The organism is Bradyrhizobium macuxiense, assembly GCF_007993935.1.
GTDB lineage: Bacteria > Pseudomonadota > Alphaproteobacteria > Rhizobiales > Xanthobacteraceae > Bradyrhizobium > Bradyrhizobium macuxiense_A.
Window position 1 is genome coordinate 628,823 of the sequence record NZ_VITY01000004.1, and the last position, 48,869, is coordinate 677,691.

A 48,869-nucleotide genomic window follows, 5' to 3' on the forward strand; every position below is an offset into this window, starting at 1 on the left:
TCTCGCGGTCGACGAGATCCAGATCGCCGCAGATCTCGAGCGCGGGCATGTCTTCACCGACCGCATCCTCAATCGCCGCGGCCGCGACGAGACGCTGCTGCTCGGCGCTGCGACGATGCGCCCCATGATCGAGCGGCTGCTGCCGGGCGCCTCGATCATCACGCGGCCAAGGCTGTCGCAGCTCGAATTCGCCGGCGACCGCAAGATCACGCGGCAGCCGCGACGCACCGCAATCGTCGCGTTCTCCGCCGACGAAGTCTACGCGATCGCCGAATTGATCCGCCGCCAGCATGGCGGCGCGGCCGTGGTGCTGGGCTCGCTCTCGCCCCGCACGCGCAATGCGCAGGTCGCGATGTTCCAGAACGGCGATGTCGATTATCTCGTCGCCACCGACGCGGTCGGCATGGGGCTCAATCTCGACGTCGATCACGTCGCCTTCGCCTCCGACCGCAAATATGACGGCTACCAGTTCCGCCGGCTGACGCCGGCCGAATTCGCCCAGATCGCCGGCCGTGCCGGGCGCGCAACGCGCAACGGCACCTTCGGCACGACCGGACGCTGCGCGCCGTTCGAGCCGGAGCTCGTCAATGCGCTGCAGAACCACACCTTCGACAGCGTGAAGATGCTGCAATGGCGCAACGCCAAGCTCGATTTCTCCTCGCTCGGCGCGTTGCAGGTGTCGCTGGCGCTGTCGCCCAATCATGAGGCACTGACGCGGGCCCCGGTCGCCGAGGACCTGCGCGTGCTCGAGCATGTCGCGCGCGACGCCGAGGTGCGCCAATGGGCGCATGGGGCCAAAGCCGTGGAGCGGCTGTGGGAGGCCTGCCAGGTTCCGGACTACCGAAAACTGTCGCCGGCCGCCCATGCCGAACTCGTGACCACGCTGTATGGCTTCCTGATGCAAAAGGGTCGTATCCCTGACGCATGGTTTGCCGCCCAGGTCGACCAGGCCAACCGGACCGATGGCGATATCGACACGCTATCGGGCCGGATCGCGCAGATCCGGACCTGGACCTTTGTTGCCAACCGGCCGGACTGGCTCTACGACCCGGACCATTGGCAGGGGATCACGCGCGAGCTCGAAAATAAATTATCCGATGCGCTGCATGAACGGCTCACGGAGCGTTTCGTTGACAGGCGGACCAGTGTATTGATGCGCCGCCTGCGGGAGAACTCAGTTTTGAATACGGAAATTGGCAAGACCGGTGAAGTGATCGTGGAAGGCCATGTGATCGGCCGGCTCGATGGTTTCACCTTCGCACCTGATGCGGCCGAGGCCGGCAGCGACGCCAAGGCGCTGCAAGCCGCCGCCCAGCAGGTGCTGGCGCGCGAGATCGATACGCGTGCCGAGAAGCTGGGTGCGGCCCCCGACGAGCAGTTCGTGCTGACCTCCGACGGCACCATCCGCTGGACCGGCGATGCGGTCGCCAAGCTGGTCGCGGCCGACGACGCGCTGCATCCGCGCCTGCGTATCATTTCCGACGAGCGGCTGACCGGCGCGTCGCGCGAGGCCGTGCAGACGAGGCTCGACCTCTGGCTCAAGACGCATATCGAGAAGCTGCTGGGGCCGCTGTTCGAACTGTCCAAGGCCGAGGATTTGCAGGGCATCGCCCGCGGCATCGCCTTCCAGCTCGTCGAGGCGCTCGGCGTGCTCGAGCGCAGCAAGATCGCGGCCGAGATGAAGGATCTCGACCAGCCCTCGCGCGCGGCGCTGCGCAAATACGGCGTGCGGTTCGGCGCCTACCACATCTATTTCCCGCAGCTTTTGAAGCCCGCGGCGCGCTCGCTGGCCTCGCTGCTGTGGGCCGAGAAGCAGAGCAATGTCGACATGGCTGCGCTGTCGAATGTGCAGCATCTGGCGAGTAGCGGCCGCACCTCGTTCCCGGTCGACAAGACGTTGCCGCGCGATGGCTATCGCGTGCTCGGCTATCGCCAGTGCGGCGAGCGCGCGGTGCGCGTCGACATCCTGGAGCGGCTGGCCGACCTGATCCGCCCGGCGCTGGCCTGGCGCGAGACCTCGCCGGGCGAGAAGCCCGCGGGTGCGTTCGACGGCCGCGGCTTTGTCGTGACCCAGGCGATGACCTCGCTGACCGGATCCGCCGGCGAGGACTTCGCCTCGATCCTGCGCGCGCTCGGTTACCGCATGGACCGCCGTCCGCCGCTGCCGCCGAAGCCTGTCGAGGCCGCGCCGGTTGAGGCCGTGCCCGCCGAGACAACCGAGACGGTCGCCGCCGACACGCCGCCCGTCGAGGCGGCATCCGATGCCGCCGTGGATGCGCCGGTCGATACGGCCGCCGAGGTCGTTGCGGATGCGCCGGAAGCTGCCACCGATCAGCTGGTCTCCGGCGATCCCGCACCATCGGCCGCGCTGCTGCCCGATGTCGGCTTTGCCGAGGTGGCGTCCAGCGAAGCGACGCCCGTGGTCGTCGAGATGACGCCTGTGGTCGTCGAGATGACGCCCGTGGTCGTCGAGACCAGGCCCGAGCCGGTGGCGGAGGTTGCCGCTGCCGCCGCAGAACCCGCTCCTGAGGCGCCCGCTGCTGAAGCCGTAGCCGACGAGCCCGCGCCTGCCGCGGAAGCCGCTGCGGAGACGACGTCCGAGGCCACCGCCGAAGCGCCCGCGGAGGCCGCGAGCGCTGATGCTGCACCAGCTGACGCCGCCACTGCCGAGGCCGCTCCCGCGCCTGCGGAGACGCCGGCCGAGCCGCAACTGGTCGAAGTCTGGCGTCCCGGCGGCCGCTCCGACGAGCGCCGTCCGCATCATCGCGGCCACGATCGCAACCGCGGCCGCCATCAGGGCAAGCCGGCCGAGGGCGCACAGGCCACGGAAGGCGGCGGCGAGGGCGAGAAGCGCGAGCATCATCGCCGTCCACGCCGTCACCAGGATTTCCGCGTGCCGCGTCCCGGCGCGCCGGCCGATGCGACCCCAACCGCGGCCGCGCCTGCCGATGGCGCACCGGCGCGCGAGGATCGCGGCCAGCGCCGCGAACGCTTCGAGGGCAAGGGCCGCGATCGCGACAACGAGCGGCGCCGCGACAACAAGTTCGGCGGCGGCGATCGCAAGGGCGAGCGCGGTGACCGTGACCGCGGCGGCCGCGATTTCGGCAAGGGCGGCCGCGACAAGCGCGAGAGCGGCCCGTCGCACCGGCCCTACGCCTCGAGCGCGCCGCGCGAGCGTGACCGGCCGATCGATCCGAATTCGCCATTCGCCAAGCTCGCTGCCCTGAAGGAGCAGCTCGCGGGCCGGAAGGAATAGCTCAAACCTTTGGATCGACAGCGGCTCGACAAATGGCTGTGGCACGCGCGGGTGGTGAAGGCTCGCACCAGCGCGGCTGAACTCGTCGCGTCAGGTCACGTCCGCCTCAACGGCACGCGCGAGAAATCGCCGGGCCATGCGGTGAAGGTGGGAGATGTCATCACCGTCGCGCTCGACAACAGCGTCCGGGTGCTCAAGGTGATCGGCTTTGCCGAGCGGCGCGGCGATGCCGGTTCGGCGCGCGAGCTGTACGAGAATTTGCAGGCCGGCGATTTGCAAGCCGGTAAGGAGTAGTTATCTCACGTTTGATATTTCGACCGGAGCATGATCCGGATCTGTGGGGCCGGACCGGCGATAGGATCATGCTCCCAACAAAACCGGCTGGCAGGGTCGCCAGAACGCAGGTGTTTTTCGGGGCCGGCTTCCCTTGCGGCTCCGGTATTCCTGCGCTACGCAACCCCAGAAAAAGTGGATCGTTTCGGAGTTTTGGATGACCTACGTCGTCACTGAAGCCTGCATCAAGTGCAAATATACCGACTGCGTCGAGGTCTGCCCCGTCGATTGCTTCTACGAGGGCGAGAACATGCTGGTCATCCATCCGGACGAATGCATCGATTGCGGCGTGTGCGAGCCGGAATGCCCGGCGGACGCCATCAAGCCGGACACCGAGCCGGGCCTGGAGAAGTGGCTCGAGGTCAACCGCGATTACGCCAAGAGCTGGCCGAACATCACCCAGAAGAAGGACTCGCCCGAAGACGCCAAGGAGTGGGAGGGCAAGGAAGGCAAGTTCGAGAAATATTTTTCCCCGAATCCGGGTAGCGGCGACTGATTCATCAGCAGTTACCGCAGACTACCCGATAAGGGTGGCTCCGGCCCGTCGCGGCCTTCCGTTCGGCCGCTGATTTAACCCTAATGACGGACATATGACCTGAGCGGCCCCCGTTATGCCCGGAATCGGGCGTAAACCATTGATTTTTGCGGAAAATGTGCTATATTGAGCACATTACAGGCCAAGAACCCCCTGCCATGCGTACCTTGTGGCTTCGAGGTTCCCGCAAACATCGAACAGGGGCGTGGCAGTTTCCGCGCGCAGGCTGTGTCACAGAAAACGCGTAAAAAGAGTGCTTCAAAGACGACGAAAAAAGCCGCTGTCGTTGCTCGCAGCGCAACCAAGGGCCGTGCCAAGGCGTCCGTGAAGGGGGCCAAGAAGGCGGCGGCTGCAAAGTCCTCAAAGAACAAAAGAAGCGTGATGCCAGAAAAGACTGCCAAGACTGCCGCGAAAGCGGCAGCTGCGAAGCCCGCTGCTGCGAAGGTCGCCCCCAAGACTGCTGCTGCGCCGAAGCCGGCCGCCCCGAAGGCTGCCGTCCCCGCCGCTGCTCCGAAGGTTGCCGCCAAGCCGGCCGTCCCGTCACGTCCGGAAGAGAAGAAGGTCGTGACCCAACGCCAGGGCTTCAAGGCCAACGAATTCGTCGTCTATCCCGCTCACGGCGTCGGCCAGATCCTGGCGATCGAGGAGCAGGAGATCGCGGGCGCCAAGCTCGAGCTGTTCGTGATCAATTTCATGAAGGACAAGATGACGCTGCGCGTCCCGACGGCGAAGGTCGCCAATGTCGGCATGCGCAAGCTGTCGGAGCCGGCGCTGGTCAAGAAGGCGCTGGAGACGCTGAAGGGCCGCGCCCGCGTCAAGCGCACCATGTGGTCGCGCCGCGCCCAGGAATACGAAGCGAAGATCAACTCGGGCGACATCGTCGCGATCGCCGAGGTGGTCCGCGACCTCTATCGTTCGGAATCGCAGCCCGAGCAGTCCTACTCGGAGCGCCAGCTGTATGAAGCGGCGCTCGACCGTCTGTCGCGCGAGATCGCTGTGGTTCAGCACTCGACCGAGACCGAGGCGATCAAGGAGATCGAAGGCCAGCTCGCCAAGAGCCCGCGCCGCGGCGCCAAGGCCGAATCCGCTGAAGGCGACGCCGAGGGCGATGCCGACGGCGAGGATCTCGACAACGACGGCGACGACACCGCCGTCGAGGATGAAGCCGCCTGAAAGGGTTCGACGGATTGAAAACAAAAGCCCGGTCGGAAGACCGGGCTTTTTGTTTTGGAGTTGGGGGCATAGGCCGCCTTTAGCGGCCGTCTCTAGGAACGCCGAAGCGAGGCTGCGTCGCATCGCCAGGTGCATCCGAGTGCGGGTGCGCTCTCACCGTTCCAAACGGTCTCCGCTGCCGGTCTCTCAGCCAAGCAGCCCTCGTTGCCGCACTATCCAGAAACGGAACGCCCGTACCTTTCGCGCGTTCGCTCGCCAATGGAGGAGTGCGGACGATGGTATCAAGGACAGGCATTTTTTTCGCAGGCGTCGGAACAACTTTCATCGTCCTCGGTGCCGGGTTCGGCGGTGGACTATTGATGGCTAATTCGGCGCTCAATGCGCCTGCCGGCGCCCAGACGCGCGTCTCTTCGCCAGCGCCTGCGGAACCGGCACGCGTTGTCCTGCCATCCACGGCAGAAGCCGCGCCGGCGCCGCAACCCATCACCCAACGGGAGCCGACCACGCCAGAGACAGTCCCGGCTCAACAGCCGCAGGTGCAACCGGAGCCGGTCAAGGGTGTCCAAACGCCTGTCGAGAAGCAGCCGGACGTGGTGGAGACGAGAAAATCCGACGGTGCGGAAAAGGAGCGGCGACAGCGCTACGCTGAACGCAAGGCCAAGCGCATGGCGGCTGAGCACGCGAAGCGTCAACAGCGGCGCATCGAGCAGGGAGACCAGCGCCGCGAAGGTCCGGTGCTGCTGGAGCAAGCAGAACGCCGCGAAGTGCCGATCATGGCATCCCAAGATGATGACTCCCCGCCTCGTCCGTTCGCGAACTTCTTCGGACAGGACTGAGCGCATCACTCAGTGATGGAATCGAGGAACGGTTCGGGATCAAGGGACGTTGATGTTGATGTAGAAGGCCCTTTCATGTGATGGCTAACGAAACCATTGCTTCCACGACCAGCCCTGAGCAACGCATCGAGCAGGCGTCAGAGGCGATCCGTCAGATGGCTGAGCACAGCGTATTCGAACCGTTGCCGCAACAAGATCGGTGGCTGCGTCATCTGAGTGAAGCGACCCAGGCGGCCCCACTTCAATCACTTGCCATTGCATTCCTGCTAGGGGTCTTTCTGGCCCGCCGGTAGCGTCTCGTTGACACTGCTGTCCTGCTGCGGCGACGTCTGCTCAAGACGGGCGCTGTACCGCCATCCACCGGCAGCGAAGGCGGCGGCAACGGCGCGTCCGATGCGCTCTACGTAGCCCGGATGGAGCGAAGCGAAATCCGGGGCCGCTGTAACCGCGGGAGAAGCTGTCCCGGATTGCGCTGCGCTTCATCCGGGCTACGCAGCTTCTTTCCCGTCATCCCCGCGCAAAGGCTTCCCTTTGTCGCTGGAGGTGCGAGCGGAGCGAGCCTCGAAGGATGCACGGCCCGGATGTATCCAAGGAGGTGCGGATCTAGCGGGGCCGTCGACCCTTCGAGACGCGCTGCGCGCTCCTCAGGGTGACGGTGAGAGATCCTACGCTTCGCGGTGCCTCACTTCACCCGCTGCTTCTCGAGCTTGCGCGCCAGCGTGCGGCGATGCATGCCGAGGCGGCGGGCGGCTTCGGAGATGTTGAAGTCGGTCTCGATCAGGGTCTGGTGGATGCGCTCCCATTCCAGCGTCTTGATCGAGGTAGGCCGCGCGCCGACCTCGATGGCGGCGTTGCCCTGCGCTTTAAGGAATGCGGCCTCGATGTCGTCGGTGTTCGACGGCTTTGCGAGATAATGGCAGGCGCCGAGCTTGATCGCCTCCACCGCGGTCGCGATGCTGGCAAAGCCGGTCAGCACCACGATCAGCATCTCGGGGTCATGCGCGTGCAGCGCTTCGACGCAGGCAAGGCCCGACGCGCCGCCGGCGAGCTTCAGGTCGACGACGGCATAGCCCGGCGATTGCTGCTCGAGCAGCGCGCGGACCTCGTCGAGCGAGGCCGACACCGCAACGCCGTAGCCGCGGCGTTCGAACGAGCGCTTCAGGGTGCGGGCAAAGCCTGAATCGTCCTCGACGATCAGAAGCTGGCGTTCATCCGTCAAGATGGTCTCCGATCGCAAGCGTCGAGAGCGGCAGCTCGAGCCTCACCACGGCGCCGATGTCCGGCCGGTTGCGCGCCGTCACCACGCCGCCGAGCTTGCGCACCACATTGACGACCAGGAACAGGCCGAGGCCGCTGCCGGGGCTGCCCTTGGTGGACTGATACGGCTTGCCGATATGCGCCAGCATCTCGCGCGAGAAGCCGGGACCGCGATCGGTCACCGACAGCAGCAGCCTATCGGCATTGCGCTCGGCCATCAGCTCGATCCAGTCGCGCGAGACCTCGGCGGCATTATCGAGCACGTTGAAGATCGCCTGCTTGAGCGCGATGTCGGAGACGATCGCAAGGTCGGTGCCGAAGGCGTTGCGGAAATACAGCGTGGCCGATGGCCGCGTGGCCCGCCATTCCTCGACCAGCGCGGCCAGGAACGCCGCCACCGTGGTCGGCGAGGAGCCTTCGCCGCGCGCCTCGCCGGCCGACAGCAGAATGCCCGTGACGATCGACTTGCAGCGCTGCACCGAGATCTCCATCTCGCCGAGGTCCTGCGACAGCTCGGGGTCGGAGGCGAGCGTGGGCATCCGGCGCCAGTCGCCCAGGATGACCGAGAGCGAGGCGAGCGGCGTGCCGAGCTCATGCGCGGCACCGGAGGCCAACAGGCCGATCCGGACGATGTGGTCCTGCTCGGCGGCGTGTTGGCGCAGCGCCGCGAGGCGCAGGTCGCGGTCGCGCAGATTGCGGTTGATCCGGGTCATGAACACCACGAGCAGTACGGCGTCGAGCACGAGGCCGATGAAGGTGCCGGCAATGTAGAGATTGAAGGCGTCGGCAAAGCCCTGCTGCGGCAGCTCCAGCGGGCGGTAATAACTGGTCAGCCAGGCGAAGTTCATGCAGACCAGCGCCACCAGCGACCAGGTCGATGGAGCATCGAGCAGCACCGCGCCAAGCGTCACCTGCAGCAGATAGAGCGAGGTGAAGGGATTGGTGGCGCCGCCGCTGAGATAGAGCAGGGCGGTCAGCGCCGCGACGTCGAGCGCCAGCGCAACCAGCAGCTCGCGGTTGTTGATGTCGGCGCGGTAGCGCAGCCACAAGAGGCTGACGACATTGAGTGCTACCAGCCCCGAGATCACCGCCGCCAAAGGCAGCAGCGGCAGAGCTACGCCCATCCAGAATTGCACGAAGCCGATGGTGACGATCTGGCCGATCACCGCGATCCAGCGCAGCTGGACCAGCAGGGCCATGTTCTTGCGATTGGTCGCGATATCGGCGGGCGCTGCGAGATCGTACGGCATGCCGGCGGCCGCGCTCACGGCTGACGGCATCACGGCCGTGCCGGTCGCGGCGTTCTCCTCATGCAGATCCGATGTGCGCTCGAGCATCTGGGCCTGTGTCGCGAGACAGATTGCGGGCTGCGCCGATCAGGCGGCGCACGGCGGCGCGCCTTGAACTCCACCTTGGATCGGAGGCGCCGGCGCGGCTCCCGGCGCTGACGATGCGCAGGAGCGCGCCCGCCAGCATAAGGGCCAGCGCGAACCATGTCAGCGCGTAAATCAGATGGTTGTTCGGAAACCGCACGATCGTGAGCCCGCCGACCGGCATGCCACCCGGATTCGACGTTGCGTCGGCGTCAATGAAGAACGGAGCCGCCTGCGACAATCCGTGCGTGGCGGCGATCGCGGCGACGTCGCGGGAATACCAGCGGCCGGCCGAAGCGTCGTTGCGGCGGAGGAAGCCGCCTTTCGGTTCAGACATCCGCAGCAGCCCGGTGACGCTGACCGGGCCTTGCGGCTGGGTATCGCGCCGGGTCGCGGGATCGCGCCGGTCAGGCGGAACAAAGCCTCGATTGACCAGCACGATGGTTCCGTCAGCTATCCGCAGCGGCGTCAGCACCCAGAAGCCGGGGCCTTCGTTCGTCACCGCCTGCACCAGCGTCTCGTCGGCGTTCAGGAAGGTGCCATCGACCGTGACGCAGCGGTATTCATCGCTCGCGGCCGTGACTTCAGGCCATGACGAGTGCGGCGGCGGCGCGACCGCTGCCGCATGCATGCGCTGCTCGACCCGTTCGATCAGCGCCAGCTTCCAGGCCCTGCGTTCGATCTGCCAGACGCCGAGCGCGCTCAGCAGCACCACGCCCAGCATGCCGAGCGTGAGCAGCACAAGCGAGGGTCTGGCAGACCGCTTGGTCACGGCATCTGGTTCATGTCGTGCATCGGCATCATGTTGATGTTGAGGTGATGCATGACCCACAGCGAGCCGGTCAGCGCGATCACCACCATGACCACGGTGAAGATCATCGCCATCATGGTCCAGCCGTTCTCGGACCGCGTGTTCATGTGCAGGAAGTACACCATGTGCACGACGATCTGCACCGCGGCCAGCACCAGCACGATCAGTGCGGTGACCGCCTTGTCGGCGATGGTTCCCGTCATCACCAGCCAGAACGGCACCGCGGTGAGGATCACCGAGAGGCCGAAGCCGATCAGATAGCTCTTCAGCGAGCCGTGGGCGGCGCCGCCATGGTCATCATGGCCGGCATCGGAGTGCAGGGCGTGAGAGTCGGTTGTCATCGCAGCATTCCCAGGAGGTAGACGAAGGTGAAGACGCCGATCCAGACCACGTCGAGGAAGTGCCAGAACATCGACAGGCACATCAGGCGGCGCCGGTTGGCCGTGGTCAGGCCGAAGCGCGCGGTCTGCACCATCAGCGTCACCAGCCAGACCAGGCCGAAGGTGACGTGCAGGCCGTGGGTGCCGACCAGCGTGAAGAACGACGACAGGAAGGCGCTGCGCTGCGGCGTCGCGCCCTCATGGATCATGTGGGCGAACTCGGTGAGCTCGATGCCGAGGAAGGCGAGGCCGAACAGTCCGGTGATCGCAAGCCAGAGCTGGGTCTGGCCGATCTTCGACTTCTCCATCGTCAGCATGGCAAAGCCATAGGTGATCGAGGAGAGCAGCAGCATCGTGGTGTTGAGCGCAACCAGCTTGAGGTCGAACAGGTCCTTCGGCGCCGGACCGGCGGCATAGTTGCCGCCGAGCACGCCATAGGTCGCGAACAGCATCGCGAAGATCAGGCAGTCGCTCATCAGGTAGATCCAGAAGCCCAGCATGGTGCTGGCGCCTTCCGGATGATCGTGCTCGTCGATGACGTGGAAGATCGGCTCGGAGCCTTGGACGGAGATTTGGGTGGTTGCTACGCTCATGTCTGGGCTCCCGCGGCGAGAACGCGCGTCCGCGCATCTTCGGTCCGCACCACCTCATCCGCCGGGATGTGGAAGTCGCGGTGATAGTTGAAGGTGTGGCCGATCGCGACCGCGAGCAGCGCAACGAAGCTGACGGCGGCGAGCCACCAGATGTACCAGATCAGGCCGAATCCCATCGCCGTCGCCAGGCCGGCGAGGATGATGCCGGTGCCCGTGTTGGACGGCATGTGGATCGGCTTGAAGCCGGTCAGCGGACGCCTGTAGCCGCGACGCTTCATGTCCCACCAGGCGTCGTTGTCGTAGACCACCGGAGTAAAGGCGAAGTTGTAGTCCGGCGGCGGCGACGAGGTCGCCCATTCCAGCGTGCGGGCGTTCCAGGGATCGCCGGTGGTGTCCTTGAGTTGCTCGCGTCTGAGGATGCTGACCGCGAACTGCACCAGCATCGCGCCGATGCCGAGCAGGATCAGGAAAGCGCCGAAGCCCGCGATGATGAACCAGATCTGCAGAGATGGATCGTCGAACACGCGGAGCCGTCGCGTCACGCCCATCAGGCCGAGCACGTAGAGCGGCATGAAGGCGAAGTAGAAGCCGACGACCCAGAACCAGAACGACAGCTTGCCCCAGAACGGATCGAGCCTGAATCCGAACGCCTTCGGAAACCAGTAATTGATGCCGGCGAACAGGCCGAACAGCACGCCGCCGATGATCACGTTGTGGAAGTGTGCGATCAGGAACAGGCTGTTATGCAGCACGAAATCGGCCGGCGGCACCGCGAGCAGCACGCCGGTCATGCCGCCGATCACGAAGGTCAGCATGAACGCCACCGTCCACATCATCGGCAGCTCGAAGCGGATGCGGCCGCGATACATCGTGAACAGCCAGTTGAACATCTTCGCGCCCGTCGGGATCGAGATGATCATGGTGGTGATGCCGAAGAACGAGTTCACGCTGGCGCCGGAGCCCATCGTGAAGAAGTGGTGCAGCCAGACCAGGTAGGACAGGATGGTGATGACGACCGTGGCGTAGACCATCGAGGTGTAGCCGAACAGCCGCTTGCCGGAGAACGTCGCGGTCACCTCGGAGAAGATGCCGAAGGCCGGCAGCACCAGGATGTAGACCTCGGGGTGGCCCCAGATCCAGATCAGGTTCACGTACATCATCGGGTTGCCGCCGAAGTCGTTCGTGAAGAAGTTGGTGCCGACGTAACGGTCCAGCGACAGCAGCGCCAGCACCGCGGTCAGGACCGGGAAGGAGGCGACGATCAGGACGTTGGTGCAGAGCGAGGTCCAGGTGAACACCGGCATCTTCATCATCGTCATGCCCGGCGCGCGCAGCTTGACGATGGTGCAGATCAGGTTGATGCCCGATAGCGTGGTGCCGACGCCGGCGACCTGTAGCCCCCATATGTAATAGTCGACGCCGACATCAGGACTGTAGCCGATGTTCGACAGCGGCGGGTAAGCGAGCCAGCCGGTGCGGGCGAATTCGCCGACGAACAGCGACATCATCACCAGCACAGCGCCGCCGACCGTCATCCAGAAAGAGAAATTGTTGAGGAACGGGAAGGAGACGTCGCGGGCGCCGATCTGCAGCGGCACCACGTAGTTCATCAGGCCGGTCACCAGCGGCATCGCCACGAAAAAGATCATGATCACGCCATGCGCGGTGAAGATCTGGTCGTAGTGATGGGCCGGCAGATAGCCGTCGGAGCCGTTGAACGCGATCGCCTGCTGCAGGCGCATCATCAGCGCGTCCGCGAAGCCGCGCAGCAGCATCACGATGCCGAGGATCATGTACATGATGCCGATGCGCTTGTGGTCCACGGTGGTGAACCACTCGCGCCACAGATAGCTCCAGAGCCGGAAGTAGGTGACAATGGCGAACAGCGCGAGGCCGCCGGTCGCCACCACCGCGAAGGTGCCGACCAGGATCGGCTCGTGCAGCGGCAGCGCTTCCAGATTGAGGCGGCCGAAGATCATCTTGACGAGATCGGGATTCATGCGGTCCTCCTCAGGACTCTGATTTCGGACGCTGGCCGAGCAGCAAGGATGTCGATGACGCGGGCGAGAACGGCGGACGCTTCAGCCCGAAGCCGCGCAGCGGCGTCAGGTCGAGCGGCGCGGTGATCTCGCGCGACGGCGCATCCTTGATCTCGTCCATCGAGCAGATGCCGGCGACGAAGGTCGGCTCGGTGCCGAGCGGCGCGCCGCGGCGGGCGTATTTGTCGTAAGTGAGCGGCAGCGTGTTATTGAGGCCTTCGCGCCCCAAGCCGCCCTTGGCGTCGATCGCCATCATCTCGCTCATGCACATCTTGCCGGGCTCGACGCACATGTTGAGGATCGCCTTGTAGAGATCGCGATCGACCGAGCGGTAGAGCCGGACCGGATCGTTCTGGCTCGGACGCTCGAGCTGCAGATAGTCGGTGCGGCCGAGCATGTTGGCGCTGGCCTTGGCGGTGCCGATCCACTTGTCGAAGTCGGCGTTCGACAGGCTCTTGAACTCGAAGTGCATGCCGGAGAAGCCGGCGCCGCTGTAATTGGCGGAGAAGCCGCGATAGGTGCCTTCCTTGTTGGAGACCGCGTGCAGCTTGGTCTCCATGCCGGGCATGGCGTAGATCTGGCCGGCAAGGGCCGGGATATAGAACGAGTTCATCACGGAGGAGGCCGTGATGCGGAAGCGGATCGGGCGGTCGACGGGCGCTGCGAGCTCGTTGACGGCGGCGACGCCGTAATCCGGGTAGATGAACAGCCACTTCCAGTCGAGCGCGACCACCTCGACATTAAGCGGGGCATCCTTGCTTTCGATCGGCTTGTCGGCGGCGATGCGGCCGAGCGAGCGGTAGGGATCGAGCAGATGGGTGCCCATCCAGGTCAGCGCACCGAGGCAGATGATGATCAGCAGCGGCGCCGACCAGATCACGAGCTCGAGCTGCGTGGAGTGATCCCACTCCGGCTCATAGGGGGCCTGGGTGTTGGACTGGCGGTAGCGCCAGGCGAAGAAGACGGTCAGCGCCATCACCGGAAGCACGATGATCAGCATCAGCACGGTGGAGATCACGACGAGGTCGCGCTGCTGGGCGGCGATGTCGCCGGCAGGCGCCAGGACGACGAAATCGCACCCGCCAAGAAGCGCCGCGAACGGCAATAAGGCCAATAATTTCAAGGCGCGCACGGCTCACCCCACTTGAATTTTATGAGTTCCGCCAAGGGGTAGCTGCGATGCAGCAAAGTTGACATTGGACAATTTGTCCAATGTTGCACTGCGGGATAAGAGGCCAGAAGGTGAGGTGGACTGCGTGGCGAACAGCCCGTGGCCTCATCTCTTGCTTGAGCGTGCGGTTCGGAAAACCGGTCTCCACTTTTCCGGGTCATGCTCCAAAGGACGGTTCTCCGGCGATGGCACAGGCCCCAGCAATGGCTCACGGCACCCCGACCGCATCAGGTCACGGGCAGGCGAAACCCGGCGAAATCGCCATCGGCGTCATCATCGGACGGACGTCGGAGTTCTTCGACTTCTTCGTCTATGCGATCGCCTCGGTGATCGTGTTCCCGAAGCTGGTGTTTCCGTTCGTCAATGAACTGACCGGCACGCTCTACTCGTTCGGCATCTTCGCGCTGGCGTTTGCCGCGCGGCCGCTCGGCACCGTCATCTTCATGGCGGTCGACCGCCGCCACGGCAAGGGCGCCAAGCTCGTCATCGCGTTGTTCCTGCTCGGCACCGCCACGGTCGCGCTCGCCTTCCTTCCCGGCTACGACACGATCGGGGTCGCGGCGATCTGGCTGCTTGCCGCCGCGCGCGTCCTGCAGGGCATCGCCTGGGGCGGTGCGTGGGACGGCCTGGCCTCGCTGCTCGCGATGAATTCGCCGGCCAACAAGCGCGGCTGGTACGCGATGGTGCCGCAGCTCGGCGCGCCGCTCGGGCTGATCGTGGCGAGCGCGCTGTTCGCGTTCTTCGCCGGCAACCTTTCGGCGGATGATTTCTTCGACTGGGGCTGGCGCTATCCGTTCTTCGTCGCCTTCGCCATCAACGTGGTGGCGCTGTTCGCGCGGCTGCGCATGGTGGCGACCGATGAATATTCCGAGCTGTTCGAAAGCCGCGATCTGGAGCCGGCGCGCGTCGGCGAGACCGTCGCGCAGGAGGGACGCAACATCCTGCTCGGCGCGTTTGCGCCGCTGGCGAGCTTTGCCCTGTTCCACATGGTCACGGTGTTTCCGCTGTCCTGGGTGTTCCTGTTCACCAAGGAAAGCCCGGTGCGCTTTTTGATCATCGAGATGATCGGCGCCATGGTCGGCGTCGCCGCAATCGTCGCTTCCGGCATGATCGCCGACCGCGTCGGGCGCAAGCCGCTGCTGCTGGGATCGGCGGTTGCGATTGCGGTCTATAGCGGCTTTGCCCCGCAGCTGCTCGATGCCGGCGCGTTCGGCGAAACCGTGTACATGGTGCTCGGCTTCGTGCTGCTTGGCCTCTCGTTCGGCCAGTCGTCGGGCGCGATCGCCTCGAACTTCGCGCGGACCTATCGCTACACCGCCTCGGCGCTGACCTCGGATTTCGCCTGGTTGTTCGGCGCCGGCTTCGCGCCGCTCGCCGCGCTTTTGCTGGCGACGCATTTCGGCCTGATCTCGGCCGGCGCGTATCTGTTGTCGGGCGCGGTGTGGACGCTGCTGGCGTTGTGGCTGAGCGGCCTGCGCGAAGCGGAAGTCAATTAATCACGCAGCCTCGTTCGTCTTGTAGCCCGGATGCAGCGAAGCGAAATCCGGGACCACTGTCACCGCGGATGGTCTTGCCCCGGATTGCGCTGCGCTTCATCCGGGCTACGGATCATTGTTTACCGGAACAGCCCGTCGATCCGGAACGAATAGCCCAGGCCGACGATGTAGTTCGGCGAGTTGCGGTTGAGCCCGAACGCGACGTGGAGGTCGAGCTGCTGGGTCGGCGTGATCCGGTATGCTCCGCCGGAGTTGATCAGCTGGGTCGGCCGCGCGCCGTCGGGATAGTCGCCGACATATTCGGTGAACATGCTGATCCGCTCGGTCAGCTTCTTCTCGATCACGAAGGTCGCTTCCGACATACGCTGGCCGGTCAGTTCGGCGGGGCGGAAGAACTCCGTGAACATGCCGCTGACGCCCCAGCCGTCATGCAGCTCCCATGACCACGGCAGCTGGATGTAGGGCTGCGCGCCGCGCCCGGCGATCGCAGCCGCGCCGGTCGGCAGCGCGACGCCGGCGGTGATCGACAGGTCGATCTTCCCCGGCAGCGGGCTGATCTGCCATTTGATCGCGGGCGCGACGTCGGAAAAGCCCGAGACGCCGGCCGATTTCACGCTGCCGAACCAGGTCGGCAGGTCGACCAGCACCTCGAGGCAGGGCGCAATCCCGAGCCGCCAGCGGCTGTTGCTGCCGTCGATGCTGCGGCCGGCGTCGCGGCCGGTCAGGTTGACGCCGTTCTCGTTCTGCAGGCTCCCGACCGGCACGACGATACTTGAATTGGTGACGTCGGGCCGGTCGGTCGCAATTTCGTCGCTCGGCTTGGGGCAGCCGTCCGCGCGAGCGGCGGTGGTGGCTGCGGCTGTGAGCGCAGCGAGCAGCATGCACGCGAGTCCGGCAAGTCGAGCGACGGCGCCGAGCCGATTGCGAAACACTGGGGATGCTCCAATAGCCCGGCGCCGCTGCGGAGGTGGCAGCTGCGAATTGAGATCGGCGGGGCCGCGCGGATATTCCACGCCGGCGGGAATAAACTTCAGCAACAACGGCCATTCTCGGCGATCGACGCGGCTCGCGTTCAGCCCAATTGCGAACCAGCGGAATTTCCGGGAATAGATCGCCAGTGAGGCTGCTCCTGTTGCGGTGACCAACAGGAGACCTCGGGAATGACCATCCGTTCGATCGCAGGCGTCCTGGCGCCGCGGCACGCCAAAACAGTCGCAATGGCGGCGATCGCGATCCTGCTCGCCCTGAACAGCGCCCGTGCGGCGGGCGATGCCGCGCGGGGCGCCACCCTCTATCAGGGCTGCGGCGATTGCCATTCGATCGAGAAGAACGACGTCGGGCCGATGCACAAGGGTGTCGTCGGCCGCCTCGCCGGCTCGGTCGCGGGCTACAATTACTCGCCGGCGCTGAAGGACTCGAAGATCGTGTGGACCGAGGCCAATCTCGACAAATGGCTCACCGGTCCCGACGCGATGGTTCCGGGCACCAAGATGTTCTACGAAGTTCAGGATCCGAAGGATCGGGCCGACATTATCGCCTTCCTCAAGGAGAAGGCGAAGTAGGGCACCAACCTTCTCCACCCGTCGTCCCGGCGAAGGCCGGGACCCATAACCACAGGGTTCCGTCGTTCGAACGCGCTGTGGCCCCAGCTTCTTCCAACAATGAACGACGGTGGTAATGGGTCCCGGCTTTCGCCGGGACGACGGCGGTGGTTGCTGAGGTGTGAGCGCGCTTCTCGGTGGCCCTCAATCCACCACGATCTTGACGCGGTCGCGCGGCTTCACCTGGGCGTGGGCGTCGAGGCCGTTGAGCACGCGGAAGCGCTCCGCCGGATGATCGACGCCGGCCATGCGGTGCGACAGCGATTCCACGGTGTCGCCGGGCTGCACGTTGATGACCTTGATGCGCAGCGGGCGCGCGGCCTGGATCTCGTCGAGCGTCAGGCGGCGGAACGAGTTGACGGTCTCGCGCGCGTTGCGCTCGCTCTCGGTGGATTTCTGCTTGGCGGCGAAGATGAAGCGGTAGACGTCGCTGCCGAAGCGCAGCGCGTAGACCTTGAACTGCCACTGGTCGCCATGCGCGGTGGCCGAGGCCGCCGGAAAGCCGTTGATGTTGAGGTCCTCGGTCGAGGATCTCTCGACGCCTTCCATCCAGCCGGAATTCAGGTAGTCGCCGAGCGACTGTTCGGCCGGCACCCGCACCACGTCGAAGCGCATCGCCTGGCTGCCGCCCTCGCGCACGCCGATCACCGCCTGCGCGGTGTTGTCGAGTGTGAAATTGTCCGGTGCGGTAAAGGTGAAGCCGAGCTTGGGATGCAGGAACCTGCGGCCGCGCACGAAGCCTTCGCTGGGATCCTCGCCATAGACGATGTTGTCGATCGCAGCGAGATAGGTCTCGCGGTCGCGCTCGTTGTTCTCGGGCGACGAATATTGCCGCGCGGTGGTCTGCGCATTGTTGATGCGCTCGGGCGTTGCCGGATGCGACGAGGTGAAGTCCTGCGCGCGCGGATCGAGCGCGGTCTTGCCGATCTTGAGCGCGGCGTTGCGCTCCATCGCGGTCAGGAAGCGCGACGCGCCATAGGGATCGAAATGCGCGCGCGCGGCGATCCCGACGCCGATGCCGTCGGCCTCGAACTCCTGCTGCCGCGAGAAGCTCGCCATCGTCAGCTTGGTCTTGGCGAGCGCCAGCGCCGTGAGATCGGGATCAGTGCTCATGTCGGTGACGACGCGCGTCACCACCGCCGCCTGGCGCGCCTGGTCCTCGCGCATCGCGGCGTGCTTGGCCAGCACATGCGCCATCTCGTGGCTCAGCACCGAGGAGAGCTCGGAGGTGTCGCTGGCGAGCGCGATCAGGCCGCGCGTGACGTAGAGCTGGCCGGTCGGCAGCGCGAAGGCGTTGACCGCACCGGAATTGAGGATCGTGACCTTGTAGGCCTGGTCGGGCCGTTCGGAGGCGGCGACCAGCCGCTCAACGGTCTTGCTGATCAGGGCTTCGAGCTTGGGGTCGTCATAGGCGCCGCCATAGGACGACAGGATCCGCTCATGCTCGCGCTCGCTGTTGGGGGTCTGTTGCACCACCCGATTCGGCTTCACCGGCGCCGCTGTTGCGGTCGGCGTGACCTGCTCGAACCGGCCGACATTGCCACAGGCCGACAGCGTCAGGGCCGCGCAGACGAGCACAGGCGCCGCCGAAAGGCGGCGGCCAGTCCCATCTTCACGCCGTCCTGCGCGCTCAATCACGTCAAAAACTCACAAATTATCCCGTGAATCGGCCGGGGTGTGGCCAAAGGCCCCCTAGTTCCCGCCGAGCAGTTCAATCTGCCCCACCCGGAGCAGTTCGATTCGCGGCCCACGTCGTGCTTCCACCCAGCCTCGCACACGAATCCTGCGATTTTCCAGAGACTTGGGCGAAAGCCCGGCCGCCTCGAACGCAGGGACTATGCGCCTTGAAATAGTCAGAGCAAAGTCCCTAGTCCAGTTCCGGCCGAAATTCAGGTAGGTCGTCGCGCCCGCTTGGCGCACGGTCAAAACCCTGCCCTCGACCACTGTAAAACGCCCGATCCCGGCCAAAATATCGTCCGGACTTTCAGCGTTTTTTATGACCGTGGCCTCAGCCCAGGTTCCCGACCGGGCCGTCCGTGCCTCGCTTTCCGCCGCCATCAGCGCCGCGGCGCAGTCCTTGTCCGCGATCTCGGACGACACCAGCGCGAGGCCCTGACGCAGCAGCTCGCTCTGTACGGGCGTCTCGCTGCCTTTGAGGAATGCGTAGGCTGGCTGCCGGCCATAGCGGTCCGGCGTGTCGTCCTGTCCGCGCAGCGTCACGTCGCGGCCGACCAATTGCGCCGTCAGCGCTGCCATGGCCTTCGCCCGGTCCGCAACCTCGATGCCGGCAAGCCTGACCTCGCGGCCGTCGTCGAGCCGCAGGCTGCGCGCATCGACCACCGCGGCGACGCGACCTTCGCCTTGAATCTCGAAATTGCATCCGGCCGCATGACTGGCGCTGCAAGCAAGCAGCGTCGTGCATCCGAGGAGGATGCTGCGAGCGAGCGTCGGCAGAATCTGCATCGATAACGTCTGCATGGATCGATCCTCGCACATTTTGACCATTCCGCTCAGCGGAAAACACGTGTCGGCTCCGCAGCTTGCCGCTGTGCATGGCATGCGGCATGATCCCGCGCGCGTGAAACGGACCTGATGGAATAGGGTCCGCATCTCAAGGGGAGGATTTGAATGAGACGGGTTTTGGCCGGCGTGTTGGCCTGTGTGTTTGCGATCTCGGCGAATGCGTCGCTGGCGCAGGACAAGCCTCCGCTGAAGCTCGGCGGCATCCTCGATATGTCGAGCCTCTATGCCGACATCACCGGCTCCGGCAGCGAAACCGCGGCAAAGATGGCGGCGGAGGATTTCGGCGGCACGGTGCTCGGCCGCAAGATCGAGATCGTGGTCGGCGACCATCTCAACAAGGCCGATCTTTCCGCCAACATCGCGCGCGACATGATTGACAACCAGGGTGTCGAGATGATCTTCGACGTCGCGGCGTCCGCCACCGCGCTCGCCGCGGCCGAGATCGCCAAGGCGCGCGGCAAGATCATCATGTTCAACGGCCCGGGCTCGATCCGCCTCTCCAATGAAGCCTGCGGCCCCTATACCGTGCACTATGTGTTCGACACCTTCGCGCAGGCCAATGTGACCGGCCTTGCCGCGGTGAAATCCGGCCTCGACACCTGGTTCTTTCTGACCGCGGATTATGCGTTCGGCCAGGACCTCGAAAAGGACACCAGCAATGTCGTGGTGAAGTCGGGCGGCAAGGTGCTCGGCAGCGTGCGCCATCCGATCAATACCTCGGACTTCTCCTCCTTCCTGCTGCAGGCGCAGGCCTCCAAGGCCAAGGTGATCGGGCTCGCCAATGCCGGCGGCGACACCATCAACGCGATCAAGCAGGGCGCCGAGTTCGGCATCACCAAGGGCGGCCAGAAGATCTCGCCGCTGCTGGCTTTCGTCACCGACATCGACAGCGTCGGGCTCGAGACCGCGCAGGGGCTGCTGCTCGCGGAAGCATTCTATTGGGACCTCAATGACGACACCCGCGCGTTCTCAAAACGCTTCATGGAACGCACCAAGAGGGTGCCGACCTCGGCGCAGGCCGGCGTCTACTCCTCGGTGATGCATTATTTGCAGGCGGTGAAGGCCGCCGGCACCACGGATGCCGCCGCCGTCATGAAGGTGATGAAGGAGACCCCGATCAACGACATGTTCGCCAAGAACGGCCGGATTCGCGAGGACGGCCGCATGGTGCACGACATGTATCTGTTCGAGGTCAAGAAGCCCTCCGAATCGAAAGGCCGCTGGGACGACTACAAGCTGCTCGCGACCGTGCCGGGCGACCAGGCCTTCCAGCCGCTGTCGGAGTCGCGCTGCCCGCTGGTCAAAAAATAGAACGGACCGTTCATGCCGTCATTGCGAGGAGCGATAGCGACGAAGCAATCCATCGATCCGCATACGCGGAAGCATGGATTGCTTCGCGGAGCCTGTCATCCGGCGGCGCTCCGCGCCGACCGGGTGGCTCGCAATGACGGCTTGGACAAACTTCGCGTTTAACCAACAACAACGAGAGGCAAAACGCCATGAGCGACAATCAGATGGTTCTTCAATCCCTCGACAAGGGCCTGCTCACCATCACCATGAACCGGGCGGATCGGCGCAATGCGCTCAATCCCGACATGACGCGCGGCCTGGTCGAGGCGGCGCGGCGGGCGCAGGACGATACCGAGGTGCGCGCGGTGCTGATCCGGGGCGCCGGCGGCACGTTCTGCGTCGGCGGTGACGTCAAGTCGATGGCCGAAGGCCGCGCGCCGCTGCCGTTCGAGGCCAAGATGGCGAACCTGCGCCGCGGCATGGAGGTCTCGCGCATCCTGCACACGATGCCGAAGCCCGTGGTGGCGCAGCTCGATGGTGCTGCGGCCGGCGCCGGGCTCTCGATCGCGCTGTCCTGCGATCTCCGCGTCGCCAGCGCCTCCTGCAAGATCACGACAGCTTTTGCCAAGGTCGGCTTCTCCGGCGACTACGGCGGCACTTACTTTCTCACCAAGATGCTCGGCAGCGCGAAAGCGCGCGAGCTCTATATGATGTCGCCGGTGCTGTCGGCGCAGGAGGCCTACCACCTCGGCATGGTCTCCAAGGTGGTGCCCGATGCCGACGTCGAGGCCGAGACGCTGGAGCTCGCGCGCTCGCTAGCGCAAGGGCCGTCGGTCGCGCTCGGCTACATCAAGCGCAATATCAACAATGCCGAGACGATGACGCTGGAAGCCTGCTTCGACGGCGAGGCGATCCACCACACCCGCGCCGGCGAGACCACCGACCACAAGGAAGCGGCCAAGGCGTTCGTCGAGAAGCGTAAGCCCACCTTCCAGGGTCAGTAAGCCGTGACCAATCACATGGCCGATTACATGCGGCTGCGCCAGATCTGTCTGGTGGCGCCGCAGCTCAAGCCCGTGATCGCTGATATCTCCGCGATCATGGGCCTCGATGTCTGCTATCGCGACTGCAATGTCGCCAAATACGGGCTGGAGAACGCGCTGCTGCCGGTCGATACCATCCTGCTGGAGGTGGTCGCGCCGTTCCAGCCTGGGCCGGGCACGGCGGCCGGCCGCTTCATCGAGAAGACCGGCGGCCGTGGCGGCTACATGGCGATCTTCTGCTGCGAGGATCCCGACGCGCGTGGCGCCAAGGCCAATGCGATGGGCGTGCGGACCGCGAACGTGATCACGCATGCGCCGTATCACGGCGTGCAACTGCATCCGCGCGACTGCCGCGCCGCCTTCATCGAGTTCAACCACACCGACGGCAGCGACGACATCCTGGGGCCATATCCGCCGGCCGGCCCTGACTGGCAGAAGTCGATCCGCAAGGACACGACCCTTGCGCTGACCGAAGTCGAGATGCAGAGCCCCGAGCCAGAAGCGCTGGCGGCGCATTGGGGGAAGATCGTCGGCGCGGCCGCCGACGGTACCACGGTGAAGCTGCCCAACAGCATCTTCCGCTTCGTCAAGGGCAGTAGCGAGATCATGAGCGGCTTGACGTTCAAGGTCTCCGACAAGGCCAGGGTGCTGGACGCCGCAAGAGCCAGGGGCTGTGTGGTGGCGGGGGATCAGTTCCTGCTCTGCGGCGTGACGTTCAAGCTGACGGTGTAGCTCTCGTAGCCCGGATTGAGCGAAGCGAAATCCGGGGCCGCGCTCTCCACGGATGGACCGTTCCCGGATTGCGCTTCGCTGCATCCGGGCTACTTCTCCCGTCATCCTGAGGAGCGCGCAGCGCGTCTCGAGGATGCACGGCCACAGACCGGGCCGTCCATCCTTCGAGGCTCGCTCCGCTCGCACCTCAGGATGACGGGGAGGGTGGTTGAGCGGGCGGCGGCGATTCAATATCGTGGCTCATAATAACAACAACCGGAAACGCCCATGTCGCATCCGCTCGATTCCTTCTTCGCCCCAAAGAGCATCGCACTGATCGGTGCCTCGCGCGACCACGAGAAGATTCCCGGGCGGCTGCTCGCGATGCTGCGCAAGAACGGTTTTCCGGGCGCGCTCTATCCGATCAATCCGAACTATGACGAGATCGACGGGCTGAAATGCTTCAAGTCGATCGCCGAGATCGGCGCGCCGATCGACCTCGCCGTCGTCGTGATTCCCGCCCGCGCGGTGCTGCCGGCGCTGGAGCAATGCGCGGCGGCCGGCGTCAAGAATGCGGTCATTATCTCCTCGGGCTTTGCCGAGGAGGGCGGCGACAGCGCAGCGATGCAGGATGCGATCGTGGCGCTGGCGAAGCGGACCGGGATGCGGATCAGTGGCCCGAACGCGGAAGGTTTCTACAGCCAGGTGCAGAAGGTCGCCGCGACCTTCAGCCCGACCGTCGACGTCAAGCCGGATGTGCCCGATCTGGTCGCGAGCAGGCGGCGGATCGGTATCGTCGCGCAGAGCGGCGGCATCGGCTTTGCGATCTATCATCGCGCCAAGGCGCTCGGCGTCGCGCTCAGCTACGTGGTCAGCGCCGGCAATGAGAGCGATCTCGGCGCCGGCGAGTTCCTCGACTACATGGTGCAGGATCCCGCAACCGACGTGATCCTGCTGTTCATCGAGGGCATCCGCGACGTCGACAAGTTCCTCGCCGCGGCGAAGCGCGCGGCGGAGCTCAGGAAGCCGGTCATCGTCACCAAGGTCGGCCGCTCGGGCGCCGGCGAGCGCGCGGCGGCCTCGCACACCGCAAGCATGGCCGGATGGTCGGCAGCCTATGACGCGGTGTTCGCGAAATACGGCTTCATTGTCTCCAACGATCTCGACGAGGCGGTGACGATTGCTGCCGTGTTGACCACCAATCCGTTGCCGAAGGGCGATCGGGTCGCGGTGCTGACGGTGTCCGGCGGCGCCGGCATCTGGGGCGCCGACACCGTGTCGATGCAGGGTCTGCGTGTGCCGGAGCTGTCGCCCGATATCCAGAACCAGATCAAGCAATGGATGCCGTCCTATGGCGCGGCGGGCAATCCCGTTGACGTCACCGCGCAGGGCGTTTCCTCCGGCGGCCTGCAGAAGAGCATCGAGCTGTTCGATGCGTCCGGCGAAGTCGATGCGACGCTGGTCGTGCTGTCGCTGTCGAGCGAGACGCGGATGCCGTTCAAGGAGGAAGAGCTGAAGCCGGTAATCTCGGCGCAGCACAAGCCGGTGGTGTTCTACTCCTACACGCTACCGTCGCAATTCGCGCGGCAGGAGCTGGCGAAGTCGGGCGTGGTGGTGCTCTCGGGGCTCACCCATGTCGGCGTCGCGATGCGGCGGCTGGCGGATCATGCCGCCTTCAAGCCCGCGCCGGAGATGGAGGCGGCGCCGCCGGCACACGATCTCTCCGCGCATCTGAAGGCGAAGACGCTCTCCGAACATGACAGCAAGTCGCTGCTGCGCGCCGCCGGCATCGCGCTGCCCGACGAGGTGCTGGTGACCGACCGCGACGGGCTCGATGCCGCGATCGAGCGCGCCGGGTTTCCACTGGTCATGAAGATCCAGTCGCCGGCGATTGCGCACAAGAGCGAGGTCGGCGGCGTCCGCGTCAACATCGCCGCCAAGGGCGCGGCGTTCACGGCCTATCGCGACATGCTGGAGACCGTGCAGAAGGCGAGGCCGGACGCTGCGATCCAGGGTGTGCTGGTCGGGCCGATGGCAAAAAAGGGCGTCGAGATCATTGTCGGCACGATGACGGACAAGACCTTCGGGCCGTTGGTGATGGTCGGGCTCGGCGGCATCACGACCGAATTGTTCAAGGACGTGGTCTATCGCCCGGCGCCGGTGAGCGCGGCTGAGGCGACCATAATGCTCGAGACGCTGAAGGCCGCGCCGCTGCTGCACGGCTTCCGCGCCGCGCCGAAAGCGGATGTCGCGGCGCTGGCGCGGCTGATCTCGCAGATCTCAGTGCTGGCTGCGCAGCACCGAGGCGAGATCGCCGAGATCGAGGTCAATCCGGTGCTGGTGCATCCGGAGGGGCAGGGCGTGACGATCGTCGATGCGCTGGTGGTGTCGAGGAGTTAGCGAGCTATCCCCCCCCACCGTCGTCCCGGCGAACGCCGGGACCCATACGCCGCGGCCCGCGGAATGGGCACAAGGGGGGCGGCTTCGCTTACAACTCAGCTCGGTGGTTATGGGTCCCGGCCTTCGCCGGGACGACGTGTTGAGAGAGGCGGGTGAACCTTTACCGCCCCTTGAAGTTCGCGACGCGGCGTTCGGCGGTGGCCTTGACGCCTTCCTTGAAGTCTTCGGTCGCGCGCAGCTTGGTCTGCTCTTCCAACTCGTGGTTGGTTGCGGCGAGCACGCGGTCGGCGAGGCCGGCGCGCATGGTGGCGCGGGTCGAGACCAGGCCGAGCGGCGAGCATTCGGCGATCTCCTGCGCGAGCTTCATCGCCTCGGCGCGCACCTGATCCTGCGGCACCAGCACGTTGGCGAGGCCCCAGCGATAGGCCTCTTCGCCGGTGACGCGACGGCTGGTGTAGAACATCAGCTCCGCATTGTTCTTGCCGATCAGCTCCGGCAGCGTCGTGGTGAGGCCAAAGCCCGGATGGAAGCCGAGCTTGGTGAAGTTCGCGGCGAAGCGTGCTTCGGGGCAGGCGACGCGGAAGTCGGCCGAGACGGCAAGCCCGAGACCGCCGCCGATCGCGGCGCCATGGATCGCAGCTACGATCGGCTTCTTGTTGCGGAAGATGCGCACCGCCTGAACGTAGAGATGGTTGATCGGCAGGTTCGAGGCCGGATCGCTCTTGGCACGCTCCTCCTGCTCCTGGCGGGCGGGATCGCCGAAATTGGCGCCGGCGCAGAACGCCTTGCCTTGCGCGGCGAGCACCGAGGCGCGGATCTCGATATTGTTGTCGAACTCCTCCAGCGCGTCGGCGATCTGGTTGATCAGCGCGACGTCGAAGAAGTTCAGCGGCGGCTTTCGGATTTCGATCAGGCCGACATGGCCGTGGGTCTCGACGCCGATATCAGTGTACTTGGTCATGTTCTGTCCTCGTTGAATTAGCGCAAACCGAGCCCGCGGGCGATGATGCCGCGCAGCACCTCGGTGGTGCCGCCCTGGATCGTCAGCTTGGGTGCGGTCTTGATGGCGAAATCGAGCTGCTTTTCCAGCGTCTCGCGATTGGTCGCGGTCTCCTCGACGAAGGCCGCGAGATCGCGCACCCGATGCGGCAGCTGCTGCTCCCACACCGTGCCGATGTCCTTGACGATGGAGGCTTCCACCACCGGCTCCTTGCCGGCCTGCAGCATGCCGGCAACCGACACCGACATGCGGCGCATGGTGTGCACCTGCGCCACCAGGCGGCCGATGCCTTCAGCGCTGCGGGTATCCGGGTTCTTGCCGACCGCGCGCACCAGCTCGGTGAGCACGTAATACGTCTCGAGGAAACGCTCGGGGCCGGAGCGCTCATAGGCGAGCTCGGATGTCGCCTGCTTCCAGGCGCCGTCGACCTCGCCCAGCACGTGATCGTCGGGCACGAAGTAGTCGGTGAACACCACCTCGTTGAATTCGAACTGGCCGGTGATCTGGCCGATCGGATTCACCTGGATGCCCGGCTGCTTCATCTTGACCAGGAACTGGGTCAGGCCGTGGCGGCGGTTTTCCTTGGTCGGCGGCGAGGTGCGGAAGATCGCGATCATGTAGTCGGCGATATGCGCCGACGAGGTCCAGATCTTAGTGCCGTTGATCAGATAGCCGCCGTCGGTCTTGGTGGCGCGGGTCTTTGCCGCGAACAGATCGGAGCCGGAATTCGGCTCGCTCATGCCGATCGCGAAGCAGACCTCGCCGCGGCAGATCCGCGGCAGGATGTCCATCTTGATATGCTCGGGCGCGTATTTCAAAAGCACCGGCCCGCTCTGGCGGTCGGCGACGAAGAAGCGCCGGGTCGGCGCGTTCGCCACCCGCATCTCCTCGGTCACGACATAGCGCTCGAGGAACGAGCGCTCCTGGCCGCCGTATTTCTTCGGCCAGGTCATGCCGAGCCAGCCCTTGGCGCCGACGCGGCGGGAGAATTCCGGCGCGTCATTATCCTCGCGGTTCGGCGCGTGGGGATCGAAGGTGCCGGCTGCAATCTCCTCGGCGAGGAAGGCGCGCACTTCCTTGCGGAGCTGCTCGCATTTTTCTGGCAGGCGGATCGGATCGAAACGAAGGGCTGCAGTCATGATGTCCAGTCCTGATTTTCCTGCCTGATCTCAGCGCGAAGCCACCAGCGGCCACAATTCATCGGCGCCACGGTCGGCGACGAGCTTGCCGAGCTCGACCGCCCAATAGCTCTCCGAGCCGAAATCGTCGCGCCATGCCAGTGCGCGCAGCGAATAGCGGTGCAGGATGTGCTCGATGGTGAAGCCGATCGCGCCATGCACCTGATGGGCGATGCCGCTGCCCTTCTCGGCCGCTTCCGAGCAACGGACTTTTGCGGCGGCCGCTTCGAGGAACACCGCGTCCGTGTCCAGCGATTTTGCATTCACGATGGTGTCGGCCGCCGAGGTCGCGGCGGCCAGCGCCGCGGCGTTTTCGCCGGCGAGGCGGGCGAGGTTGTGCTGCACCGCCTGGAATTTCGAGATCTTCTTCTCGAACGCGACGCGCTCGTTGGAATAGCGCACGGAGATGTCAAGCATCGCCTCCAGCGCGCCGGCGATCTGCAGGCTGCGCACCACGCCGCCCATCAGCATCAGCGTGGTCTGGCCAAAGCCCTTGGGCGCCGGCTTGGTCGTGACCGGTTGCACCTTGTCGAGCGTGACGGTGTCGTTGTGATCGCCGCCAAGGCCGGTGCTGGATTCGATCCGGCACCTCGCGGCATCGACCAGCGCGATCGAGATGCCGTCCTTGCCACCAGCCAGCACCGCGAAATGTTTTGCGTCCTTGGCAAACGGCACGCCGCGGGCGCGGCCGGAGAGGCTGCCGTCGGCATTCAACGTGACGCGGTCCTTCGGGCTTGCCGGCAGCACCGTCATCTCGCCTTCGGGAGAAGCGATCTTGCCCTGCGTCAGCAGCCAGCCGGCCAGCATTGTTTCGGCCAGCGGAACAGCGATCGCATGGCGGCCTGCGACGTTGAGGACGCTGAAACCTTCCGCGAGACTGGCGCCGGAACCGCCGAGATCGTCAGGCACCCAGGACAGAGGCAGGCCGGCTTCGGTCAACGCCTGCCACAGCGGCGCCTTCCATGCGCCCTGCTTGTCGTGATTGATGGTCTGGGCATCCGCGAGATCGGCGAAAATCTTTTCCGCGGTCTCGGCGACGATGTTTTCACTCTCCGCCACAGCGTTCCTCGTGTTGATTGGCTTGGGTCCGGCCGTCAGGCAGGCCTTGCTTGCGGTGTTGTCTTGCGCTCAATGATGCGGAAAAGCCATAGCCGTGACAAGCGTTGCCCGCAGGGCCACTTGCGTAGATGGCATGAAGCCGGGGCGCGGCGCATGAATTCCGCCGAGTGAACTTTCGGACGCTTCGATTTGTATGCCACGCGCGAAACAGAATTGGTTGACGGCATCGCTTCAGTCCGCCAGATGAAACTGGATCGCCTTCCGCATCAGGTCGGCGAACTCGGTCTCCTGGGTGACCAGCGCGTCGTTCAATCCGGCCACGCACAGCACCAGCGGTTCGTTGGATTCCGCGATCGGCGGCAGGTTCATGGCAACGGCACCCGCGCCCGGTGTGACCAGACCGAGCGAGAAGGCATGCCCCTCGTCGCGCACCTTCTTCAGCTCCAGCATCACGGCCTTGATGTCGATCTGCTGGTCGGATCGCGGCTCGTTGGCGTTGATCAGGCGCACCAGGCGGCGCACCTCCTTGTCCGGATAGGCCGACAGCAGCGCGTAACCCGATGCGGATCGTGCCAATGGCCGTAGCGTTCCGGCCTTGACATACAGTCGCATCGGCAGCTTGGCCTGGATGATGTGGACATATTGCGCGCTGAGCCCGTTGCGGACCGCGAGCATGATGGTCTCGCCGGTTTTCTCGGAGAGCTCATTCATCAGATTGATCAGGCGCCCCCGCGTGAACAGCGCCGGGCTCAGCCAGTGCCCCAGCATCGAGATCCGCGGCGTCGGGATATAGGTGCGGCGGCTGGTGTCGTAGTGCAGATAGCCGAACGCCGTCATCGTGCGCATCAGCGCCGAGGTGCTGGATTGCGGGAACTTGAGCGCGGCGGCGACCTCGATGGCGGACGCGGCCCGCTGGTGCTCCTCGAAGAATTCGAGCACGTCGAACACACGCCGCGCCGATTTGACCGCATTGTCCATCTTCGGCAGGTCGCGCGAGGTATCGCCGGGGAAATCGGGGCCCTCGAAAGACCGCGGGCCGGCGGCCCCGCCGGCATTCGCTGCATCCTTCTTCGCCAACGGCATCGTTATCGTCCCTGCTGCGCCACCCGCCGCTTCAGCCACCAGCCATACTGCTCGGGCCAGCTGGTCCATTCCGGATCGCATCCGAGCGCCAGTGCCGTCTGCGCGGGCCAGTTCGGATTCCACAGCAGTTCGCGGCCGAGCGCAATAAGCGTCGCCTTACCGTCCCGCAAAATGGATTCGGCGTAGTCCGGTTCGCGGATCAGTCCGACCGCCACTGTCGGCATGCCGGCTTGCTGCTGGATGCGTTCGGCGAACGGCACCTGGAAGCCCGGGGTTCGCGACACCAGCGAATTGCCGCGCGGCAGCTTCATGCCGCCTGACGAGCAGTCCACCATGTCGATCCCGATCGCCTTCAGCTCGGTCGCAAACGCAACGGAGTCCTCGATCGACCAGCCGATGTCGACGCCGTCGACCGACGAGATCCGCACGAAGGCCGGCAGGTGATCCGGCCATTCCTCGCGCATGATTGCAGCGATCCGCAGCGGCAGGCGCATGCGGTTCTCGCGCGAGCCGCCATATTCGTCGTTGCGGTTGTTTGCCAGCGGCGACAGGAACGAGTGCATCAAATAGCCGTGCGCACAGTGCAGCTCGATGACGTCGTAGCCGGCGACCCTGGCGCGGCGGAACGCCTGACGGTAGTCGTCCACCACGGCATCGATCTGTTCTGACGTCATCATCTGCGGAGCCGGCCAGCCGTCGTCGAAGGGAATGCCGCTCGAAGCCGCGATCTGCCACGGGCCCTCACCGCGCGCTGTGATATCGGCCTCGCCGAGTGGATTGCCGCCTTCCCACGGTCGCTGCGACGAGCCCTTGCGGCCGCCATGTGCGATCTGGACCGCGGCCTTGGCGTTGAAGCCATGGATCAGCGCCGCGAGCGCGGCATGGTCCGCGATGTGCGCGTCGTCCCAGATGCCGAGGCAGCCATGGGTGATGCGCCCCTGGATGTTCACCGAACTCTGCTCGACGAACACGAGGCCAGCGCCGCCGGCGGCGAGCTTGCCGATATGCGCGGTATGCCAATCGGTGGCCCGGCCCTCGCGCGCCGAATAGGTCGCCATCGGCGAAACCATGATCCGGTTCTTCAGTTCGAGGTCGCGGATTTGCAGCGGGGTAAACAGCAGCGGCAGTTCGGTCATGCGATGTCCAGCCTTGCTTGTGATGTGTGGGGACGTGATGGCGGTCATTTCTCCAGCAGCGGGCAGGCGCTCTCCTCTGGTGTCGCGAACGCCTCCTTGCCCGGGATGACCTGAACCAGCTTCTCGTAGTCCCAGGCGCCCTTGGATTCCGCCGGCGATTTCACCTGCACGAGATACATGTCGTGGATGAGCTGGCCGTCCTCGCGCAGGAATGCATTGCGGGCGAAGAAGTCGTCGATCGGCATGTCCTTCATCTGCGCGATCACCTTGGGGCCGTCGTCGGTGCCGGACTTCTCGATTGCCTTGAGATAGTTCATGACCGCGGAGTAGAGACCGGCCTGCACCATGGTCGGCCGCTTCTTGGTCTTCTCCATGAAGCGCGCGGCGAAGTCGCGGGTCTTGTCGTCGAGGTCCCAATAGAACGCGGTCGCGAGCTGAAGCCCCTGCGCCGCCTGCAAGCCGATCGCGTGGATGTCGCTGGTCTGCATCAGGAAGGCCGCGAGCTTCTGCTTCTGCGCCATGCCGAATTCCTGCGCCTGCCGGATCGAGTTGGCGAGGTCGCCGCCGGTATTGGCAAAGGCGATCACGTCGGCCTTCGAGCTTTGGGCCTGTAGCAAGTAGGACGAGAAATCCATGCTGTTGAGCGGATGCCGGACCTCGCCGGCGATCGTGCCGCCGACCTTCTCCACGGTCCTGGCGGCGTCGTTGCGCAAGGCGTGGCCGAAGGCGTAGTCGACCGTGACGAAGTACCAGCTCTTGGCGCCCGATTTGGCCAGCGCCCGAACCGTGCTGTTGGCGAGCGCGTAGGTGTTGTAGGTCCACTGCACCGAATTCGGCGAGCAGCCCTTTCCGGTCAGATCAGACGAGCCGGCGGACGACACCAGCATCGCCTTGTTCTTCTGCTTGGTGAGTTCGAGCACGGCGAAGGCGACGGCGGAGTTGGCGAAATCGACGATGACATCGACATTCTCCTGCTCATACCAGCGCCGCGCGATGCCCGCACCGACATCGGCCTTGTTCTGATGGTCGGCATCGACCATTGCGATCGGTTTGCCCAGCACCTTGCCGCCGAAATCAGCGATCGCCATCCGGACCGCTTCGACCGCTCCAGGGCCGGCAGCATCGGCATAAAGGCCGGCCTGATCGGTCAGCACGCCGATCTTCACCATGTCGTCGGAGATCTGCGCGTGGGATGGTGTGGCGAAGGCGACAGAGAGGATTGCTGCGCTCGCGGCGATCCATCCGTAAGTCGATCTCATTGTCGTTTGTTTCCTCTAGTTCGATTGCCTTATGGCGTTGGTTTTCTCTTGCCGCAGGTCGATCATGCCGGGATGCGATAGCGGGTCCCGGTCCGCGCCGAGCAGCACATGTTTCTGGATCTTGTTGGTCGAGGTCAGCGGCAACTCGGTGACGAAGGCGATCCATGCCGGTAGCTTGAAGGCCGCAAGGCGTTCGCGGCAGAACTGGAAGATGTCCTGTGCGAGTTCGCGTGAAGCTGCGGCGCCGTCGTCGGTCACGATGAAGGCCGCGACTTCCTCGTCGCGGATCGGATCGCGCGCGGCAACGACCGCCGCCTGCTTGACCAGCCCGGATGTCGTCAGCACGGCCTCGACCTCCGCGGCCGAGATGTTCTCGCCAGCGCGGCGGACCAAATGCTTGAGGCGATCGACAAACACGAAGGCGCCGTCCTCATGCTGCCAGGCGCTGTCGCCGGTGTGAAACCAGCCGCCCCGCCAGGCCTGCTCGGTTGCATCGGGGTCCTTCAGATAGCCGGAGAAGAAGCCACGCCGCGGCGTCACCTCCGAGTGGCGCACGCAGAGTTCGCCGACCGATCCCGGTGGCAGCGGATTGTCGTCGCCGTCGAGTATGACCATCTCGAGGCCCGGCTCGCTGCGGCCGATGGTGTTGGTTTCGAGGTGGCGCGGCTCGACCGTGTTGAACGGACTGCGCCCGGTCTCGGTCATGCCCCAGCCCTCGACGAAGGGGATGCCGAAGCGGTCGCGGGCGCGTGCGCGCTGCTCGGGATTGGCGCCGACGCCCATCGAAAAGCGCAGCGCATGGGCTTTCTCGTCCGGCGTCTCCGGCTGGGCGAGCAGGGCCGCGACGATGACGCCGAGATAGTGCAGCACGGTGGCCCGGCACGCGACGATGTCGCGCCAGGCAAATTTCGCGTTGAAGCGCTCGGGCAGGATCAGGCACCCGCCGGTCAGCATCATCGCGATCGGCGTCAGCGTGAGGCCGGCCATGTGGAACAGCGGCAGCGGGCTGTAGAGGCGCTCCGCGCCGGTATGATACGTCGCTTCGCCGCCGCGGCCGATGTACCAGCGGCCGGTCGAGATCACGTACTCGTTGGTCAGGATGCATCCCTTCGGACGCGCCGTCGTGCCTGACGTGTAGAGCAGCGCAGCCTCGGTTTCGCTTCCCGGTTCGCCGGCGCGAGGTGGCGGCCGCTTGGCAAGCGGGATATGTGTCGCGCTTGCGCCGAGATCGTCACCATACACCTCAAGCACGGGCACCGCGCCGGTCAGCGCCTTCTGCAATTCCCTCTGATCATGCAGCGTGACGATCAGGTCGGGCTCGGCATGCGCAATGAGATATTCGATTTCCGCAGCGCGATAGGCCGGGTTGATCGGAACGATCGAGACGCCGAGGCTGTTGAGCGCCAGCCAATGCACGATGAAGTCCGGCCGGTTCTCGAGCAGCAGGCAGGCGCGATGCCCATGGCCGAAGCCGGATGCGCGATACCGATCGCGCAATGCGAAGACCTGCCGCGCAATGTGTCCATAGGACAGTTCGACGCCGTCGGGAAAATATGCGCGGTCGGGCCGCGCGGGAACGCAGAGAAAGGGTTTGAACGCTGCCGGATCGGATGTCGCAGCGAACACGCTGAACACGGTGTACATCGTGGCGAAACTTCCCTTGGGCGACCGCTGATCGATGTCAACGATGCGGGCCGAAGAGCCGGATGCTTCGTTGAACGCATGGTGATGCGATCGCGACGTTGCACGGAAGCTATAGGGGCGAATAAGATGCTGTCAAATTTATTATGAGTTTCTATAAAACTCATATGTAGTTTTAGATCAAAATCAGAGGTGATGCGATGAAGATGCATATGCTGTCGGGCGGTCGTCTGCGGATGTCGAAGCGGACCTATCTTCCCGATGCGGCGCGCGGCGAGATGATCGATCTTCCGGTGTCCTGCGTGCTGTTGCGGCATACCCAGGGCAACGTGCTGTTCGATACCGGATGCCATCCCGATGTCGCGTCCGACCCGGAAGGCCGGCTCGGCACGCTCGCGAAATACATGCAGCCGATCATGCCGGCGGACGATCATGTGCTGACCAGCCTGAAAGCCGTTGGCCTCGGTCCCGACGATATCGACGTGGTGATCTGTTCTCACCTGCACACCGACCATTGCGGCTGCAACGCCTTCTTCACGAAGGCGACGGTGTTCGTCCACGCGCTCGAGATCGAGGCTGCGAATGCCGACAACGCGTTCGATCGCGGATACATCAAGGCGGATTGGGATCATCCGCTGAAGACGGAAATCTTCGACAAGCAGATGGACGTGTTCGGCGACGGCAAATTGACGCTGATCCCGCTGCCAGGACATTCGAAGGGAACGACCGGCGCGCTGGTCAAGCTGGATCGGAGCGGCGAATACCTGCTCGCATCCGATTCGCTCAGCGTGCGCGCCAATCTCGACCAGCGAATTTCTCCGCGGAACAGCCTCGATGTCGATCAATTCCTGAAATCGCTCGACGAGATTGCCAGGCTCGAGGCGTCAGGTGTCAAGATCATCTGCGGCCATGACGATGCGCAATGGGCCGGCCTGCAGAAGGGCCCTCACGCCTATTTGTAATGGACCGGCGCGGCTTGCAGATGTATTTCCGCGCGATATGGTGTGCCACCGCCGGAGATCATCTGGCTCACAACAACAAGGAAAATGCAGATGTCCAAGGATGGTTTGTGCGCGATCGTGACCGGATCGGCATCGGGCCTCGGCGCCGCTACCGCGCAAATCCTCGCCACGCAGGGCGCACGCCTCATCATCAACTATTCCAACAGCAAGGCGGAAGCCGAAGCGACCGCGGAAGCCTGCCGCAAGCAGGGCGCCGAGGTGCTGGTGGTGCAGGGCGACGTCTCGCGCGATGAGGACTGCAAGAAGATCGCGGCCGCCGCGCAGGGCTGGGGCCGTCTCGACGTGCTCGTCAACAATGCCGGCACCACCAAGCATGTGCCGCATCATGATCTCGACGGCCTGACCGCGGACGATTTCCAGCGCATCTATGCCGTCAACACCATCGGCCCGTTCCAGATGGTCCGCGCCGCGCGCGCTTTGCTCGAAGCCGGCGCGAAAGCCTCGGGTCTTCCCTCGGCGGTCGTCAACGTTTCATCCGTCGCCGGTATTTCCGGTGGCGGATCGTCGGTCGCCTATGCCGCGAGCAAGGGCGCGCTCAACACCATGACGCAGTCGCTGGCGCGCGCGCTGGCACCGCTGATCCGTGTCAACACCGTGTGCCCGGGCTATATCGATACGCCGTGGTTCACCAAGGGCCGCGGCGAGGCGGGCGCCAAGCAGGTGCGCGATGCCGTGGTCGCGCGCGTGCCGCTGAAGGTTGCGTCAACGGCCGAAGATATCGCCAATCTGGTCTGCTTCCTGGCGAGCCCGGCGTCGAGCAACATGACCGGTGAATTCGTCCGCATGGACGCCGGCATGCATCTGATTCAGTGAGACTGCAGATCAGCCGCGCCACGATGCGGATGAAAGCAGGTCAGGAAAGACAATGCCCGGGTCATGCCCGGGCATTGCGCTATCGAAGCGGTCTCGCGCTCGTTTCTACTTGTTTCCCAGATCAGGGATCACGCGCGCCGCGACCAGCCGGTTCCAGATGAACAGCACCACCAGCGCGCCGATCGTGGCGGTGATGAAGCCCGCGCCCTGTTCGGGACCGTAATGGCCGATCGCCTGGCCGATGAAGGTCGCGAGAAACGCGCCGGCGATGCCGAGCACGGTGGTGAGAATGAAGCCGCTCGGATTGTTCGGGCCCGGTGACAGGAACCGCGCGATGATCCCCGCGACAAAGCCGACGATGATGACCCAGATGATGCCGCCCATGACTGTCGTCCTCCTCAGATGGAATCAACGCTGCCGCTAAAGCCTGCCGCGCAGCTCGTCGCCGCTCGGCAGCCGGCCGTCCGGCGTCAGATGGTTGATCGCGTCGGGCAGATATTGGCTCAAGCCCTGCAGCAATTGATCGCGCGACATGCCGCTCTGCGACGCCAGCGAGTCGATCTGGTCGGCGCCGAGCGCGTTGGCGAGATCGCCGGGCGAGATCTGCTTGTTGGGGCCATTGCTGACCCAGGAATTTGCCGCGTCGCCATGGCCCTTCTGCTGCAACTGGTTGAGCAGATCGCCGAGGCCGCCGCTGAGCACGGAGCCGGCCGCGCCGCCGGCGAGAAGGCCGCCAAGGCCGCCCTTGAGCAGATCACCGAGTCCGCCGCCACCAGCGCCGCCGGGCAAACCAGCAGTGACATTGCCGGGGAGTTGTGGCGCCTGCGCCGGGGTCGACTGAGGAGCGGTTGCGCTCGGCTGGCCACCGGAGAAATGCTTGACCGCCTTCCAGGCGAGCAGCGCCAGGATCGCCATGGTCATCGGCGACATTCCGCCGCTGCTCGAGCTGTCGGATGGTGTGCTTGGGGCGCTTGGACCGCGGGGGCCGTTCTGCATGCCGTTGAGTACGTCGAGTAAGCCCATGATCGTCTCCTGCCGCAACCGTGCCCCGAGCGGGAAACATAGCTGTGGCCCATGACGGTTACAAGGCGGGCCACCCGGCGGCGGCGCATCGAAATTGGCAGGCAACCCCAGGTCTGCTATCGGAGTCTGCTCTCGAAGTCTGCTATCGAGGTCTGCTGTCGAGCTCTGATGAACGGACGTTTAGCCAGATGAACGCGGATCGGCCGATCGGGATTGCGGGCGCCGGAAGCATCGGTTGCTTCGTCGGCGGCATGCTGGCTGCGTCCGGCCGCCGCGTCGCATTGTTGGCGCGGCCGCGGCTGATCCAGGAGATCGCGCGCAACGGCTTGCGGGTGAGCAGTTTCGACGGCTCGGAGCGGATGGCAGCGGTCGACCGACTCATTTTGTCGGACGATCCGTCGATCCTGCGCGACGCCCAGACGGTGCTGGTGACGGTGAAGAGCGCGGATACCGGCGAGATCGCCGAATTGATCGCACGCCACGCATCCACTGACGCCGCGGTGATCAGCCTGCAGAATGGCGTCGGCAACGTGCCGCTGCTGCGTGATCGCTTGCCCGGCCGCAACGTGCTCGGCGGCATGGTGCCGTTCAACGTGGTCGCGCTCGGCGACGGCCGCTTCCATCGCTCGACCTCGGGCGACATCGTGATCGCGCAGGATGATGTCGGCACCGCGGCACGGCTTTCGGTGCCCGGTCTTGCGATCAAGGCAACCGCCAATATCGACGGCGTGCAGTGGGGCAAGCTGATCGTCAATCTCAACAACGCGCTCAATGCGCTGTCCAACATTCCGCTGCGGCAGCAGCTCGCGCAGCGCGGCTGGCGGCAACTGTTCGCCGACCAGATGGCGGAGGGTTTGGCCGCGGTTCGCGCCGAGGGCATCGCGCCGGTGTCGCCGACGCCGCTGCCGTCGAACTGGATGCCGCATCTGCTGCGGCTGCCTGATGCGCTGTTCGGCATGCTGCTTGGCCGCACCATGAAGATCGATCCGGAAGCGCGCTCCTCGATGTGGGAGGATCTACAGCGTCGCCGGCGCACCGAGATCGATTATCTGCAGGGCGTGATCACCGCGATCGCGGATCGCCGCGGGCTCGAGGCGCCGCTGTCGCGCCGCATCATCGCGCTGATCCGGAAGGCCGAGGCCGACGGCAAGGGCTCGCCGGGGCTGACGCCGGAGCAGATCCGCGATGGCTCCGCCACATCGATCGAACAACCGAGGAGGTGACGTCATGAAGCGATCCTGCATCATGCTGTTCACGCTTGTTGCGCTGGGCGTCGGTCCGGTCCGCGCCGCGCCGCCGACCGTCACACCATCGCCGGGCTACGATGCGCGCTTGCAGGAACAGCGCGCGGCCGCCGCGGCGGCGAGCCGATCGGCCTTGCCTGTGCACCAACCGGTCGCGCATCGACACCACAAGCGCGGTCACGCCCGCTGATCCATGAGAGAGACTATCTGAGATGAAGCTGCTCGTTCTCGCGCTTACCTTTCTGCTTGGCTCGGTAGCGGCGGCAAGCGCCGTCGACTATGCCGGTTCGATCAGCGCCTACCGGCGCGCCAACCGCATGCCCGCGGTGAAGCTCGACGCCAAGCTGAATGCGATGGCGTTGAGGCAGGCGCAGGCGATGTCGGCGACCGGATCGGTCAGCCATTCCGCGGGCGGCAGCTTCTTCACGCGCATTGCGCCGCTGAAGAAGCAGCGCGCTGCCGAAAATATCGGCGCCGGCTTCATCGCCTTCGCCGAGATGCTGAAGCAATGGGAGAACTCGGCGGGCCATCGCGAGAATCTGTTGATGCCGGGCGCGAAGCGCGTCGGCGTGGCCTACGTCGACAATCCGAAGTCGCCGTACCGCAGGTTCTGGGCGATGGTGATTACCGACTGACGTCCGTTCGCTTCGCGAGCTTGGTCGGCGACGGCGATGTCGGCGTGAACAGCTTCTTCAGATCGTTCAGCCCGTCGGAGAGCCGCGGCCAGTCGCACGAGAACGTACCCTTCACGCAGCTGCCTGCCGGCGGCCGCACCTTGGGAGGCGCGGCAGCGACGCGCGGCTTGGTCGGCCGCGCGACCGGGACGGGGACTTTCGCCGGCTCGCCGTGCACTGGCTCGTTGTGCAGCGACGCCTGCTGGATCTGTGGCGGCCGCTCCTGCTTTTCCTGCCGCTCGAGTTGCTTGGCGTTGAACGCCGCGACGATGCTGGAGCGGCGCTCCTTCTCCAGATAGCCGGTATATTCCTGGTCGATCTTCTTTTGCTCGTCCGGCGTCGGATTGGGACCGGCGATGTCGAAGCTGCGGTCCTGCATGAAGTCGTAATAGGTATAGCCGCCGCCTACCTTGCGGCGTCCGGCAAACTTGGCGTTGCAGTCGGCGAGTTGCGCGGTCTTGTCTTCCTTGGTCTTCGCCTTCTCGGCGAGGTCGGCGCAATCCTCGAAATCCTTCGGGGCGCTGCGCCACCACTGCGCATGCGCACGCATCGGCGCCAGCGCAAACGCGGCGACAAAAACGGCAACAGCCAACGTCGATGATCGTGACGGCATCACGGACATTGCAAGCAAACCCGAACGACACAGAGTGACCAGATTGTCGCCATTTTGGTGACGCTTGTCACCCAGGAACCCGACGATTTTCCTCACCCCTGTGGAATGCCTCAGATACCGCTGTGTCCGGTGGAACACAGCCGTGGGGTATTGGAATATCTCCAGAATTCTCGGCGAAGGCGACCGGAACCTCAGAACAATTCGTCTCGAATTGCTCACTTCACCCGGTGCAGCAATGCGACCAGTTCCGCCTGCCGATGCGTGCCGGTCTTCTGGAAGATCGTCTTGAGCTGATTGCGCGCGGTGGCGAGGGCAACGCCGGCCTCCTGTGCCGCCGCTTCGACTGAATCGCCGCGCGCAAGCCGCGTGGCGAGGCGCGCCTGCGCCGGCGTCAGTTCGAAGGTGGCCGCCAGCAGCGCAGAATCGAATGCGGCGCTGCCTTCGAGATCGCGGATCAACAGGATCGCGCGCGCGCCCAGGAACGGTGAGCGCGCGGCGGGAGGCACCGGCTGCATCTGGATTACGATCGGCCGCTTGTCGATCCTGCGCACCACGATCGGCGCTGTTGGGAGCGGGTGCAGGTCCGAACTGTGGGCCAGCAGATCGATCAGCCTGGTCAGATCGGCATTGGCCTGCCGGTCGAGCAGAGTGAGGCGGTTGTTGCGGATCGCAAGGTCATGGCCGAGGCAGCTTTCCGCGTGGGCGTTCATGCCGATGACGGCGCCGAAGCGGCCGACGGCGATCGCCGCGACCTGGATCAGGTCGAGCGCGCTGGTGATGCCCGAGATCGCCGAGCGGCCGACGACGGTGGACAGCGTCGCGGCCTCGGTCAGCCGTGCCGACACGCGCGAGAGTGCCTTGACCTCGTCGGCGTCGAACATGCCTTCCTTCGGCGAGCGCTGGATGCTCAATGCCCACAATGCCGGGCCGGCGCGGAAGCCGATCCCCGCGAACCATTTCAGCCCGAACTCGCCGAGCGTCGCATAAAGCGGGTCGCGCAGCATCTCGGCCTCACCACCGAACAGGTCCGCATCGGTGATGACATTGGTGCCAGCCAGCATCAGGGGCACGCCGCGTGCCGCGCGGATGTCGGTGAGATGCAGATTGTTCGGGAAATAGGTCTTGGTGAAATATTCGCTGATCGATTCCGAGCGCGGAATGTCCTCGGTGCGGATATCGCTCTGAAGCATCGCAGCCCCGGTCGCGCCGACGGCCGCGCTGACCTCGTCCATGAAGGACGGCCAGGTCGCGGGATCGAGCACCACGTCGCCAAGGCGCGCGGTCACGTCGTCCAGCCTGTGCACGTCGACCAAAGGCTTAAGCTCCGCTTGATGCAGCTTTTCGTTGTTTCGCAAGGCGAAACAGGAAAAGCCTGGTTGCGCCCGGTACCGGGCATAAGACAACCCCGGCCGCCGGTCATGCAAGTAAAATCAGCGGCGCGGCCTCGGGCCAGGCCGGAAACCCCAGCGAAACATAGTCGAAAATCGGCGAGCGGTGTGGACCCACCGTTACCGCAAACGCAAGTCCCGGCGGCGATCGGCCTCGGTCAACGCGACGCGGCAGAAGCTGGCGGCGATCGCGACGACGTCCTCCACGGTTTGCGGATATTGCTTCGAGACCCAGCGTAGCGCGATCGAGATGACCGCGCCGACCATGCCGGTCGAGAGCAGCGTCGCAGCCGCGCCCCTGTCTCCGTGTTTCGCATCGAGCACCGGCGGCACCAGGATGTCGCTGAAGACACGCCCGGCGTCGAGCTTGACGGCATCGACCGCCGGGCTGATGCCGGAGATTTCCAGCAGGAAAACCCGCGCCGGCTTCGGATGCTCCTTCAGCCGGGTAAAATACAGCGTCAGCGCGGCGTGCAGCCGTGCTTCGGCATCGTGGCCCGCGGCCGCGGCGGCAGCCGTCATTTCCTCGTGCAGATGGCCGACGACATGATTGTAGGCGGCGATCAGCAGCGCTTCGCTGTTGGCAAAGGACTCGTAGAAATAGCGCTCCGTGAGCTCAGCGGCCTCGCAGATCGCCTTCACCGTCGCGCTGGGATAGCCGACCTCGCCATAGACCTCGATCGCAGCATCGATCAGCTTCAGCCGCCGTTCGGTGCGGCGCTCGTCGGCGTCCATGCCGCCATAGAGGCGGGCTTTCCGGCTGCTTGCCATGAAAAGTGTATTGACATGAGCCATTGTCAGATGTCAAGTTATCTGACAATAAGGATTGTCAATTTTGCACGGGAGAGGTCAGGGCGTGTCTACTCATTTCGACGTGTTGATCGTGGGTGCCGGCTTGTCAGGCATCGGCGCCGGCTACCATCTGCAGACCAACTGTCCGGACCGCAGCTACGCCATTCTCGAAGGCCGCGATTGCATCGGCGGGACCTGGGACCTGTTCCGCTATCCCGGCATCCGCTCCGACTCCGACATGTACACGCTCGGCTATTCGTTCCGGCCGTGGACCGAGCCGAAAGCGATCGCCGACGGGCCGTCGATCCTCAACTATGTGCGCGAGACCGCGCGCGCGTATGGCATCGACAAGAAGATCCGCTTCAACCATCGCGTCGTGCGCGCCGACTGGTCGTCGGCCGACTCGCAATGGACCGTCGAAGTCGAGCGCGGGCCGGAGAAGGCGATCGAGCGCCTCACCTGCAACTTCCTGTTCATGTGCAGCGGCTACTACAAATATGAGCACGGCTACACGCCGGACTTCCCGGGCATCGCCGATTTCGCCGGCCGCGTCGTCCATCCGCAGAAATGGACCGACGACATCAACTATGCCGGCAAGAAGGTGGTGGTGATCGGCAGCGGCGCGACCGCGGTGACCCTGGTGCCGGAAATGGCGAAGGCCGCCGCCCATGTCACGATGCTGCAGCGTTCGCCGACCTATGTCGTGGCGCGGCCGGACGAGGACAAGGTCGCCAACTGGCTGCGGGCGCGGCTGCCGGCGAAGCTCGCCTATGGCCTCACGCGCTGGAAGAACGTGCTGTTCGGCATGTATTTCTATCGGCTCTGCAAGCGCGATCCGGAGCGCGTGAAGAAGCTGATCCTCGGCGGCGTGCGCCACGCGCTCGGCCCCGATTACGACGTCGCCACGCATTTTACCCCGAGCTACAATCCGTGGGACCAGCGGCTTTGCCTGGTGCCGAACGGCGATCTGTTTCAATCGCTGCGCAGCGGCGGATCGTCCGTCGTCACCGACCAGATCGAGACCTTCACACCCGGCGGTATCAAGCTCAAGAGCGGCAATGTGCTCGACGCCGATGTCGTGGTGACCGCGACCGGCCTCGATCTGCAGGTGCTCGGCGGGCTCGAGATCAAGGTCGACGGCGCGCCGGTCGATCTGTCGAAGACCATGAACTACAAGGGGCTGATGTATTCGGGCGTGCCGAACCTCGCCGCGGCCTTCGGCTACACCAACGCGTCCTGGACGCTGAAATGCGATCTGACCTGCGAATATGTCTGCCGCATGCTCAACCACATGAAGGCGAACGGCTACGCGCAGGTGACGCCGCGGCGGAACGACCCAACCGTCACTGAGCTGCCTTGGGTGGATTTCTCCTCGGGCTATATCCAGCGCGCCGCCGCCAGGTTCCCGAAGCAGGGCTCGCGCCGGCCGTGGCGGCTGTACCAGAACTATGCGCTCGATATCATGACGCTGCGGTTCGGCTCGCTGAAGGATGAGGCGATCGAGTTTCTGCCGGCGCGCCGGGCCAGTGCGGCGGATGCCGCCGCAAATCCGGCGCGACAGGTCGCGTAGCGCGCGACGCGGCGAACCAGGCACAACTTCGCGCGCGCCCGTTGGGGCGCGGGCTGGCGATCATTCGGCACCTCTGCTATGGGAGGGCTGCGCCCGCATGCTTCGCGGCGGGCGGTGCGGTCCCGTAGCTCAGCCGGATAGAGCGACGGTTTCCTAAACCGTAGGTCGGAAGTTCGAGTCTTCCCGGGATCGCCATTTTCCGCCTGGTTGCGCGCAGCGCACGCCATCGGCGACCGACTTCCCCCTGATCGAAGCCGCAACGGCCTGTGCGCGCTGCCTTTCGGCGCGGTGGGCCCGGCGTTTGCCCCCAAATTCACCCCAAATTAGGGAACGCTCCGGACAATCGGGAGGGGGCCACCGGAAGTCCGCGCGCATGCGAGCTAGCGTTCCAGAACGGGTTGAGCAGGGCGGCAGCGACGCCCTTCGCGATCCGCTGCGTTCAGGCGGCCGGCCGCTCGTTGTCGATATCGACGAGGTGATGGTGCCGGGAAGCGCTGTCCCGGCGGGTATCGCTTCCGAATTGAGCCGTCGCGTTCTCGCGGTCGCCACGGCGATCGCCACCGCGTTCGGACCTGAAGCGCGATCCACGCAGGTTGCCGATACGTCGGGCTTCGATCCATCCCGCGCGCAGTTCGACCGTGACGCGGTGACCTTCCTCTTGCAGGTGCTGGGCGAAGGCCGCCCGGTCTATCTCTGTTCGGAAAATTATTCCGAGCCGTTCGTCAGCGCTGTTGCTCAGCATCTCGGCGTCTTCACCGCCTGGGCTGCCGTACCGGCTGGCCGGTCACCGGCGTCGCGGAGCGAAGAGCTGCCGTCCGTGTTGCGCCAGGGCTTCGACTACATCGGCAGCGCAACGGTCGCATTGCCTGAATTCGCATCGCGCGTGGCGCGCCCCGGTCGATCCGAACCGGCTGCGCCCGCACCGGCCGGTGTGCACAGCTGGCTGAAGCTGCTCCGGGTGCATCAATACGCGAAGAACGCCCTCGTGCTGGTGCCGCTGCTGACCGCGCATAAATTTACGCTGGGATCGGCGGCGACGTCGCTGCTTGCGGTGATCGCATTCTCGCTCTGCGCGTCAGGCGCCTACATCCTGAACGACATTCTCGACATCAGGGCCGACCGCGCGCATCCGGCCAAGCGCAACCGTCCGATCGCAAGCGGTGCGATCTCGGCGTCGCAGGCCGCCGGCGCGATGGCCCTGGCGCTAGCGGCCGCATTCGCGATCGCATTGTGCATATCGGTCGCGTTCGCCGGAGTCCTGCTCGGCTATTTCGCGCTGACAACGTCCTATTCGCTGCGGCTCAAGCGCATCGCGATCGTCGACGTCGTCGTGCTGGCGACGCTTTACACCGTCCGCGTGATCGGCGGCGCGGTCGCGATCAATGTGCCAATGTCGGAATGGTTGCTCGCGTTCTCGCTGTTCATCTTCATGTCGCTGGCGCTGGTGAAGCGCCACATCGAACTCGCCAGCCGGCCGGACGGCGCCGTGCTGGCGGCGCGCGGCTACCAGGTCGAAGACAAGTCGATGATCGCGATCCTCGCTGCGGCGTCGGGCTTCAATGCCGTCGTGATCTTCACGCTCTACATATCGTCCGATACGGTTCGCGCGCTCTACAGCCATCCGCAACTGCTCTGGGCCTGCTGCCCGATCCTGATGTACTGGATCGGCCGCGTGATGCTGTTCGCGCAGCGTGGATTGATCGACGACGATCCGGTGATGTTCGCGCTCCGGGATCGGGCCAGCTGGGTCGCGCTGGGCGCGATCGGCGTCATCATGCTCGCCGCCATCTAGCGATGCCGGCGGCTGCATTGCCAGGACGCGCGACGGCGAGCTCCAATCCGGGCGAGATTGGCCTGTCCGGCTGGGGCAACTATCCGAAGGTGTCGACCGAACTGCTGGCGCCGCGGACGCCCGCGGGCGCACGGGACCATCTGCTCGGGCGCTCCGGCGTCGTTGCGCGCGGCGCGGGCCGCGCCTATGGCGATGCGGCGATCGGCACGCACGCCACGATTTCGACGCACTGCCTGAACCGGATGCGGAGCTTCGATGCCGCAACCGGCCAGTTGACGGTCGAAGCCGGCGTGACCATCGCGGACATCCTTGCCGCGTTCGAGCCGCGCGGCTTTTTCCTGAAGGTGGTGCCCGGCACGAAATTCGTGACCGTCGGCGGCGCGATCGCGGCCGACGTGCACGGCAAGAACCACCATCGCGACGGCGGCTTCGGCACGATCGTCGAGTCATTCCGCCTCGCGCTGCCCAGCGGCGAGATCGTGTCGTGCTCGCGCGCGGAGAACGCTGCGCTGTTTATGGCGACACTCGGAGGCATGGGCCTGACCGGCATGATCCTCGAGGCGACGTTGCGGCTGCTGCCGATCGAGACGGCCTGGCTGCTGCAGGACACCCGCGTCGCCGCCAATCTCGAGGCGGCGATCGATCACCTGGAGAGCAGCGCGTCGGCCACCTATTCGGTGGCCTGGATCGATTGCCTTGCACGCGGTGCTGCGCTCGGACGGTCGCTGGTCTATCTGGCCGAGCACGCCGCGCGCCGTGACAAGGAATTGCTGGGGCCCGAGCTCGCGCCGTTCCCCAGCCCTCGCATGTCGCGGTTGTCGGTGCCGGCGCTGTTTCCCGGATGGCTGCTCAACCGCGCGTCGATGCGGGCGTTCAACGAGCTCTACTTCCGCCGCGGCGCCGCGCAGCAGGGCGAGCCGCGGCTCGTCCACTGGGATCCCTACTTCTTTCCGCTCGATGCGATCGCCGATTGGAACAGGATCTACGGCAGGCGCGGCTTCGTGCAGTATCAATGCGTGATTCCGCAGGCGCGCGCACGCCGCGTGCTCGCCGACATCCTGGACCGGGTATCCCAGCGCGGCGATGCGTCGTTCCTTGCCGTGCTCAAGCAGCTCGGCGATGGCGGTGGACCGATGTCGTTTCCGCTGCGCGGCTATACATTGACGATGGACTTTCCGGTCAGCGACACGCTGTTCGGGTTTCTTGATGAGCTTGATGCATTGGTGGTCGATGCCGGCGGCCGGCTCTACCTCGCCAAGGACGCGCGGCAGTCCCGCGCGACATTCGAATCCGGATATCCCGGCCTCGCGGCCTTGCGGGACATCCGCCAGCAGACCGGGGCGACCACGCGCCTTGTCTCCCACCTTTCAGCACGGCTTGGAATTTGATGACCGGCACAAAATCAATTCTGGTGATCGGCGGCAGCTCGGATATCGGGCATGCGACGGCGCTGCGCTATGCAAAGGAGGGCTGGCGCGTGGCGCTCGCCGCCCGCGATATCGAGGCCGCGCAGCGCAACGCGGATGATGTCAGGACGCGCAGCGGCGTCGAAACGACGGTTCAATCGCTCGACGTGCTGCAGACCGCGCAGCTGGCCGGCTTCGTCGCCGGCCTGTCCGTGCTCCCCGACACCGTGGTGTGCGTGGTCGGCGAGCTCGGCGACCAGCTGCGTGCGCAGGCCGATCCCGAGCTTGCCACGACGATCATGCGCACCAACTTCGAGGCGCCCAGCCTGTTGCTCGAACTATTCGCCCAACGCTTCGAGGCGCGCGGCTCGGGAACGATCGTCGGGGTCAGCTCGGTCGCCGGCGATCGCGGGCGGGCGTCGAACTACTATTACGGCGCGGCCAAGGCCGGCTTCTCGCAATTCCTGTCCGGCCTGCGCAACCGCCTGACGCTGGCGGGCAAGGTCCGCGTCATCACCGTCAAGCCCGGCTTCGTGCGCACCAGGATGACCGCGCATATGAAGCTGCCGGCGCCCCTGACGGTCGATCCGGATCGGGTTGCGGAGGATATCTACCTCGCCGATGTGACGAGGCCGCGCGACGTGATCTATGTGGCCAGGCGGTTCCGGCTGGTGATGACGATCATCTGCGCACTGCCGGAGGCGATCTTCAAGCGGATGCGCATCTGACGGTCGATCCGCTGACTGCTTCCGTCCCTGAACTGCGCAGCAGCACGATGCCGACAATGAGCGCGATCAGCGGAATGATCGCAAAACCGCCGATCGAGAACGTGCTGAGCGCCTGTTCGCCGTTGTGGGAAGAAGCCATCTGCGTCGCTTGCAGGTAGCCGAACGCGCCGATCGGTATCGGCAGGGCGTAGATGATCCCCCGTTCCCACTCGCGCGCGCTCGCCAGCAGCGCCGGTAACAGCAGCGTCAGGCCGACGCTGAAGATCAGGAAATCGTAGTCGTAGGCGTAGGGGCTGATGCAGACCGACACGATCGCGACGAGGCCGAGTCGCTCGCGTGCCGGCATCGGCCGGTAGGTTGCAATGAGAACCACCGCAAGCGCCAGCACCGCGACGGCGCCCTGGGCGACGAACGCTGCCGACGCGGACAACCCCGCGGTTCGCAACGCGGCATAGATCGAGATCATGCGATGCATCGGGTAATTGCCGTGCTCGAGGAACACCGACGAATCGCGCACGCTCTGCAGAAATGCGCTCCAGATCTCGACGCCGAAGACCGCCGTACAGATCGCCGAGCTGATCAGCACGACGGCGGCGGCCGTCATCACCACGATCCAGGACCGCCGCAGCACGGCATAGACCGCGAACGCGATCGCGAGATGCGGCTTGATGATCATGAGGCCAAGGGCGGTCCCCGCGAGGATTGGCCGCTCCTGAAAGAACAGGCAGACCATTCCGATCAGCGCGGCCGTCAGCAGGCCGTTCTGTCCGCAGGCCAGCGTGATCCCGATGGTCGGAAAGAACACGATGAGCACGAGCACGAAGTTATCGCCTGCGAGACGGCGCAGCACGGCGAGGTAAAGCGTCAGCGTCGAGGCCGCGAACAGCAGATAGGCAATCCCGACCGGAATCAGCGCGAACGGCGCCAGCAGCAGGCTGAACTGCGGCGGATAGGTCCATGACATGAAGCCATCATGCCCGCCCGACGCCTCTCTCTGGATGACGATGAGCTTCGCGAATTGATAGGCTTGGTCCACCGTGCCCAGCCACACCAGCTTTGCGGTGATGTAGAAGGCGGCAAAGTCGACGAGCTCGCGGCCGTGCCCAAGCCCCACTCGTGCCAGCCACACGGCCTTGAAGGCGATGGCGACGGCCAGAAGCGCGAGGATTCCGCTGACGTAAGCGGTTCGCTTCGAGGTGGTCGACCGAATGGCTTCAAGGGTAGTTGCGAACATCAAACCGGGCCTTGTTGCGGCAATTCAGGCTAGGTCGAATAGGTTAAGCAGTCGAAAAATCGGGCGGGAGAGGGCGGTTCAGCGTCTGTCGCCTGACAGCCGCGGGAACCGACGGTATATTGCTGCCCGGCTACGACTTTCGCTGGACGCTCCGTCGGCGGCAATGATAACGGCTGGGAAGAACCCTCTCTCGACGGATCGCATGCCGAAACCTCCGCCTCCTTCCGCCAGTCGCGGGCCCGGCCCATCCCCGGTTCTGCAACGCGCCGTGGTCGCTTTGCAGATGGGGCAGGTCGTCGAAGCCGAACGGCTGGCGGCGGAGGTCTTGAAGGCAAACCGGACCGATGTCGGCGCGGCCTCGATCCTGGCGCGGGCCCTGATGATGCAGAACCGCAACGAGGAGGCGATCGCGCCGCTCGAGCGTGCCACGCGCCGTGTCGAGGATCCCGGCCTCGAGACCTTGCTCGGCGCGGCGCTCGGCGGTGCCGGTCGCCGCAACGAGGCGATCGATGTGCTGCGGCGGACCACCGCGCGGCGGCCACCCTATCTGCCCGCATTTCAGGCGCTGGCAGGGCAATTGCACGCGGACGGCCGCATCGACGATGCGGTTGCCGTCCTTGAGAGCGCGCTGGCGCTCGCGCCCGGCAGCCTCGAGTTTCAGCTCCTGCTCGCGCAGCTGCTGCCCCAGCGCAACGAGCGCGGCCGCGCGCGCGAGATTCTGGAAAGACTGCGCGTTGCGGCGCCGGGACATCCCGATGTTCTGGCTGCGCTTGCGCGCGTGCTGCTGCTCGACGGCGAATATTCGGCTGCGGCGGATCTCTACCGCCAGGTGCTGGCGCAGCGCCCCGACGATCCCCTGACGCGCACCAGCTTCTCCGCCGCTCTTCTGGAAATGGGCGATCGCGCCGGCGGCGAGGCCAATCTGCGTCTGGCGCTGCGCGGCCGGCCGCAAATGATCGGCCGCACCACGTCAGCGCTTACCATGGCATCGCATGGCCGCTTCTTCTTCCGTCCCAGCGGGTTCAAGAAGTTTCTGAGCTAGGCGATTTCTGTCGCTGGTGCACAGAATCGTAGGATGGGTGGAGCGAAGCGATACCCATCAGCCGTGCCGCGTGGTGAGACGATGGGTTTCGCTGCGCTCTACCCATCCTACACGACTAGCGCGGTTTCGAGTGAGGTGGACTGCCGCGCCACAAACTCGCCGTCGTCCCTGCGCAAGCAGGGACCCATAACCACCGATGCCGCTTGTTGTGCCGATGCTGGAACGACGAGTCCCATCAACAGCATCTGCTGCGGCGTATGGGTCCCTGTGTCTGGATTGTCTGTCATGATGGGGTGGGCGGGAAGCCGTTGGGTCCTTGGCGCTTGACGCCGTGAGCCGGCTCGGTCTCCC

At 65.2% G+C, this 48,869-nt stretch carries 45 protein-coding genes and 1 tRNA gene (1 of these 46 cut by a window edge); 23 read left to right on the plus strand and 23 right to left on the minus strand.

The window, feature by feature from the left end:
- The 6 genes from FBZ93_RS14185 to FBZ93_RS14210 all read left to right on the plus strand — a co-directional run.
- Positions 1-3,256 carry the 3' portion of a helicase-related protein gene (locus FBZ93_RS14185; protein WP_146986526.1) on the plus strand. Its footprint begins 299 nt before the window's first position, so only the last 3,256 of its 3,555 coding nucleotides appear in the window; the start codon falls outside the window, past its left edge; the stop codon is at positions 3,254-3,256.
- 9 nt (positions 3,257-3,265) lie between these two features.
- Positions 3,266-3,550, plus strand: coding sequence for an RNA-binding S4 domain-containing protein (locus FBZ93_RS14190; protein WP_146986527.1), 285 nt, complete (start codon positions 3,266-3,268; stop codon positions 3,548-3,550).
- A 196-nt stretch (positions 3,551-3,746) separates the two neighbouring features.
- Positions 3,747-4,085 (plus strand): ferredoxin FdxA, encoded by a 339-nt coding sequence (fdxA, locus tag FBZ93_RS14195; protein WP_016844914.1) that lies wholly within the window; start codon positions 3,747-3,749, stop codon positions 4,083-4,085.
- Positions 4,086-4,505: 420 nt separating this feature from the next.
- Positions 4,506-5,297 (plus strand): CarD family transcriptional regulator, encoded by a 792-nt coding sequence (locus FBZ93_RS14200; protein WP_167529034.1) that lies wholly within the window; start codon positions 4,506-4,508, stop codon positions 5,295-5,297.
- Positions 5,298-5,572: 275 nt separating this feature from the next.
- On the plus strand, positions 5,573-6,133 hold the full coding sequence (locus FBZ93_RS14205; RefSeq protein WP_146986528.1) for a hypothetical protein: 561 nt from the start codon (positions 5,573-5,575) through the stop codon (positions 6,131-6,133).
- An 80-nt stretch (positions 6,134-6,213) separates the two neighbouring features.
- Positions 6,214-6,426, plus strand: coding sequence for a hypothetical protein (locus FBZ93_RS14210; RefSeq protein WP_146986529.1), 213 nt, complete (start codon positions 6,214-6,216; stop codon positions 6,424-6,426).
- A gap of 389 nt (positions 6,427-6,815) precedes the next feature.
- Here FBZ93_RS14210 and FBZ93_RS14215 read toward each other — a convergent pair whose 3' ends face one another.
- The 7 genes from FBZ93_RS14215 to cyoA are packed head-to-tail and all read right to left on the minus strand — an operon-like array spanning position 6,816 to position 13,718.
- On the minus strand, positions 6,816-7,352 hold the full coding sequence (locus FBZ93_RS14215) for a response regulator transcription factor (RefSeq protein ID WP_146986530.1): 537 nt from the start codon (positions 7,350-7,352) through the stop codon (positions 6,816-6,818).
- Complete coding sequence (locus FBZ93_RS14220; protein WP_146986531.1) at positions 7,342-8,727, minus strand: ATP-binding protein; 1,386 nt, start codon at positions 8,725-8,727, stop codon at positions 7,342-7,344. Before FBZ93_RS14220 ends, FBZ93_RS14215 begins: the two co-directional genes overlap by 11 nt.
- Entirely contained in the window at positions 8,699-9,505 is an 807-nt protein-coding gene (locus FBZ93_RS14225) for an SURF1 family protein (RefSeq protein WP_146986618.1), read from the minus strand. Before FBZ93_RS14225 ends, FBZ93_RS14220 begins: the two co-directional genes overlap by 29 nt.
- Before the next feature lie 26 nt (positions 9,506-9,531).
- Entirely contained in the window at positions 9,532-9,915 is a 384-nt protein-coding gene (gene cyoD, locus FBZ93_RS14230; RefSeq protein WP_146986532.1) for a cytochrome o ubiquinol oxidase subunit IV, read from the minus strand.
- Positions 9,912-10,547, minus strand: a complete 636-nt coding sequence (gene cyoC, locus FBZ93_RS14235) for a cytochrome o ubiquinol oxidase subunit III (RefSeq protein ID WP_146986533.1) — start codon at positions 10,545-10,547, stop codon at positions 9,912-9,914. Before cyoC ends, cyoD begins: the two co-directional genes overlap by 4 nt.
- Complete coding sequence (gene cyoB / locus FBZ93_RS14240; protein ID WP_146986534.1) at positions 10,544-12,547, minus strand: cytochrome o ubiquinol oxidase subunit I; 2,004 nt, start codon at positions 12,545-12,547, stop codon at positions 10,544-10,546. Before cyoB ends, cyoC begins: the two co-directional genes overlap by 4 nt.
- Positions 12,548-12,557: 10 nt before the next feature.
- Positions 12,558-13,718, minus strand: coding sequence for a ubiquinol oxidase subunit II (gene cyoA, locus FBZ93_RS14245; protein ID WP_146986535.1), 1,161 nt, complete (start codon positions 13,716-13,718; stop codon positions 12,558-12,560).
- 242 nt (positions 13,719-13,960) lie between these two features.
- Here cyoA and FBZ93_RS14250 point away from each other — a divergent pair, with 242 nt between their 5' ends.
- Positions 13,961-15,253 carry an MFS transporter gene (locus tag FBZ93_RS14250; RefSeq protein WP_146986536.1) on the plus strand — a complete coding sequence of 431 codons (1,293 nt, stop codon included), beginning with the start codon at positions 13,961-13,963 and terminating at the stop codon, positions 15,251-15,253.
- 119 nt (positions 15,254-15,372) lie between these two features.
- Here FBZ93_RS14250 and FBZ93_RS14255 read toward each other — a convergent pair whose 3' ends face one another.
- Positions 15,373-16,134 carry a transporter gene (locus tag FBZ93_RS14255; protein ID WP_246667471.1) on the minus strand — a complete coding sequence of 254 codons (762 nt, stop codon included), beginning with the start codon at positions 16,132-16,134 and terminating at the stop codon, positions 15,373-15,375.
- Positions 16,135-16,413: 279 nt separating this feature from the next.
- Here FBZ93_RS14255 and FBZ93_RS14260 point away from each other — a divergent pair, with 279 nt between their 5' ends.
- A complete protein-coding gene (locus FBZ93_RS14260; protein ID WP_146986538.1) occupies positions 16,414-16,815 on the plus strand; it encodes a c-type cytochrome in 402 nt (133 codons plus the stop codon).
- Between the two features lie 183 nt (positions 16,816-16,998).
- On the opposite strand, the gene FBZ93_RS14265 is transcribed toward FBZ93_RS14260, so the two are convergent.
- On the minus strand, positions 16,999-18,492 hold the full coding sequence (locus tag FBZ93_RS14265) for a M48 family metalloprotease (protein WP_146986539.1): 1,494 nt from the start codon (positions 18,490-18,492) through the stop codon (positions 16,999-17,001).
- A gap of 54 nt (positions 18,493-18,546) precedes the next feature.
- Positions 18,547-19,332 carry a thermonuclease family protein gene (locus FBZ93_RS14270; RefSeq protein WP_246667472.1) on the minus strand — a complete coding sequence of 262 codons (786 nt, stop codon included), beginning with the start codon at positions 19,330-19,332 and terminating at the stop codon, positions 18,547-18,549.
- 150 nt (positions 19,333-19,482) lie between these two features.
- Here FBZ93_RS14270 and FBZ93_RS14275 point away from each other — a divergent pair, with 150 nt between their 5' ends.
- The 4 genes from FBZ93_RS14275 to FBZ93_RS14290 all read left to right on the plus strand — a co-directional run bounded on the left by FBZ93_RS14275 (position 19,483) and on the right by FBZ93_RS14290 (position 24,821).
- Positions 19,483-20,688, plus strand: a complete 1,206-nt coding sequence (locus FBZ93_RS14275; RefSeq protein WP_074126631.1) for an ABC transporter substrate-binding protein — start codon at positions 19,483-19,485, stop codon at positions 20,686-20,688.
- 188 nt (positions 20,689-20,876) lie between these two features.
- Positions 20,877-21,671: an enoyl-CoA hydratase gene (locus tag FBZ93_RS14280; protein WP_146986540.1), complete on the plus strand. Its 795-nt coding sequence runs from the start codon at positions 20,877-20,879 to the stop codon at positions 21,669-21,671.
- 15 nt (positions 21,672-21,686) lie between these two features.
- Entirely contained in the window at positions 21,687-22,442 is a 756-nt protein-coding gene (locus tag FBZ93_RS14285; protein ID WP_146986620.1) for a hypothetical protein, read from the plus strand.
- A 267-nt stretch (positions 22,443-22,709) separates the two neighbouring features.
- Positions 22,710-24,821, plus strand: a complete 2,112-nt coding sequence (locus FBZ93_RS14290) for an acetate--CoA ligase family protein (protein WP_146986541.1) — start codon at positions 22,710-22,712, stop codon at positions 24,819-24,821.
- Between the two features lie 160 nt (positions 24,822-24,981).
- Here the strand turns inward: FBZ93_RS14290 and FBZ93_RS14295 are convergent, their stop codons facing one another.
- The 7 genes from FBZ93_RS14295 to FBZ93_RS14325 all read right to left on the minus strand — a co-directional run bounded on the left by FBZ93_RS14295 (position 24,982) and on the right by FBZ93_RS14325 (position 33,180).
- Complete coding sequence (locus FBZ93_RS14295) at positions 24,982-25,782, minus strand: enoyl-CoA hydratase/isomerase family protein (protein ID WP_024582673.1); 801 nt, start codon at positions 25,780-25,782, stop codon at positions 24,982-24,984.
- Between the two features lie 17 nt (positions 25,783-25,799).
- A complete protein-coding gene (locus tag FBZ93_RS14300) occupies positions 25,800-26,960 on the minus strand; it encodes an acyl-CoA dehydrogenase family protein (RefSeq protein ID WP_018269158.1) in 1,161 nt (386 codons plus the stop codon).
- Between the two features lie 30 nt (positions 26,961-26,990).
- A complete protein-coding gene (locus FBZ93_RS14305) occupies positions 26,991-28,058 on the minus strand; it encodes an acyl-CoA dehydrogenase family protein (RefSeq protein ID WP_146986542.1) in 1,068 nt (355 codons plus the stop codon).
- A 231-nt stretch (positions 28,059-28,289) separates the two neighbouring features.
- Positions 28,290-29,141, minus strand: a complete 852-nt coding sequence (locus FBZ93_RS14310; protein WP_146986543.1) for an IclR family transcriptional regulator — start codon at positions 29,139-29,141, stop codon at positions 28,290-28,292.
- 2 nt (positions 29,142-29,143) lie between these two features.
- Positions 29,144-30,277, minus strand: coding sequence for an NADH:flavin oxidoreductase/NADH oxidase (locus FBZ93_RS14315; RefSeq protein WP_146986544.1), 1,134 nt, complete (start codon positions 30,275-30,277; stop codon positions 29,144-29,146).
- A 44-nt stretch (positions 30,278-30,321) separates the two neighbouring features.
- Positions 30,322-31,536, minus strand: a complete 1,215-nt coding sequence (locus tag FBZ93_RS14320) for an ABC transporter substrate-binding protein (RefSeq protein WP_146986545.1) — start codon at positions 31,534-31,536, stop codon at positions 30,322-30,324.
- Between the two features lie 15 nt (positions 31,537-31,551).
- Positions 31,552-33,180 (minus strand): AMP-binding protein, encoded by a 1,629-nt coding sequence (locus FBZ93_RS14325; RefSeq protein WP_246667473.1) that lies wholly within the window; start codon positions 33,178-33,180, stop codon positions 31,552-31,554.
- Positions 33,181-33,377: 197 nt separating this feature from the next.
- Here FBZ93_RS14325 and FBZ93_RS14330 point away from each other — a divergent pair, with 197 nt between their 5' ends.
- Both FBZ93_RS14330 and FBZ93_RS14335 read left to right on the plus strand, forming a co-directional pair.
- Complete coding sequence (locus FBZ93_RS14330) at positions 33,378-34,139, plus strand: N-acyl homoserine lactonase family protein (protein ID WP_146986547.1); 762 nt, start codon at positions 33,378-33,380, stop codon at positions 34,137-34,139.
- A 90-nt stretch (positions 34,140-34,229) separates the two neighbouring features.
- On the plus strand, positions 34,230-35,012 hold the full coding sequence (locus FBZ93_RS14335; RefSeq protein ID WP_146986548.1) for an SDR family NAD(P)-dependent oxidoreductase: 783 nt from the start codon (positions 34,230-34,232) through the stop codon (positions 35,010-35,012).
- Between the two features lie 105 nt (positions 35,013-35,117).
- Here FBZ93_RS14335 and FBZ93_RS14340 read toward each other — a convergent pair whose 3' ends face one another.
- Both FBZ93_RS14340 and FBZ93_RS14345 read right to left on the minus strand, forming a co-directional pair.
- Positions 35,118-35,396, minus strand: a complete 279-nt coding sequence (locus FBZ93_RS14340; protein WP_146986549.1) for a GlsB/YeaQ/YmgE family stress response membrane protein — start codon at positions 35,394-35,396, stop codon at positions 35,118-35,120.
- Between the two features lie 36 nt (positions 35,397-35,432).
- Positions 35,433-36,035: a YidB family protein gene (locus tag FBZ93_RS14345; protein WP_146986550.1), complete on the minus strand. Its 603-nt coding sequence runs from the start codon at positions 36,033-36,035 to the stop codon at positions 35,433-35,435.
- A 188-nt stretch (positions 36,036-36,223) separates the two neighbouring features.
- Here FBZ93_RS14345 and FBZ93_RS14350 point away from each other — a divergent pair, with 188 nt between their 5' ends.
- Genes FBZ93_RS14350 through FBZ93_RS14360 form a run of 3 tightly spaced genes read left to right on the plus strand, consistent with a single transcriptional unit; the run spans position 36,224 to position 37,914 of the window.
- The gene (locus tag FBZ93_RS14350) at positions 36,224-37,258 is read left to right on the plus strand and encodes a 2-dehydropantoate 2-reductase (protein WP_146986551.1); all 1,035 of its coding nucleotides are present in this window, start codon (positions 36,224-36,226) and stop codon (positions 37,256-37,258) included.
- Positions 37,259-37,262: 4 nt separating this feature from the next.
- Positions 37,263-37,469 carry a hypothetical protein gene (locus FBZ93_RS14355; protein ID WP_146986552.1) on the plus strand — a complete coding sequence of 69 codons (207 nt, stop codon included), beginning with the start codon at positions 37,263-37,265 and terminating at the stop codon, positions 37,467-37,469.
- A 22-nt stretch (positions 37,470-37,491) separates the two neighbouring features.
- A complete protein-coding gene (locus FBZ93_RS14360) occupies positions 37,492-37,914 on the plus strand; it encodes a CAP domain-containing protein (protein ID WP_146986553.1) in 423 nt (140 codons plus the stop codon).
- On the opposite strand, the gene FBZ93_RS14365 is transcribed toward FBZ93_RS14360, so the two are convergent.
- From FBZ93_RS14365 to FBZ93_RS14375, 3 genes are all read right to left on the minus strand, one after another.
- Positions 37,904-38,566 carry a hypothetical protein gene (locus FBZ93_RS14365; protein ID WP_146986554.1) on the minus strand — a complete coding sequence of 221 codons (663 nt, stop codon included), beginning with the start codon at positions 38,564-38,566 and terminating at the stop codon, positions 37,904-37,906. The two genes, FBZ93_RS14360 and FBZ93_RS14365, sit on opposite strands and share 11 nt — an antisense overlap.
- Positions 38,567-38,781: 215 nt before the next feature.
- A complete protein-coding gene (locus FBZ93_RS14370) occupies positions 38,782-39,852 on the minus strand; it encodes a helix-turn-helix transcriptional regulator (RefSeq protein WP_146986555.1) in 1,071 nt (356 codons plus the stop codon).
- A gap of 222 nt (positions 39,853-40,074) precedes the next feature.
- Complete coding sequence (locus tag FBZ93_RS14375; protein WP_146986556.1) at positions 40,075-40,725, minus strand: TetR/AcrR family transcriptional regulator; 651 nt, start codon at positions 40,723-40,725, stop codon at positions 40,075-40,077.
- An 85-nt stretch (positions 40,726-40,810) separates the two neighbouring features.
- On the opposite strand from FBZ93_RS14375, the gene FBZ93_RS14380 reads away from it, so the two are divergent.
- From FBZ93_RS14380 to FBZ93_RS14400, 5 genes are all read left to right on the plus strand, one after another.
- Positions 40,811-42,316, plus strand: a complete 1,506-nt coding sequence (locus FBZ93_RS14380; RefSeq protein WP_146986557.1) for a flavin-containing monooxygenase — start codon at positions 40,811-40,813, stop codon at positions 42,314-42,316.
- Positions 42,317-42,434: 118 nt separating this feature from the next.
- Positions 42,435-42,511: transfer RNA gene (locus FBZ93_RS14385), tRNA-Arg, on the plus strand.
- 178 nt (positions 42,512-42,689) lie between these two features.
- Complete coding sequence (locus FBZ93_RS14390) at positions 42,690-44,108, plus strand: UbiA family prenyltransferase (RefSeq protein ID WP_146986558.1); 1,419 nt, start codon at positions 42,690-42,692, stop codon at positions 44,106-44,108.
- Between the two features lie 2 nt (positions 44,109-44,110).
- Positions 44,111-45,496: an FAD-binding oxidoreductase gene (locus FBZ93_RS14395; protein WP_146986559.1), complete on the plus strand. Its 1,386-nt coding sequence runs from the start codon at positions 44,111-44,113 to the stop codon at positions 45,494-45,496.
- On the plus strand, positions 45,496-46,242 hold the full coding sequence (locus tag FBZ93_RS14400) for an SDR family oxidoreductase (protein ID WP_146986560.1): 747 nt from the start codon (positions 45,496-45,498) through the stop codon (positions 46,240-46,242). The genes FBZ93_RS14395 and FBZ93_RS14400 overlap by 1 nt, the downstream gene beginning before the upstream one ends.
- Here FBZ93_RS14400 and FBZ93_RS14405 read toward each other — a convergent pair.
- Entirely contained in the window at positions 46,223-47,476 is a 1,254-nt protein-coding gene (locus FBZ93_RS14405) for a glycosyltransferase family 87 protein (RefSeq protein ID WP_146986561.1), read from the minus strand. The genes FBZ93_RS14400 and FBZ93_RS14405 overlap by 20 nt on opposite strands.
- Positions 47,477-47,744: 268 nt before the next feature.
- On the opposite strand from FBZ93_RS14405, the gene FBZ93_RS14410 reads away from it, so the two are divergent.
- Positions 47,745-48,518, plus strand: a complete 774-nt coding sequence (locus tag FBZ93_RS14410; RefSeq protein ID WP_283810819.1) for a tetratricopeptide repeat protein — start codon at positions 47,745-47,747, stop codon at positions 48,516-48,518.
- Positions 48,519-48,869 lie beyond the last annotated feature (351 nt).

Coding starts and splice junctions, on each gene's coding strand:
- FBZ93_RS14300 (WP_018269158.1), bottom strand. CDS start 26,960: ATGACTGCAGCCCTTCGTTTCGATCCGATCCGCCTGCCAGAAAAATGC.
- FBZ93_RS14395 (WP_146986559.1), top strand. CDS start 44,111: ATGCCGGCGGCTGCATTGCCAGGACGCGCGACGGCGAGCTCCAATCCG.
- FBZ93_RS14400 (WP_146986560.1), top strand. CDS start 45,496: ATGACCGGCACAAAATCAATTCTGGTGATCGGCGGCAGCTCGGATATC.
- FBZ93_RS14340 (WP_146986549.1), bottom strand. CDS start 35,396: ATGGGCGGCATCATCTGGGTCATCATCGTCGGCTTTGTCGCGGGGATC.
- FBZ93_RS14200 (WP_167529034.1), top strand. CDS start 4,506: ATGCCAGAAAAGACTGCCAAGACTGCCGCGAAAGCGGCAGCTGCGAAG.
- FBZ93_RS14350 (WP_146986551.1), top strand. CDS start 36,224: ATGAACGCGGATCGGCCGATCGGGATTGCGGGCGCCGGAAGCATCGGT.
- FBZ93_RS14270 (WP_246667472.1), bottom strand. CDS start 19,332: ATGCAGACGTTATCGATGCAGATTCTGCCGACGCTCGCTCGCAGCATC.
- FBZ93_RS14320 (WP_146986545.1), bottom strand. CDS start 31,536: ATGAGATCGACTTACGGATGGATCGCCGCGAGCGCAGCAATCCTCTCT.
- FBZ93_RS14335 (WP_146986548.1), top strand. CDS start 34,230: ATGTCCAAGGATGGTTTGTGCGCGATCGTGACCGGATCGGCATCGGGC.
- FBZ93_RS14310 (WP_146986543.1), bottom strand. CDS start 29,141: ATGCCGTTGGCGAAGAAGGATGCAGCGAATGCCGGCGGGGCCGCCGGC.
- FBZ93_RS14390 (WP_146986558.1), top strand. CDS start 42,690: ATGCGAGCTAGCGTTCCAGAACGGGTTGAGCAGGGCGGCAGCGACGCC.
- FBZ93_RS14220 (WP_146986531.1), bottom strand. CDS start 8,727: ATGCTCGAGCGCACATCGGATCTGCATGAGGAGAACGCCGCGACCGGC.
- FBZ93_RS14375 (WP_146986556.1), bottom strand. CDS start 40,725: ATGGCAAGCAGCCGGAAAGCCCGCCTCTATGGCGGCATGGACGCCGAC.
- FBZ93_RS14290 (WP_146986541.1), top strand. CDS start 22,710: ATGTCGCATCCGCTCGATTCCTTCTTCGCCCCAAAGAGCATCGCACTG.
- FBZ93_RS14255 (WP_246667471.1), bottom strand. CDS start 16,134: ATGCTGCTCGCTGCGCTCACAGCCGCAGCCACCACCGCCGCTCGCGCG.
- FBZ93_RS14345 (WP_146986550.1), bottom strand. CDS start 36,035: ATGGGCTTACTCGACGTACTCAACGGCATGCAGAACGGCCCCCGCGGT.
- FBZ93_RS14205 (WP_146986528.1), top strand. CDS start 5,573: ATGGTATCAAGGACAGGCATTTTTTTCGCAGGCGTCGGAACAACTTTC.
- FBZ93_RS14355 (WP_146986552.1), top strand. CDS start 37,263: ATGAAGCGATCCTGCATCATGCTGTTCACGCTTGTTGCGCTGGGCGTC.
- FBZ93_RS14285 (WP_146986620.1), top strand. CDS start 21,687: ATGGCCGATTACATGCGGCTGCGCCAGATCTGTCTGGTGGCGCCGCAG.
- FBZ93_RS14280 (WP_146986540.1), top strand. CDS start 20,877: ATGAGCGACAATCAGATGGTTCTTCAATCCCTCGACAAGGGCCTGCTC.
- FBZ93_RS14405 (WP_146986561.1), bottom strand. CDS start 47,476: ATGTTCGCAACTACCCTTGAAGCCATTCGGTCGACCACCTCGAAGCGA.
- FBZ93_RS14260 (WP_146986538.1), top strand. CDS start 16,414: ATGACCATCCGTTCGATCGCAGGCGTCCTGGCGCCGCGGCACGCCAAA.
- FBZ93_RS14295 (WP_024582673.1), bottom strand. CDS start 25,782: ATGACCAAGTACACTGATATCGGCGTCGAGACCCACGGCCATGTCGGC.
- FBZ93_RS14315 (WP_146986544.1), bottom strand. CDS start 30,277: ATGACCGAACTGCCGCTGCTGTTTACCCCGCTGCAAATCCGCGACCTC.
- FBZ93_RS14330 (WP_146986547.1), top strand. CDS start 33,378: ATGAAGATGCATATGCTGTCGGGCGGTCGTCTGCGGATGTCGAAGCGG.
- FBZ93_RS14275 (WP_074126631.1), top strand. CDS start 19,483: ATGAGACGGGTTTTGGCCGGCGTGTTGGCCTGTGTGTTTGCGATCTCG.
- FBZ93_RS14360 (WP_146986553.1), top strand. CDS start 37,492: ATGAAGCTGCTCGTTCTCGCGCTTACCTTTCTGCTTGGCTCGGTAGCG.
- FBZ93_RS14325 (WP_246667473.1), bottom strand. CDS start 33,180: ATGTACACCGTGTTCAGCGTGTTCGCTGCGACATCCGATCCGGCAGCG.
- cyoD (WP_146986532.1), bottom strand. CDS start 9,915: ATGACAACCGACTCTCACGCCCTGCACTCCGATGCCGGCCATGATGAC.
- cyoC (WP_146986533.1), bottom strand. CDS start 10,547: ATGAGCGTAGCAACCACCCAAATCTCCGTCCAAGGCTCCGAGCCGATC.
- FBZ93_RS14210 (WP_146986529.1), top strand. CDS start 6,214: ATGGCTAACGAAACCATTGCTTCCACGACCAGCCCTGAGCAACGCATC.
- FBZ93_RS14365 (WP_146986554.1), bottom strand. CDS start 38,566: ATGCCGTCACGATCATCGACGTTGGCTGTTGCCGTTTTTGTCGCCGCG.
- fdxA (WP_016844914.1), top strand. CDS start 3,747: ATGACCTACGTCGTCACTGAAGCCTGCATCAAGTGCAAATATACCGAC.
- cyoB (WP_146986534.1), bottom strand. CDS start 12,547: ATGAATCCCGATCTCGTCAAGATGATCTTCGGCCGCCTCAATCTGGAA.
- FBZ93_RS14250 (WP_146986536.1), top strand. CDS start 13,961: ATGGCTCACGGCACCCCGACCGCATCAGGTCACGGGCAGGCGAAACCC.